This is a genomic window from Streptomyces sp. NPDC001507 (genome assembly GCF_042894765.1).
In the GTDB taxonomy this organism is placed as follows: domain Bacteria; phylum Actinomycetota; class Actinomycetes; order Streptomycetales; family Streptomycetaceae; genus Streptomyces.
On record NZ_JBIAVV010000014.1, the window covers coordinates 287,080 to 344,750 of the forward strand.

Annotated in this window: 46 protein-coding genes (2 of these 46 only partly in view); 36 read left to right on the top strand and 10 right to left on the bottom strand. The window is 71.7% G+C overall.

Translation table 11 applies throughout. From position 1 onward, the window contains the following. From ACFY0K_RS39250 to ACFY0K_RS39275, 6 genes are all read left to right on the top strand, one after another. Positions 1–491, top strand: partial view of an ABC transporter ATP-binding protein gene (locus tag ACFY0K_RS39250; protein ID WP_093498800.1) — the 3' end only. Its footprint begins 655 nt before the window's first position; only the last 491 of its 1,146 coding nucleotides appear in the window; its start codon lies off the left edge, out of view; it ends in the stop codon at positions 489–491. Beyond that, the gene (locus ACFY0K_RS39255) at positions 491–1,423 is read left to right on the top strand and encodes an ABC transporter permease (RefSeq protein ID WP_382718080.1); all 933 of its coding nucleotides are present in this window, start codon (positions 491–493) and stop codon (positions 1,421–1,423) included. Before ACFY0K_RS39250 ends, ACFY0K_RS39255 begins: the two co-directional genes overlap by 1 nt. Further along, a complete protein-coding gene (locus tag ACFY0K_RS39260; RefSeq protein ID WP_351959615.1) occupies positions 1,424–2,224 on the top strand; it encodes an ABC transporter permease in 801 nt (266 codons plus the stop codon). Positions 2,225–2,257: 33 nt separating this feature from the next. Continuing rightward, positions 2,258–3,685, top strand: a complete 1,428-nt coding sequence (locus ACFY0K_RS39265; protein ID WP_390643867.1) for an NAD(P)/FAD-dependent oxidoreductase — start codon at positions 2,258–2,260, stop codon at positions 3,683–3,685. A gap of 126 nt (positions 3,686–3,811) precedes the next feature. Next, positions 3,812–4,258, top strand: coding sequence for a hypothetical protein (locus ACFY0K_RS39270; RefSeq protein ID WP_390643868.1), 447 nt, complete (start codon positions 3,812–3,814; stop codon positions 4,256–4,258). Between the two features lie 230 nt (positions 4,259–4,488). Then, positions 4,489–6,267 carry a chitinase gene (locus ACFY0K_RS39275; RefSeq protein ID WP_390643869.1) on the top strand — a complete coding sequence of 593 codons (1,779 nt, stop codon included), beginning with the start codon at positions 4,489–4,491 and terminating at the stop codon, positions 6,265–6,267. On the opposite strand, the gene ACFY0K_RS39280 is transcribed toward ACFY0K_RS39275, so the two are convergent. Together ACFY0K_RS39280 and gabT are read right to left on the bottom strand one after the other, a co-directional pair. Further along, positions 6,206–7,063 carry a phosphatase PAP2 family protein gene (locus ACFY0K_RS39280; protein ID WP_390643870.1) on the bottom strand — a complete coding sequence of 286 codons (858 nt, stop codon included), beginning with the start codon at positions 7,061–7,063 and terminating at the stop codon, positions 6,206–6,208. The two genes, ACFY0K_RS39275 and ACFY0K_RS39280, sit on opposite strands and share 62 nt — an antisense overlap. A gap of 222 nt (positions 7,064–7,285) precedes the next feature. Beyond that, positions 7,286–8,620 (bottom strand): 4-aminobutyrate--2-oxoglutarate transaminase, encoded by a 1,335-nt coding sequence (gene gabT / locus ACFY0K_RS39285; RefSeq protein ID WP_382718089.1) that lies wholly within the window; start codon positions 8,618–8,620, stop codon positions 7,286–7,288. A gap of 305 nt (positions 8,621–8,925) precedes the next feature. Between gabT and ACFY0K_RS39290 the strand changes: the two genes are divergently transcribed. The 3 genes from ACFY0K_RS39290 (at position 8,926) to ACFY0K_RS39300 (ending at position 14,696) form a co-directional block, all read left to right on the top strand. Continuing rightward, on the top strand, positions 8,926–11,103 hold the full coding sequence (locus ACFY0K_RS39290; RefSeq protein ID WP_390643871.1) for an ATP-binding protein: 2,178 nt from the start codon (positions 8,926–8,928) through the stop codon (positions 11,101–11,103). A gap of 140 nt (positions 11,104–11,243) precedes the next feature. Further along, positions 11,244–12,815: a PucR family transcriptional regulator gene (locus ACFY0K_RS39295; RefSeq protein ID WP_390643872.1), complete on the top strand. Its 1,572-nt coding sequence runs from the start codon at positions 11,244–11,246 to the stop codon at positions 12,813–12,815. 432 nt (positions 12,816–13,247) lie between these two features. Beyond that, positions 13,248–14,696 carry an aldehyde dehydrogenase family protein gene (locus tag ACFY0K_RS39300; protein WP_390643873.1) on the top strand — a complete coding sequence of 483 codons (1,449 nt, stop codon included), beginning with the start codon at positions 13,248–13,250 and terminating at the stop codon, positions 14,694–14,696. Between the two features lie 154 nt (positions 14,697–14,850). Here the strand turns inward: ACFY0K_RS39300 and ACFY0K_RS39305 are convergent, their stop codons facing one another. Then, positions 14,851–17,694, bottom strand: coding sequence for a glycoside hydrolase family 3 C-terminal domain-containing protein (locus tag ACFY0K_RS39305; protein ID WP_390643874.1), 2,844 nt, complete (start codon positions 17,692–17,694; stop codon positions 14,851–14,853). 393 nt (positions 17,695–18,087) lie between these two features. Here ACFY0K_RS39305 and ACFY0K_RS39310 point away from each other — a divergent pair, with 393 nt between their 5' ends. The 7 genes from ACFY0K_RS39310 (at position 18,088) to ACFY0K_RS39340 (ending at position 29,205) form a co-directional block, all read left to right on the top strand. After that, positions 18,088–19,779, top strand: a complete 1,692-nt coding sequence (locus ACFY0K_RS39310) for an extracellular solute-binding protein (protein WP_390643875.1) — start codon at positions 18,088–18,090, stop codon at positions 19,777–19,779. A gap of 26 nt (positions 19,780–19,805) precedes the next feature. Continuing rightward, on the top strand, positions 19,806–20,846 hold the full coding sequence (locus tag ACFY0K_RS39315; protein WP_390643876.1) for an ABC transporter permease: 1,041 nt from the start codon (positions 19,806–19,808) through the stop codon (positions 20,844–20,846). Further along, a complete protein-coding gene (locus ACFY0K_RS39320) occupies positions 20,843–21,787 on the top strand; it encodes a carbohydrate ABC transporter permease (RefSeq protein WP_390643877.1) in 945 nt (314 codons plus the stop codon). The genes ACFY0K_RS39315 and ACFY0K_RS39320 overlap by 4 nt, the downstream gene beginning before the upstream one ends. 223 nt (positions 21,788–22,010) lie before the next feature. Next, complete coding sequence (locus tag ACFY0K_RS39325; RefSeq protein WP_390643878.1) at positions 22,011–24,206, top strand: 1,4-beta-glucanase; 2,196 nt, start codon at positions 22,011–22,013, stop codon at positions 24,204–24,206. A gap of 17 nt (positions 24,207–24,223) precedes the next feature. Further along, on the top strand, positions 24,224–26,230 hold the full coding sequence (locus ACFY0K_RS39330) for a beta-galactosidase (RefSeq protein ID WP_390643918.1): 2,007 nt from the start codon (positions 24,224–24,226) through the stop codon (positions 26,228–26,230). Continuing rightward, complete coding sequence (locus ACFY0K_RS39335) at positions 26,227–28,455, top strand: glycoside hydrolase N-terminal domain-containing protein (RefSeq protein ID WP_390643879.1); 2,229 nt, start codon at positions 26,227–26,229, stop codon at positions 28,453–28,455. Before ACFY0K_RS39330 ends, ACFY0K_RS39335 begins: the two co-directional genes overlap by 4 nt. Before the next feature lie 36 nt (positions 28,456–28,491). Next, complete coding sequence (locus tag ACFY0K_RS39340; RefSeq protein WP_390643880.1) at positions 28,492–29,205, top strand: hypothetical protein; 714 nt, start codon at positions 28,492–28,494, stop codon at positions 29,203–29,205. A 44-nt stretch (positions 29,206–29,249) separates the two neighbouring features. On the opposite strand, the gene ACFY0K_RS39345 is transcribed toward ACFY0K_RS39340, so the two are convergent. From ACFY0K_RS39345 to ACFY0K_RS39355, 3 genes are all read right to left on the bottom strand, one after another. Beyond that, a complete protein-coding gene (locus ACFY0K_RS39345; RefSeq protein WP_390643881.1) occupies positions 29,250–30,437 on the bottom strand; it encodes a sulfotransferase family protein in 1,188 nt (395 codons plus the stop codon). Between the two features lie 126 nt (positions 30,438–30,563). Then, a complete protein-coding gene (locus tag ACFY0K_RS39350) occupies positions 30,564–32,618 on the bottom strand; it encodes a TIM-barrel domain-containing protein (RefSeq protein WP_390643882.1) in 2,055 nt (684 codons plus the stop codon). Positions 32,619–32,684: 66 nt separating this feature from the next. After that, positions 32,685–33,698, bottom strand: coding sequence for a LacI family DNA-binding transcriptional regulator (locus ACFY0K_RS39355; protein ID WP_390643883.1), 1,014 nt, complete (start codon positions 33,696–33,698; stop codon positions 32,685–32,687). 300 nt (positions 33,699–33,998) lie between these two features. On the opposite strand from ACFY0K_RS39355, the gene ACFY0K_RS39360 reads away from it, so the two are divergent. Together ACFY0K_RS39360 and ACFY0K_RS39365 are read left to right on the top strand one after the other, a co-directional pair. Then, positions 33,999–34,169: a hypothetical protein gene (locus ACFY0K_RS39360; RefSeq protein WP_390643884.1), complete on the top strand. Its 171-nt coding sequence runs from the start codon at positions 33,999–34,001 to the stop codon at positions 34,167–34,169. Positions 34,170–34,258: 89 nt separating this feature from the next. Beyond that, positions 34,259–36,193, top strand: a complete 1,935-nt coding sequence (locus ACFY0K_RS39365) for an acyl-CoA dehydrogenase family protein (RefSeq protein ID WP_351959596.1) — start codon at positions 34,259–34,261, stop codon at positions 36,191–36,193. An 86-nt stretch (positions 36,194–36,279) separates the two neighbouring features. On the opposite strand, the gene ACFY0K_RS39370 is transcribed toward ACFY0K_RS39365, so the two are convergent. Continuing rightward, positions 36,280–36,738 (bottom strand): lamin tail domain-containing protein, encoded by a 459-nt coding sequence (locus ACFY0K_RS39370; protein WP_390643885.1) that lies wholly within the window; start codon positions 36,736–36,738, stop codon positions 36,280–36,282. A 190-nt stretch (positions 36,739–36,928) separates the two neighbouring features. Here ACFY0K_RS39370 and dxr point away from each other — a divergent pair, with 190 nt between their 5' ends. From dxr to ACFY0K_RS39425, 11 genes are all read left to right on the top strand, one after another. Next, on the top strand, positions 36,929–38,200 hold the full coding sequence (gene dxr, locus ACFY0K_RS39375; protein ID WP_390643886.1) for a 1-deoxy-D-xylulose-5-phosphate reductoisomerase: 1,272 nt from the start codon (positions 36,929–36,931) through the stop codon (positions 38,198–38,200). An 8-nt stretch (positions 38,201–38,208) separates the two neighbouring features. Next, complete coding sequence (locus ACFY0K_RS39380; protein WP_390643919.1) at positions 38,209–39,501, top strand: M50 family metallopeptidase; 1,293 nt, start codon at positions 38,209–38,211, stop codon at positions 39,499–39,501. A gap of 170 nt (positions 39,502–39,671) precedes the next feature. After that, the gene (gene ispG / locus ACFY0K_RS39385; protein WP_351492431.1) at positions 39,672–40,829 is read left to right on the top strand and encodes a flavodoxin-dependent (E)-4-hydroxy-3-methylbut-2-enyl-diphosphate synthase; all 1,158 of its coding nucleotides are present in this window, start codon (positions 39,672–39,674) and stop codon (positions 40,827–40,829) included. Positions 40,830–41,374: 545 nt separating this feature from the next. Continuing rightward, a complete protein-coding gene (locus ACFY0K_RS39390) occupies positions 41,375–42,223 on the top strand; it encodes a GNAT family N-acetyltransferase (protein ID WP_390643887.1) in 849 nt (282 codons plus the stop codon). A gap of 122 nt (positions 42,224–42,345) precedes the next feature. After that, entirely contained in the window at positions 42,346–42,876 is a 531-nt protein-coding gene (locus ACFY0K_RS39395; protein ID WP_382718120.1) for a GNAT family N-acetyltransferase, read from the top strand. 97 nt (positions 42,877–42,973) lie between these two features. Further along, complete coding sequence (locus tag ACFY0K_RS39400; protein ID WP_390643888.1) at positions 42,974–44,680, top strand: proline--tRNA ligase; 1,707 nt, start codon at positions 42,974–42,976, stop codon at positions 44,678–44,680. A gap of 168 nt (positions 44,681–44,848) precedes the next feature. Continuing rightward, a complete protein-coding gene (locus ACFY0K_RS39405) occupies positions 44,849–45,220 on the top strand; it encodes a hypothetical protein (RefSeq protein ID WP_390643889.1) in 372 nt (123 codons plus the stop codon). Continuing rightward, entirely contained in the window at positions 45,217–46,188 is a 972-nt protein-coding gene (locus ACFY0K_RS39410) for an FAD:protein FMN transferase (protein WP_390643890.1), read from the top strand. The genes ACFY0K_RS39405 and ACFY0K_RS39410 overlap by 4 nt, the downstream gene beginning before the upstream one ends. Next, positions 46,185–46,763 (top strand): ferric reductase-like transmembrane domain-containing protein, encoded by a 579-nt coding sequence (locus tag ACFY0K_RS39415; RefSeq protein ID WP_390643891.1) that lies wholly within the window; start codon positions 46,185–46,187, stop codon positions 46,761–46,763. Before ACFY0K_RS39410 ends, ACFY0K_RS39415 begins: the two co-directional genes overlap by 4 nt. Next, positions 46,760–47,977, top strand: coding sequence for an NADH-ubiquinone oxidoreductase-F iron-sulfur binding region domain-containing protein (locus ACFY0K_RS39420; RefSeq protein WP_390643892.1), 1,218 nt, complete (start codon positions 46,760–46,762; stop codon positions 47,975–47,977). Before ACFY0K_RS39415 ends, ACFY0K_RS39420 begins: the two co-directional genes overlap by 4 nt. 1 nt (position 47,978) lies before the next feature. After that, positions 47,979–48,179, top strand: a complete 201-nt coding sequence (locus tag ACFY0K_RS39425; protein ID WP_390643893.1) for a ferredoxin — start codon at positions 47,979–47,981, stop codon at positions 48,177–48,179. 63 nt (positions 48,180–48,242) lie between these two features. Here the strand turns inward: ACFY0K_RS39425 and ACFY0K_RS39430 are convergent, their stop codons facing one another. From ACFY0K_RS39430 to ACFY0K_RS39440, 3 genes are read right to left on the bottom strand one after another with little or no spacing between them, the layout of a single operon-like run. Beyond that, positions 48,243–49,139 (bottom strand): aminoglycoside phosphotransferase family protein, encoded by an 897-nt coding sequence (locus ACFY0K_RS39430; protein ID WP_390643894.1) that lies wholly within the window; start codon positions 49,137–49,139, stop codon positions 48,243–48,245. Positions 49,140–49,170: 31 nt separating this feature from the next. After that, on the bottom strand, positions 49,171–49,677 hold the full coding sequence (locus ACFY0K_RS39435; RefSeq protein ID WP_390643895.1) for a ferritin-like domain-containing protein: 507 nt from the start codon (positions 49,675–49,677) through the stop codon (positions 49,171–49,173). Beyond that, positions 49,674–50,198, bottom strand: coding sequence for a hypothetical protein (locus tag ACFY0K_RS39440; RefSeq protein WP_390643896.1), 525 nt, complete (start codon positions 50,196–50,198; stop codon positions 49,674–49,676). Before ACFY0K_RS39440 ends, ACFY0K_RS39435 begins: the two co-directional genes overlap by 4 nt. Before the next feature lie 328 nt (positions 50,199–50,526). Here ACFY0K_RS39440 and rimP point away from each other — a divergent pair, with 328 nt between their 5' ends. The 7 genes from rimP to truB all read left to right on the top strand — a co-directional run. Further along, positions 50,527–51,036, top strand: a complete 510-nt coding sequence (gene rimP, locus ACFY0K_RS39445; RefSeq protein WP_390643897.1) for a ribosome maturation factor RimP — start codon at positions 50,527–50,529, stop codon at positions 51,034–51,036. Positions 51,037–51,038: 2 nt separating this feature from the next. After that, on the top strand, positions 51,039–52,025 hold the full coding sequence (gene nusA / locus ACFY0K_RS39450) for a transcription termination factor NusA (protein ID WP_351719893.1): 987 nt from the start codon (positions 51,039–51,041) through the stop codon (positions 52,023–52,025). A 149-nt stretch (positions 52,026–52,174) separates the two neighbouring features. Beyond that, a complete protein-coding gene (locus tag ACFY0K_RS39455) occupies positions 52,175–52,444 on the top strand; it encodes a YlxR family protein (protein WP_093498774.1) in 270 nt (89 codons plus the stop codon). 154 nt (positions 52,445–52,598) lie between these two features. Next, positions 52,599–55,733: a translation initiation factor IF-2 gene (gene infB / locus ACFY0K_RS39460; protein ID WP_390643898.1), complete on the top strand. Its 3,135-nt coding sequence runs from the start codon at positions 52,599–52,601 to the stop codon at positions 55,731–55,733. Positions 55,734–56,257: 524 nt separating this feature from the next. Beyond that, positions 56,258–56,551: a DUF503 domain-containing protein gene (locus ACFY0K_RS39465; protein WP_046732584.1), complete on the top strand. Its 294-nt coding sequence runs from the start codon at positions 56,258–56,260 to the stop codon at positions 56,549–56,551. A gap of 46 nt (positions 56,552–56,597) precedes the next feature. After that, the gene (rbfA, locus tag ACFY0K_RS39470; protein ID WP_351959585.1) at positions 56,598–57,056 is read left to right on the top strand and encodes a 30S ribosome-binding factor RbfA; all 459 of its coding nucleotides are present in this window, start codon (positions 56,598–56,600) and stop codon (positions 57,054–57,056) included. After that, positions 57,053–57,671 carry the 5' portion of a tRNA pseudouridine(55) synthase TruB gene (gene truB, locus ACFY0K_RS39475; protein WP_390643899.1) on the top strand. The gene runs 287 nt beyond the window's last position, so 619 of the gene's 906 nt are visible here — the first part of the coding sequence; it begins with the start codon at positions 57,053–57,055; its stop codon lies beyond the right edge, outside the window. Before rbfA ends, truB begins: the two co-directional genes overlap by 4 nt.

A 57,671-nucleotide genomic window follows, 5' to 3' on the forward strand; every position in this document is an offset into this window, starting at 1 on the left:
TCGGCTCGCCGGCCGACCTCTACGAGAACCCGAACACCACGTTCGTCGCGAACTTCCTCGGCACCTCGAACCTGATCGAGGCCGAGGTCGACTCGAAGAGCGGCGACGACATCGTCCTCAAGGCCGGCGGCGGCAAGCTGGTGCTGCCCGAGGCGCGATGTTCGGCGCCGACCACGACCGGCGGCAAGGTGCTGGTCGGGGTCCGGCCCGAGAAGATCTCCCTCACCCACGCCGACGACGCGGGCTCCATCCCCGAGGGCCGCAACCGGATCACCGGGAAGGTCGCCGACGCGAGTTTCATCGGCGTCTCCACGCAGTACGTCATCGACAGCGCCGTCTGCCCCGAGTTCGCGGTGTACGTGCAGAACGTCGAGCGCGACGGCCGGCTGGTCCCGGGCGCCGACGTCGTCCTGCACTGGAGCCCGGCGCACACCTTCGGCCTCGACGCCGCCCAGGACATCGACGCCGGCACCGAGGAGGAGGCCGCCTGATGGCCACGCTCTCCGAGGCGCCGCCGCCGCTCGCGCCCGCCGAACCCGAGACGAAGAAGGCCCCGCGCAGGCGCGGCAAGTGGACCCCGTACTGGCTGCTGCTGCCCGGCATCCTCTGGCTGGTCGTCTTCTTCGCGCTGCCGATGATCTACCAGGGGTCCACGTCGATCCAGACGGGCTCCCTGGAAGAGGGCTACAAGGTCACCTGGCACTTCGCGACCTACTGGGACGCGCTGAGCGAGTACTGGCCGCAGTTCCTCAGGTCGGTGTTCTACGCCGCCGCGGCCACGATCCTGTGCCTGGTGCTCGGCTACCCGCTGGCCTACCTGATCGCCTTCCGCGCCGGGCGCTGGCGGAACCTGATCATGATCCTGGTGATCGCGCCGTTCTTCACCAGCTTCCTGATCCGCACCCTGGCCTGGAAGACGATCCTCGCCGACAACGGCCCGGTCGTGCACGTCCTGAACTCGCTGCACATCCTGAGCGTCACCGACTTCCTGGGCTGGACGGCCGGCGACCGCGTGCTGGCCACGCCGCTCGCCGTGGTCTGCGGTCTGACGTACAACTTCCTGCCGTTCATGATCCTGCCGCTCTACACCTCGCTGGAGCGGATCGACGGACGGCTGCACGAGGCCGCCGGCGACCTGTACGCCAAGCCGTGGACGACGTTCCGGAAGGTCACCTTCCCGCTGTCGATGCCGGGCGTGGTCTCCGGCACCCTGCTGACCTTCATCCCGGCGGCCGGTGACTACGTCAACGCCGAACTCCTCGGCTCGACCGACACCCGCATGATCGGAAACGTGATCCAGACGCAGTTCCTGAGAATTCTCGACTATCCGACGGCGGCCGCGCTCTCCTTCATCCTCATGGCCGCGATCCTCGCCATGGTCACCGTCTACATCCGCCGGTCCGGGACGGAGGATCTGGTCTAAATGCCCTTCGTCAACTGGCTCAAGAAGAATCTCGTCGTCATCGCGGGACTCCTGACGCTCGGATATCTCCTCCTGCCGAACGTCATCGTCACGGTGTTCTCCTTCAACAAACCGAAGGGGCGCTTCAACTACGAATGGCAGCAGTTCTCGCTGGACGCCTGGAAGCAGCCGTGCGGGGTCGCCGACATGTGCGGCTCGCTCTCCATCAGCCTCCGGATCGCCGCCCTGGCGACGATCGGCGCCACCGTGCTCGGCACGATGATCGCCTTCGCGCTGGTCCGCTACCGGTTCCGCGCCCGCGGCGCCGTCAACTCGCTGATCTTCCTGCCGATGGCGATGCCCGAGGTCGTGATGGCGGCCTCGCTGCTCACCCTGTTCCTCAACATGGGCGCCCAGCTGGGCTTCTACACCATCCTGATCGCCCACATCATGTTCTGCCTCAGCTTCGTCGTCACCGCGGTCAAGGCGCGCGTGATGTCGATGGACCCGCGCCTGGAGGAGGCCGCCCGGGACCTCTACGCCGGACCGGCGCAGACGTTCGTCAGGGTCACCCTCCCCATCGCGGCCCCCGGAATCGCGGCGGGCGCGCTGCTGTCCTTCGCGCTCTCCTTCGACGATTTCATCATCACCAATTTCAACGCGGGCTCCACCGTCACCTTCCCCATGTTCGTCTGGGGTTCGGCACAGCGCGGCACGCCCGTCCAGATCAATGTCATCGGTACGGCCATGTTCCTGGTCGCCGTACTGTTCGTCCTGGCATCCATGCTCATCAACAACCGCCGCAACAGGCAAAAGGCATAACCCCTTTATTGACTCTGTAGGGAGTTGAAAATCATGGCCCCAAGCGCCATGAGCCGTCAGGCAGATTGGACCAAGTCTCTCTCCGAAGCACAGCCCGTCGCGTACTGGCTGGAAGACCCCGGCAAGCCCCACCCCGAGCCCGCGCTGACCGGCGCCGACACCTGCGACCTGCTGGTCGTCGGCGGCGGCTACAGCGGACTGTGGACCGCGCTCAACGCCAAGGAGCGCGACCCCGGGCGCGAGGTGGTCCTGCTGGAAGGCCACGAGGTGGGCTGGGCCGCCTCGGGCCGCAACGGCGGCTTCTGCGCCGCCTCCCTCACCCACGGGCTGCCCAACGGCCTCGCCCGCTGGCCCGAGGAGATCCACCGGCTGCAGGAACTGGGCCGGCGCAACCTCGACGAGATCGAGGCCGCCGTCGCCCGGCACGGCATCGACTGCGAGTTCGAACGCACCGGCGAGATAGACGTCGCCACCGAGACCTACCAGGCCTGGGAACTGCGCGACTGGCACAAGGACCTGGAGCGGCAGGGCCTCGCCGACGACATGGAGTTCCTCGACGCCGACGCGGTGCGGGCGCAGGTGGACTCGCCGACCTTCGAGGCGGGGCTGTGGGACCGCCGGGGCGTGGCCATGCTGCACCCGGCCAAGCTCGCCTGGGGCCTCAAGCAGGCCTGCCTCGCACTCGGCGTCCGCGTGTACGAGCACACGCCCGCCCTCGCCCTGAAGGCCTACGGCGCCGGCATGGCCGTACGCACGCCGTACGGGGCGGTCCGCGCCCGGCAGGTCGCGCTCGCCACCAACATCTTCCCGAACCTGGTCAAGCGGGTCCGCGCCTACACCGTCCCGGTCTACGACTACGCCCTGATGACCGAGCCGCTCACCGCCGAACAGCTCGGCGCGATCGGCTGGAAGAACCGGCAGGGCCTCGGGGACTCCGCCAACCAGTTCCACTACTTCCGGCTGTCCGCCGACAACCGCGTCCTGTGGGGCGGCTACGACGCCATCCACCACTACGGCGGCCGGGTGCGCCGCGAGTACGACGACCGTCCGGAGACCTACGCCAAGCTCGCCGGGCACTTCTTCAGCTGCTTCCCGCAGCTGGAGGGCGTCCGCTTCACGCACGCGTGGGGCGGCGCGATCGACACCTGCTCCCGCTTCTCGGCGTTCTTCGGCACCGCGCACCAGGGGAAGGTGGCGTACGCGGCCGGGTACACCGGCCTGGGCGTCGGCGCCAGCCGGTTCGGAGCCGACGTGATGCTGGACCTGCTGGCCGGGGAGGAGACCGAGCGCACCCGCCTGGAGATGGTCCGCAAGAAACCGCTGCCGTTCCCGCCCGAGCCGTTCGCCTGGACCGGCATCGCCCTCACCAAGTGGTCGCTGGCCCGCGCCGACGCGCACGGCGGCCGCCGCAACCTGTGGCTGCGGACGATGGACCGGCTGGGACTGGGCTTCGACAGCTGAGCCGGCCCGCCGTATGATCCAGTTCACTTCAATACGGTGCTGAAACCCGCGTAATGCCCCCGGAAGACCTCCCTCTCTCCTCGTGACGCGACGCCGCGTCCACGACTGAGATGGGGAGGTCTTCTGATGACTGGGGCGAAGACGGCGGTCGAATGGCTGGCATCCGCCGCACCGGATCCCGAAGCCTGCCGCTGGGAATGGGAGCGCAACCCGCGAGGGGTCGCGCTGCTGCCCGCCGGCAGAGCCTGGGACGTACTGATCCTGCCGGGCGAGCTCGGCTATCCGACCCTCGACGTGCTCACCCGCGTCCTCGACCGACCGGGGCCCGTCCTGGCCGACTTCGGGGACAACCGGGTGGGCTTCTTCGTGCCGCCCGGCACGGCGGCCCGGTGGCTCGGCACCGGGATCCGCACGGCGGGCGCCGGCACCTGGATCGTCGTGCCGTATCCCGGGCGGTCGACTCCGGGGGTGCGGTGGCTGGTGGCGCCGGACGGGTCGGGGACGTTGACGGATCCGGCGCTGCTGGAGCTGGCGATGCACGAGGCTGCCGCCGGCTTGGCCGACGGTGAGTAGGCGCCGACGGTGAGCGGGTGCCGTGGCGGGTGCGGTCGGCGGTCGGGTGCGGCGCCGTCGTGGCTGGTAGCGCAGTTCCCCGCGCCCCTTTGCGGGGTGGCAGGGCTGTGCACCGGGCCGTTGCCGTAGGCCTTGACAAGTGAATTGGTCTGGACCAAGTTGAGCGCACCCCACCTCCAAATCCCCCATCCCCGGAGGCACTTGTGGTTCGCGCGAGACCTGTCCTCATCATGCTCACGGCCGCGTTGCTGGCCGTACCCGGTATCACCGCGCTCTCGTCGGCCGCCCGTGCGGCCGACGCGGATCTCGCCGTCAACGGCGGGTTCGAATCGGGCCTCTCCGGCTGGACCTGCACGGCGGGCAGCGGCACGACGGTCAGCTCACCCGTGCACAGCGGCAGTTCCGCGCTGCAGGCGACCCCGGCCGGCAGTGACAACGCCCAGTGCGCGCAGACCGTGACCGTCAAGCCGAGTTCGCAGTACACCCTGTCCGGCTACGTCCGCGGCTCCTACGTCTACCTCGGCGCGAGCGGCACCGGCACCACCGACGTCTCCACGTGGACCCAGTCCGCGCCCGACTGGCAGAAACTCACCACCACCTTCACCACCGGCGCCTCGACCACGAAGGTCACCATCTACACCCACGGCTGGTACGGCACCGGCTCCTACTACGCCGACGACGTGTCGCTGGTCGGGCCGGGCGGCGCGACCACGGGCCAGCCGCCGGCCGCACCCACCGGGCTCACCGCGGGCTCGGTCACCGCCTCCAGCGTGGCCCTGTCCTGGTCCGCGGTCACCGGCGCGACGAGCTACGCGGTCTACCGGGACGGGGTGAAGGTCCAGACGGTGACCGGGACCTCGGCCACCGTGACCGGGCTGAACCCGTCGACGGCCTACAGCTTCCAGGTCACCGCCGTGAACGACGCCGGCGAGTCCGCGAAGTCGGCGGCGGTGACGGCCACCACGACCACCGGTTCCTCCGGCGGCTCCACCGGCCTGCCCACCCACGCGCTGGTCGGCTACCTGCACTCCTCCTTCGCCAACGGCGCCGGTTACACCCGCCTCGCCGACGTCCCCGACAGCTGGGACGTCATCGACCTGGCCTTCGGCGAGCCGACCTCGGCCACCTCCGGGGACATCCGCTTCAACCGCTGCCCGGTCACCGAGTGCGCGAACGTCGAGAGCGACGCCGACTTCAAGGCGGCGATCAAGGCCAAGCAGGCGGCCGGCAAGAAGGTGCTGATATCGATCGGCGGCGCCAACGGCCAGGTGCAGCTCACCACGACGGCCGCGCGGGACACCTTCGTCTCGTCCGTCTCGAACATCATCGACACCTACGGTCTCGACGGCCTCGACATCGACTTCGAGGGCCACTCCCTGTCGTTGGACGCGAGTGACACGGACTTCAAGAACCCGACGACGCCGGTGATCGTCAACCTCATCTCCGCACTGAAGACGCTGAAGGCCAAGTACGGCTCGAAGTTCGTGCTGTCCATGGCGCCCGAGACCTTCTTCGTGCAGATGGGCTACCAGTACTACGGCACCGGCAAGTGGGGCGGCCAGGACCCGCGCTGCGGGGCGTACCTCCCGGTCATCTACGCCCTGCGCGACGACCTGACCCTGCTGCACGTCCAGGACTACAACTCGGGCTCGATCATGGGCCTCGACAACCAGTACCACTCCATGGGCGGCGCCGACTTCCACATCGCCATGACCGACATGCTGCTCACCGGCTTCCCGGTGGCGGGCGACGCGGGCAACGTCTTCCCGCCCCTGCGTCCCGACCAGATCGCGATCGGCATGCCGGCCTCGACCAACGCGGGCAACGGCTACGTGGCCCCGTCCGAGGTCACCAAGACCTTGGACTGCCTGACGAAGAAGACGAACTGCGGGTCGTACACCACCCACGGCACCTGGCCGGCCCTGCGCGGGCTGATGACCTGGTCGATCAACTGGGACCGGTTCTCGAACTGGGAGTTTGAGAAGAACTTCGACGCGTACTTCGGGTGAGCAGCAGTCCCAGTGACGTCAGCAGGACGGTGGCCAGGCACCAGCTGGCCACCACGTCCAGCGGCCAGTGGTAGCCGCGGCGCACCAGGCCGTAGGAGACGCCGAGGACGAGTGTCGCGCCGAGGGCGACGGTGGTGCGGCGGGCGGCGGCGGACGTGAGCCAGGGGAGGAGGAGCAGGGTCGCCGAGCCGTACGCGATCGCCGCCGTCGCCGTGTGGCCGGAGGGGAAGTAGCCGACCGCCGGGGGGACGACGGGGGTCCCCGGGCGGGCCGTCCAGTCCTTCAGCGGCACGATGATCGCCGGGACCAGGGCCATCAGGACGGCGGCGGCGGTGGGCGGCAGCCACCACCGGTCTGTACCAGTGGCACGGCCGCGCCGGGCGACGTACGCGATGACGAGTACCAGGACCGGGACCGCGACCTGCACGTTCCCGAGGTCGGAGAGAAGCTCGGAGAACCGGTCCGGGTGGACGAGTGCGCTGCTCAGGCGGCTGTCCAGGCGGAGCAGCGGGCCATGGGCCACGACCTGCCAGGTGATCAGCGCGAAGAGGAGGACCGGCAGGCCCAGGAGCGCCAGGAGTCCCGCGAGGGGAAAGTGAAGGAAGGAGGTCGGCCGCCCCGGAACAGGGGGGGTGGTTCCGAGGCGGCCGTCCGGATCGGAACGCCGCGCGCCCCGGGGGGTTTGGGGCGAGCGACCGTCCGATCGGTGAGGAGATCCGGAGCCGGAGGCGCCGGTTGTGTGCGCGAGGGCACGACCAGGTCGAAGCTGGGGAGGCCCCGGCCTGAAATCGCCCACAGTCCCCTGTGGGCGGGGTGTATTTCTCATCTGGGTAGAACCTACGGCAGGGTCCGGTGCCGCGACAGGCGGAATCGCGTCCCGTCATCCACCTCGCACACCTTCTTCACACGGCCTGACGGGGGCCGCCCCAGCCCCCCACATCACGCCAGGTGGGAGGGGTGGGGCGGCGGTGGTACACGGGTTCGAGATCCTCTGCGCGGGCTTGGCGAAGTCTGTGGCTCAGATCCGCGCGAAGGCCTGCTCGATGATGTCGAGGCCCTCGTTGAGGAGGTCCTCGCCGATGACCAGCGGCGGCAGGAAGCGGAGCACGTTGCCGTAGGTGCCACAGGTCAGGACCAGCAGTCCCTCCTGGTGGCAGGCCTTGGCGAGGGCCGCGGTGGCCTCCGGGTTCGGCTCCTTGGTGGCGCGGTCCTTGACCAGCTCGATGGCGATCATCGCGCCCCGGCCGCGGACGTCGCCGATGACGTCGAACTTCTCGGCCATGGCGGTGAGCCGGGGCTTCATGATCGACTCGATGTTCTTCGCCTTGGCGTTGAGGTCGAGCTCCTTCATGGTCTCGATGGCCCCGAGCGCACCGGCGCAGGCGACCGGGTTGCCGCCGTAGGTGCCGCCGAGCCCGCCCGCGTGCGCGGCGTCCATGATCTCGGCGCGGCCCGTCACGGCGGCCAGCGGCAGACCGCCGGCGATGCCCTTGGCCGTGGTGATCAGGTCCGGGACGATGCCCTCGTCCTCGCACGCGAACCACTGGCCCGTACGGCAGAACCCGGACTGGATCTCGTCCGCGACGAAGACGATTCCGTTGTCCGCGGCGAACTGGCGGATCGCCGGGAGGAAGCCCTTGGCCGGCTCGATGAAGCCGCCCTCGCCGAGCACCGGCTCGATGATGATCGCGGCGACGTTGTCGGCGCCGATCTGCTTGCTGATCTGGTCGATGGCCTGGGCGGCGGCTTCCGGTCCTGCGTTCTCCGGGCCGGTGAGCCAGCGGTAGGCGTAGGCGACCGGAACCCGGTACACCTCGGGCGCGAACGGACCGAAGCCGTTCTTGTACGGCATGTTCTTCGAGGTCAGCGCCATCGTGAGGTTGGTCCGGCCGTGGTAGCCGTGGTCGAAGACGACGACGGCCTGGCGCTTGGTGTACGCACGCGCGATCTTCACGGCGTTCTCGACGGCCTCGGCGCCGGAGTTGAACAGCGCGGACTTCTTGGCGTGGTCACCCGGGGTGAGCTCCGCGAGGGCCTCGGCGACCTCCACGTAGCCCTCGTACGGGGTGACCATGAAACAGGTGTGGGTGAAGTCGGCCAGCTGGGCGCTCGCGCGGCGTACGACGGCCTCGGCGGAGGCGCCGACCGAGGTCACGGCGATGCCGGAACCGAAGTCGATGAGGCGGTTGCCGTCGACGTCCTCGATGATCCCGCCGCCCGCGCGCGCGGTGAAGACGGGCAGCACCGAACCCACACCCTGCGCCACCGCGGCGAGACGGCGGGACTGCAGCTCCTGCGACTTCGGGCCGGGTATGGCGGTGACGACGCGACGCTCCTGCGGAAGTGCGGTCATGGGGGCTCCCTGATGAGTGGTGCGAACCGATGCGTGCCGGGCGCGTCCCGTCCGGTTGCTCCGGTGGTGCGTTTTCGGACGCTTTCCTTCTTTCTTCGCAGGCTAGGGCCGGGCGTGGGAGGTGGGCATGCTCCATGTGGGCGTTGTCGGAGAGTGACGTTGTCCGCGATGGACATAGTGCGGTCGGGGGACCGGTGTCCGGCCGGACGGCTCCCCGGCCGCGTAAGCGGTGAACTCCCCTTGCGAGGGCGTTAGATTGGCCGCTGACGGTGGACTGAAGAACGGCTGGTCAGGGAGCGAGAGCGATGGACAGCGACGGGACGCGGGACACGCGGCGTACGCATGCGAACCCCGTACCGCGTCCGGCGGCGCCGCAGGACGCGGGCGCGGTGCCGGCCGAGGCGCCCGCGGTACCGCCACGGCCCACGGCACCACCGACGGCGGTACCACCGCTGCCGGACGGCTCGGCTTTCCTGGCGTGGCTGCGCGCACCCCGGCCCGAGGCGGCACCGGGGGTGTGGCGGTTCGGGTACCGGGCGCGGGCGGAGCAGGAACCCGAGGAACTGCCCACCCGGCAACTGCTCAGCGGCGCCCTGATCGCCTTTCTGGTGGGGTGGCTGGTCTGGTCCCTGCTGACGCACGGGTACCTGGGGGCGTGGTGGGGGCTGCCGCTCCAGCTGCTCCTCCCCGCCTCGTGGCAGGGCGCGAACGCGACGATCTCACCGACCGCGACCCGCTTCATCTACGAGGGGTACACGTACCTGGTCGCCCTCACCATCATGCTCGTGGTGGGCAAGCTCGGCCGGTGGGGTGAGGTGTGGCGCCGGTTCGTGGCGCCCCGGTTCAGGGCCGCGGCGACCGCGGGAACCCGCCAGGAGCCGCCGGCGCCGTCGGAGGACCCCGCCCAATGGCCCCACCTGCGGGCAGCCGGTGCCGACGCCGCCGCCGACCGGCTCGCCGGTGAGGCGCGCAGCGGGCTGATGCGGGACGTGGACCACGCCCGGATCGCCCGCGCCTGGCAGGGCGTACGCAGCGGCCGGCACACCATGGCCACCTTCACCGCGGCCGTGGTCAAGGACGGCGCCGCCGCCTGCCTGCACCCCTCCGGCGAACGCGACCTGCCCGCCCGGCATGCCCGCCACGACCTGGTCACCGGCCAGGTCCGGCTCGGCACCACCGCCGACGACCCGCGCAACCCCTACCGGTACCGGGGCACCGGCCTCGCCCTCGGCCCCGAACTGCTCGGCACCTCGCTGCTCGCCGTGGGCCCGGCCGGCTCCGGCAAGACCGGCAGCCTGGTCCGCCCGCTCGCCGAGTCGCTCTGCCTGCACGCGCTCGCCGGCCGCGCCTCCGTGGTCGTCGTCGGCGCGGCCGGCGCCGGCCTCGGACCCGCCGACGCCTACGACGTCGTCGTCCGCATCGCCCACCCCGAGTCCGTCTACGACCTCGACCTGTACGGCGGCACCACCGACCCCGACGAGGCCGCCGCCATACTCGCCGAGGCCCTCGCCGGCGACCTCGCCGACCCGCACCCCGGCAGCGACAGCCGCCGCTCCACCACCGTCCTCGCCCAGCTGCTCGGCCCGTTCCGGGCGGTCCACGGCCGCTTCCCCTCCGTCCCCGAACTGCGCCAGCTCCTCGACGGCGCCCCCGGCCCGCTCGCCGCGCTCCGCAAGGCCCTGACGACGACCGGCCACGAGTCGCTGCTGCGCGAGCTCGACGCGCGGGAACGCCAGATGGGACACCCGGGGGACGTCGGCGCGGTCCTCGCCGACCGCATCGCCCTCCTCGACCGCCCGGCCTTCGCCGGCTTCTTCGACACCTCCGGCCAGTCCCGGCCCTTCTCCCTCAAGGCCCTCGACCACCCGGTCCGGGTCCGCATCGACCTGCCCGAGCGCGGCCACGCGGACGCCTCCCGCATCCTGGCCCGCCTGGTGCTCGCCCAGTTCACGGCGAGCGTCGCGGTACGGGACGACCGCTCGCTCTTCTCCTGCCTGCTCCTGGACGACGCGACGGGCGTGGTGACGCCGGAGGCGGTCCGCGCCGTCCAGCGGCTGCGCTCCGCCAACGCGGGCGTGGTGCTGACCCTGCGCACCCTGGACGACGTACCCCGCCCGCTCCGCGGCCCGCTGCTCGGTGCCGCCGGCTGCAGGATGGCCTTCGCCGGGCTCACCCCCTGGGACGGGCAGGACTTCGCCGAGGTCTGGGGCAAGGAGTGGACCGAGGCCCGGGACGTCACCGACCGCCAGATCATCGCGGAGACCCCGGCGGGCAAGGCGCTGCACGTCGTACGCCGGGTGATCACCGGCAAGGCGGCCACGGCACGGGCCGTCACCGTCCGGCAGGTGGAGCGCGAGCGCTGGTCGGCCTCGGAACTGGCCCACGGTCTGCCACCGGGCCATGCGGTCCTCTCCCTCACCACGGTCAAGGGCGAGCACGCGCCTCCGCTCCTGGTGGACCTCAGGGCAGGCGGCCGGCTCTGAACACCGGGGCACACGCGACCGTACAGTGAGGCAGAATCGACAGAGGCCGTTCATACGGCACGGCCAAAGACCACTGGCCTCACTCACGACGCTCACGGCGCTCACGACGCCTTCGACCCAAGAGAAGATCTGACGGCCTGATGCCACCGACGCTCGCCTCGCTCGTCCACCACTCCGCGCTCAAACTGACCGTGCGCGCGGGCGAGGACCGCCTCGACGTGCCCGTGCGCTGGGCCCATGTCAGTGAACTCGCCGACCCGGTGCCCTACATGGAGGGCGGGGAACTGCTCCTGATCACCGCGCTGAAGCTGGACGCGGAGAATCCGGAGGCGATGCGGAAGTACGTGAAACGGCTGGTCGGAGCCGGTGTGGTGGGCCTCGGTTTCGCCGTCGGGGTCAACTACGAAGAGATCCCCGAGGCCCTGGTCGACGCGGCGGAACACGAGGGCCTGCCCCTGTTGGAGGTGCCGCGCCGCACCCCCTTCCTCGCGATCAGCAAGGCCGTCTCGGCGGCGATAGCGGCCGACCAGTACCGCGCGGTGACGGCGGGCTTCGCCGCCCAGCGTGAACTGACCAGGCAGGCGCTGAACGCCGGCCCGGAGGGCCTGCTCGCCGCGCTCGCCGCGCAGGTGGACGGCTGGGCGGCGCTGTACGACGCGTCCGGCGCGGTCGTCGCGACGGCACCGGAGTGGGCGGGGCGCCGGGCGGCGCGCCTGACGGCGGAGGTGGAACGCCTGCGGGAACGCCCGGCACCGGCGTCCTCGGTGGTCGGCGGCCCCGACAACGAGGACCGGGTGGAACTGCACTCCCTCGGTACCGGCCGCCGTCCGCGGGCGGCCCTGGCGGTCGGCACGGCCTCGGCGCTCGGCACGGCGGAGCGCTACGCCGTCCACTCCGCGATCGCCCTCCTGACCCTCACGACGGAACGCTCCCGCTCGCTGCACGCGGCCGAGCAGCGGGTCGGGGCGGCGGTGCTGCGCATGCTGCTCGCCGGGCAGCCGGACCACGCCCGCGGGGTCGCCGGGGACCTGTACGGCGGGCTGCTCGACGCCCCCTTCCGGATGATCGTCGCGGACGCGGGCGGCGGCGAGGTGCTGGCCGGTCTCACCGAGGCGGTGGAGTCGGCCGCGGCCCGTGCCGGGGAGGCGGTGCTGCTGGTGCCCGAGGGGGAGCGGCTGGTGGTGCTGGCCGCGGACGGGGGCGCGGCGGTGGCGGCGTGCGTGGAGTACGCGGCGGCACGGGAGGCGGCGCGGGCGGTGCCGGCGGAGCAGGGCGGCGGCGAGGACGACGAACTGGTGGTGGGCCTCTCCGCGCCGTCCGGCCCGATCGCCGCGGCGGCCGCGTACAAGCAGGCCGAACAGGCGCTGTCCGTGGCCCGGCGCAGGGGCCGGGTCCTGGTCGAGCACGACCAGCTGGCCTCGGGATCGGTCCTTCCGCTCCTCGCCGACGACGCGGTGAAGGCGTTCGCCGACGGTCTGCTCAGGGCGCTGTACGAGCACGACGCGACCGGCCGGGGTGACCTGGTCGCCTCCCTGCGGGCGTGGCTCTCCCGGCACGGCCAGTGGGACGCGGCGGCGGCAGACCTCGGCGTCCACCGGCACACGCTCCGCTACCGGATGCGCAGGGTGGAGGAGATCCTGGGCCGCTCCCTGGACGACCCGGACGTCCGGATGGAACTGTGGCTGGCACTGAAGGCGACGTCGGGGGAGTAGCCGGGTCCTTGCCCACCCACCCACCCGACTCGCTCAGCTGAGACCTCACCGTCTCGGCACAGGCCGACGGCCTGCAGCTCCACTGCCGTCTGCGGCCCGTACCGGGCTGGCCGCGCAGTTCCTCGCGCCCCTGGGTTTCTCACCGTGCCCGGTGCTGAGAGCGGGAGCCCGGCCTGTAACGACGGGCCCGCACCCCACTTTCCAGCCCGTCCGGCCTTTGAGGACGAGGCCGGAGGCCGAAGCGGGGGTCCGGGGGCGGGGCAGCCCCCGGAACGGGCAAGCGACCTGCCCCGCCCGCACCGTGCCAATCCGGCGCACCCCCCACCCCCACCACTACACCCCGGACAAACGCGCCCTCGGCCCCATCGACCTACCGTGGAGCCGAACACCCTGCACACACCCACCCCCAACGCGGAAGGGCCGGGACTCGCAATGACCGCCACCCACGCCTTCTGGCTCGCCGGCCGCCAGGCCACCGGCGAGGACACCTTCGACGTCACCAACCCGTGGGACGCCCGTCTCGTCGGCAAGGTCAGCGTGCCCACCGACGCCCAGGTCGAGGAAGCCGTCGCCGCCGCGTACGCCGTACGGGACGAGTTCGCCGCCACCCCCGCCCACGTACGCGCCGCCGCCCTCGACCACGTCAGCCGCCGCCTGGCCGAGCGCACCGAGGAGATAGCCCAGCTGATCTCCGCCGAGAACGGCAAGCCGATCAAGTGGGCCCGCGGCGAGGTCGGCCGCGCCGTCTCCGTGTTCCGGTTCGCCGCCGAGGAGGCCCGCCGCTTCAACAGCGGCGAGGCCCAGCGGCTGGACACCGACCTCGGGGGCCAGGGCCGCCTCGCGCTGACCCGCCGCTTCCCGAAGGGCGTCGTGCTCGGCATCGCGCCGTTCAACTTCCCCCTCAACCTGTGCGCCCACAAGATCGCCCCGGCGATCGCGGCCGGCGCGCCGATCATCCTGAAGCCGGCCCCGGCCACCCCCCTCTCCGGCCTGATCATCGGTGACCTGCTCGCCGAGACGACCGGTCTCCCGGCCGGTTCCTGGTCGATCCTCCCGGTCGCCAACGACAAGATGGCCGCCCTCGTCCAGGACGAGCGCCTCCCGGTCATCTCCTTCACCGGTTCCGAGAAGGTCGGCTACTCGATCATGGACTCGGTGCCCCGCAAGCACTGCACCCTGGAGCTCGGCGGCAACGGCGCGGCCGTCGTCCTCGGCGACTACGCGAGCGACGCCGACCTCGACTGGGCCGCCACCCGCATCGCGACCTTCTCCAACTACCAGGGCGGCCAGTCCTGCATCTCGGTCCAGCGGGTCATCGCCGACGCCGCCGTCTACGACCGGCTCCTGCCGCGCATCGTCGCCGCCGTCGAGGCCCAGGTCACCGGCGACCCCGCCGACGACAACACCGACGTCGGCCCGCTGGTCAGCGAGGCGGCCGCCGAGCGGGTCGAGGCGTGGGTGAAGGAGGCCGTCGAGGCCGGCGCCACCCTGGTCACCGGCGGCGACCGCGACGGCGCCAGCTTCGCGCCGACCGTCCTCACCGACGTGCCGGAGGACACCACCATCTCGTGCGAGGAGGTCTTCGGTCCCGTCCTCACGGTGCAGAAGGTGCACGGCGAGGCCGAGGCGTTCGCCGCCGTCAACGCCTCCAAGTACGGCCTCCAGGCGGGCGTGTTCACCCACGACCTCCAGGGCGCCTTCCGCGCCCACCGCGCCCTCGAGGTCGGCGGCGTCGTCATCGGCGACGTCCCCTCCTACCGCGCCGACCAGATGCCGTACGGCGGCGTGAAGCAGTCCGGCGTCGGCCGCGAGGGCGTCAAGTTCGCCATGGACGACTACACCTACGAGCGCGTCCTGGTGCTCACGGGCCTCGCCCTCTGACCTGCCACGGACGGACCGGAGAGCGACGGAACGGCCGCAGCCCGCTGTGCGGGGGCTGCGGCCGTTATCCGTTCGACGGGAGCTGTTTCAGCAAGGGCCCGGCGCCGATGCCTTCCGGTGCCGGGCCCCTGTCCGTGCCGGCCGTTCCGGACCCTCAACCGGAGAAGCCGACGTGCGCGAGCCGTAGGGGGCCGCGCAGTTCGAGGTGGAGGTCGTGCACGCCGTCGGCGGTGAGGGGGGCCGTGAGGGAGGTGTAGGTGTAGGCGTCGCGGGTCGGCTCGTCGAGGGTGAGTGCGGCCAGGGGCGGGGCGCCGTCGAGGGAGAGTTCCAGGGTGCCCCGGCCCGCGACCCCGACCGTGACCTCCGTCGTGCCGGTCCCGAAGTCGCAGTTCCGGTAGACGAGTTGGCCCGTGCCGCCGTCCGCCGGGGTGACCGCGTCGCCCGCCGTCCGGGTGCGGTCCACGATCGCGACGCCCGACTGCTCGTCGAAGTCCGCCGGTTCCAGACCCGACGCGGAGGTGACGGACCGCGGTGCCGTGGGCTCGCCGTCGAGGACCACCGTCGTACGGAGGCGGATGTCCGTGCTGGACGCGCCGGCGAGGAGGTCGTACGGGCCCGGTTCGCGGCGCCGGCCGCTTCGTGCCACGTCCCAGAACCCGAAGGCGGAGAGCGGGACTTCGAAGGTCAGCAGGGTTCGTTCGCCGGGCGCCAGGGTGAGCCGGCGGTGGGCCAGGAGTTCGCGGCGCGGGCGGACCGCCGACGGCTCGGCGGCCCGGGTGTAGAGCTGGGCCACCTCGTCCGCCGGTACGTCGCCCGTGTTGGCGACCGTGAAGGAGACCCGGAGGGTTTCCTCCGCGACCTCGGTCGCCAGGTCCGCGTAGCGGAAGGACGCGTAGGACAGGCCGTGGCCGAAGGGGAACAGCGGGGTGCCCTCGAAGTAGAGGTAGGTCTGGCGGGCGCCGAGCACGTCGTAGTCGAGCAGGCCGGGGAGGTCGGCGTCGGAGGCGTACCAGGTCTGCGGGAGGCGGCCCGCGGGGGAGACGTCGCCGGCCAGGACACGGGCGAGCGCGGTGCCGGCCGCCTGGCCGCCGTGGGCCGTCCAGAGCACGGCGGGCAGCCGGGCCACGTCCACCGCGTACGGGTACGACGACACCAGCGCCAGCACCGTGTGCGGGTTCGCGGCACGGGCGGACCGCAGCAGGCGCTCCTGGTGCGGGGGCAGGGCCAGGGTCGTACGGTCCTCGGTCTCGCGGCCGTTGACGTGCGGGTCGTTGCCCGCGACCACCAGGACCGCGTCGGCCGCGGCGGCCACCCTGGCGACGGCCTCCGCACCCCGTTCGACGATGATCAATTCGAGGATCGAGGCGTTCTCGGCGGCAACCTTCACGCCGTCGGCGGCGACAGAGACGTGGCGACCCGTGCCGAGGTGCCGGAGGAGGTGACCGTTCTCGTGGGGTTCCAGGCGGAACGTCTCCTGGACGACCCAGCCGCCGGGCTGGTCCGCGGCGGCGCGGACGAAGCCGTCCTCGGCGACGGAGAGGTAGCGGCCGTCCGGGGCGCGGAGGGTGAGGACGCCCTCGCCCCAGTCGGCCAGGGCGAACTCGGTGCCGGTGGCGTCGGTGGTCAGCGGCGGGAGGTCGGTGCGGCCCGCGAGCAGCGCCGGGTCCAGGGCGCCGGCCGCGCCGCGTGCCTCGTCGGCGGCCGCGGGGGCGGGCGGCACGTGCAGGAAGGCGCCGTCCGTGAGCCGCAGCCGGACCCGGTCGACCCCCTCGGCGAACTCCACGCGCTCCGCGCCGAACCGCTCGTACAGGCCCTCCAGCGGAGTGGAGCGGTGGATCAGGGTGCCGCTGTACCAGTCGAGTTTGCACTCGTCGGCGAGGAGACCGACCACGGCGATCCGGGCGTCGGGTGCGAGCGGCAGCAGGTCGCCGTCGTTCTTCAGCAGGACCACCGCCTGCTCGGCCGCCTCCTGGGCGAGGGCGCGGTGGGCCGGGCTGTCGAACTCGCCGGTCCCCGCGTGCGGATCGTCGTGCGGGTCGAACTCGCCGAGGCGGAAGCGGACCGAGAGGTGGCGGCGGACCGCCGTGTCGATGTCCTTCTCCGTCAGCAGCCCCTGGGCGAGGGCGCCGTCGACCCGGGCGATGATCTGCGAGCTGTCCGTGCCGTGGTCGGTGAAGCTGTCGACGCCGGCGAGCAGGGCGGCCGCGGTCGCTTCCTCGTGCGTGGCGAAGTAGTGCTCGTGGTCGACCAGGTTGCTGGGCGCGCCGGCGTCGGAGCAGACCAGCAGATCCTCCTCCGTCCAGGTGCGCAACTGCTCACGCAGGTAGGGGGAGACGTGGTTGGGGCGGCCGTTGACCAGGTTGTACGCGGGCATCACACCGGCCACCGCGCCCGCCTCCACGGTCTCTCTGAATGCCCGCAGGTCGTACTCGTGCAGCACCCGCGGGCGGACCGAGGAGGACGAGGTGGCCCGGTCCGTCTCGTTGTTGTGGGCCAGCCAGTGCTTGAGGAGGGGCGCGGTGCGCCAGTACACCGGGTGGTCGCCGCGCAGACCGCGGGTGTAGGCGGTGGCGACGGCGGAGGTCAGCTTCGGGTCCTCGGAGTAGCCCTCCTCGTTGCGGCCCCAGAGCGGGTGGCGCAGCAGGTTCACCGTCGGAGCCCAGACGTTGAGGCCGACCCGGTCGTCACGGGCGCGCATGGCGCGGACCTCCTTGGACACGGCCTCGCCGACCCGCCGGACGAGATCGGTGTTCCAGCTCGCGCCCAGGCCCACCGCCTGCGGGAACACCGTCGCCGGGCCCATCCAGGCCACCCCGTGCAGGGCCTCCTGGCCGGTTCGGAAGGCGGCGATGCCGAGGCGCTCCACGGCGGGCGCGAACTGGTGCAGGAAGGAGACCTTCTCGTCCAGGGTGAGCCGGGCCAGCAGATCGTCGATGCGCTTCGCGAACGGCAGGCGAGGATCGCGGAAAGGCGGCGTGGGCGGCGTTTGAGCGGTCACGTGCGGTTCCCCTTGCGATGGAGCGACGCGGAGCTTTCGAAGCGCTTCGATGCTCATTCGACGCACCGTCGGGTGTCAAGAGACGCTCACCGAAAAATCAAGTGGCGCATAAGGAGAGGTCATCCCCAAGACCTCGGGGGAATCTTGGGAGCGGCCCTTGTGCACCCCCGGGTGTTCACTTAACCTCGCAGCAACATCGAAGCGCTTCGACTAGCCGACCGCCCCGCCCGTCGACCAGCCGACTGGCGGCCACCGGCCGGCCGACCGGCCCCGTCCGGCCCAAGGACGCATGACCGTGGCCGGAGGATCGCTTCGGCTCAGCCAGTTCCACTCGAGACACCGCAGCCGACGGCCACCGCCGGGTGTCCTGGTGCGCCACGAAGGGTTGACGCAATGACGCCGAACGCCGCTTCTGCCCCCTCCGGGCCGAGCCGGAGAACTTTCCTCGCCTCCACGGCAGTCGCCACCGCAGCGGTGGCGGGCGGGATGCCGCTGCTCGCCGCCTGCGGGGCGTCGGACAGCGGGTCGGGAGGAGGCTCCTCGGCGGGCAAGGGCGCACAGAAGCTGCTGCCCGCCTACGTCGCGGGCAGCGTGGTGACCCCGGACATCCCGTCGAAGAACGGCTCGGCGATCGGCTTCACCGGCAAGCTCGACCTGGCGACCCTGAAGACCTCCGTCCCGAAGAAGCTCGGCAAGGGCGGCAAGGTCACCGTCATGTCGCCGTTCTGGGGCTCCCCGCCCAAGCAGGACAACCCCTACTACGACGCGATGAACGACATGATCGGCGTCGACGTCGAGTGGCAGAACCAGGACGGCAACACCTACGACCAGAAACTCGGCGCGGTCCTCGCCTCCAGCGACGTACCGGACGTCGTCGTCATCCCGAACTGGAACATGGGCGGCAAGATACCCACCGCCATCATCAGCAAGTTCGCCGACCTCGGCCCGTACCTCTCGGGCGACAGGGTCAAGGACTACCCGAACCTCGCCGCCGTCCCGACCGACGCCTGGCGGCGCTGCATCTTCGGCGGCAAGCTGCGCGGGCTCCCCATGCCGTCCTCGTACGTCACCAACATCGTGCCCCTCTACCGCAAGGACATCTTCGACAAGGAGGGCTACGAAGTTCCGCGCTCGGCGGCCGAGTTCCTCTCCCTGGCCAAGGAGATCACCAACGCCAAGGCCAGGCGCTGGGCCTGCATGGACATGAAGTGGACCGCCTGGCAGATGTTCGGCGTGCTCTCCGGCAGCGAGAAGCCGCTCGGCTGGAACCTCGTCGACGGCAAGCTCATCAACCGCATCGAGACCGACGAGTACCTCGAAGCGCTGGAGTGGACCCGCAAGCTCTTCGCCGCCGGGGTCGTGCACCCCGACGCCATGCTCGGCAAGAACGCCCCCGACGCGGGCCCCAAGTTCGCGGCCGGCGAGTTCCTGATCTACCCCAACGACATCAGCCAGTGGTGGAGCCGCACCGCCGAACAGGCCACCCAGAACCCGGACTTCAAGATCTGGGGCATGGACGTCTACGGCCACGACGGCGGCAACCCGCAGGTCTGGGCCGAACAGCCGGCCGGCATCTTCGCCTTCGTCAACAAGAAGGCCTCCGCGTCCGTGATCCACGACGTGCTGGCCGTCGCCAACACCACCGCCGCGCCGTACGGCACCAAGGAGTACATGGCCACCAACTACGGCGTCGAGGGCACCCACTACACCGTCAAGGACGGCGTGCCCACCAAGACCACCCGCGGCAACAACGAGGTCATCAACGCCTACGTCATGATCGCGAGCCCCGCGGCCACCATCGCCCACCCCGACTTCCCCGACGTCGCCAAGGCGCAGGTCGAGTGGCAGCAGCGGATGGGCTCCTTCACCAGGAAGTCCAGCTTCTTCGGTCAGATGATCACCGAGCCGTCCCGCTACACCAACCTCATGGACGACTTCGAGACGCTGGAGGACGACGTCACCCGCGGCCGCAAGAAGATCAGCGACATGCAGCAGGCCGTCGCCGAATGGAAGAGCAAGGGCGGCGACAAGCTGCGCGACTGGTACCAGAAGCTGCTCGACGACAACGGTTCGTCGGCGAGCTGACCCGCACCGAGGCAAGGAGAACGGCCGTGTCCCACAGCACGGTGCCTCGCAGCAGGGCCGAGGCAGACGACGACGGTACGGGGCGGACTCCGGTGGCACCCGGCGGCGCCACCGGAACCCACGAGAAGGCGAGCGCCGGGAAACTCGGCCTGCGCCTCAGATTCAGACGCGACCGCGCCCTGATCCTGATGACCCTGCCCGCGGTCCTGCTGCTCCTGGTCTTCAACTACCTGCCGATCCTCGGCAACATCGTCGCCTTCCAGGACTACGACCCGTACGTCAGCGACAACGGCGTCGTCTCCATGCTGCACAGCGCGTGGGTGGGCCTGGAGAACTTCCAGCAGATCTTCGCCGACTCCGCCTTCTGGAACGCGGTGAAGAACACCCTGGTGCTGTTCTTCCTGCAGCTCGTGCTGTTCTTCCCGATCCCGATCGGCCTCGCACTGCTCATCAACAGCGTGGTCCGGCCCCGGGTACGGGCGATCGCCCAGGCGGTGCTGTACCTCCCGCACTTCTTCTCCTGGGTGCTGGTCATCTCCGTCTTCCAGCAGATCTTCGGCGGCGCGGGCGTGCTCTCGCAGGTGCTGCGGCAGCACGGCTACGACGGCCTGGACATCATGACCGACCCGTCGACCTTCAAGTTCCTGGTCACCGCGGAGAGCGTCTGGAAGGACGCGGGCTGGGGGATCATCGTCTTCCTGGCGGCGCTCGCGTCCGTGAGCCCGGACCTCTACGAGGCCGCCGCGATGGACGGCGCGGGCCGCCTGCGCCGCACCTGGCACGTCACGCTCCCCGCCCTGCGCCCGGTCATCGCCCTCCTGCTGGTCCTGCGGGTCGGTGACGCGCTGACGGTCGGCTTCGAGCAGATCCTCCTGCAACGCGACGCCGTGGGACCGGGGGCCTCGGAGGTCCTCGACACCTTCGTCTGGTGGAACGGCGTCCGCAACCAGGACTTCGGCTACGCGGCCGCCGCGGGCCTCATCAAGGGCGTGGTCAGCCTCGGACTGGTCCTCGCCGCCAACAAGGTGGCCCATCTCATGGGCGAGCAGGGGGTGTACAAGAAATGACCGCCGTCGCCGACAAGCCTCCCGTTCGGGAACGGCCGCCGTCCCGGTGGGCCGCGCCGCCCCGCCCGGTCTGGGAGGAGGAGCCGAGCAGGGCCGGTGTCGCCGGCAAGGGCCTGGTCCTGACCCTGGCCTGCCTCGCCGTCCTGTTCCCGCTCTGGATCGTGGTCGTCACCAGCCTGTCCTCCCGGAAGACCATCGACGAGGCGGGCGGCCTCGTGATGATCCCCAAGGGCATCACCTTCGTCGCCTACCGGGAGCTGCTGAGCGGCGGCCAGGTCACCCGGGCCACGGTCATCTCCGTCCTGATCACCCTGGTCGGCACGCTGTTCTCGATGACCGTGTCGGTCCTGTGCGCCTACGGCCTGTCGCGCATCGGCTCGCTCGGCCACCGCTGGTTCCTGATGCTGCTGCTGGCGACGATGTTCTTCAGCGCCGGCCTGATCCCGACCTATCTGCTGGTCCAGTCCCTGGGCCTCACCGACAGCTACCTCGCGCTGATCCTCCCGAGCGCGGTGAGCGTCTTCAACATCCTCGTCCTGCGCGGGTTCTTCATGGGCATCTCGCAGGAACTGACCGACAGCGCGCGCATCGACGGCGCCGGCGACTTCCGGATCCTGTGGCAGATCGTGATGCCGCTGTCCCGGGCGGTGCTGGCCGTGATCACCCTGTTCTACGCGGTCGGGTACTGGAGCGCCTGGTTCAACGCGTCCCTGTACCTCATCGACCAGGACAAGATGCCGCTGCAGAACGTGATGATCCAGCTGGTCCAGAAGCAGCAGGCCCCGGTCGGACTGGCCCAGTCCATCAAGACGGGCGAACTGTCCGGACTCGCCGTGCAGATGGCGGTGATGGTGATGGCACTGCTGCCGGTGGCGGTCCTGTCTCCGTTCGTCCAGAAGCACTTCAAGAAGGGGATGCTCACGGGGGCGGTGAAGGGGTGACCGTCGCCCTCTGAAGGGGGTGGCGTCGGAGCGTCGGCGACTGCGGGTGATTCGCACCATCTCGAAGCCGCGTGCCGCGTCGCAGCTTCTCAGCTGCGGGCAGTCGTGCCGCTGGGGCGGCACGGGTGGGCGCGGCGGCACCCTGCAAGCGCCGGTAAGCGTCCCCACCCCCCGGCCCCAGCCCCGGACCACCCACCCAACCCACGCTCACCGAAGGTTCCCCATGCCCACCCTGAGCCGCAGAACCGTTCTCGCCGGTACGGCAGCAACAACCGCCCTCACCGCTCTCCCGACGCTCACCGCCACCGCCCAAGCGGCCGAGCCCCAGCCGCAGGCCTACCGCTGGCGCAACGCAGTCATCGGCGGCACCGGATTCGTCACCGGCGTCCTCTTCCACCCCGCCACCCCCGGCCTGGCCTACGCCCGCACCGACATCGGCGGCGCCTACCGCTGGGACGCCCGCACCGCCCGCTGGACCCCCCTCACCGACCACCTCGGCTGGGACGACTGGAACCTCCTCGGCGTGGAGGCGATGGCCGTCGACCCTGCCCACCCCGACCGGCTCTACCTCGCCCTCGGCACCTACGCCCAGTCCTGGGCCGGCAACGGCGCGGTCCTGCGCTCGGACGACCGCGGCACCACCTGGACCCGCACCGACCTCACCGTGAAACTCGGCGCCAACGAGGACGGCCGGGGCATGGGCGAACGCCTCCTCGTCGACCCGCGGGACAGCGACACCCTGTGGCTGGGGACGAGACACGACGGGCTGCTCAAGTCGACGGACCGGGGCGCGTCCTGGGCGCAGGACGACGGCTTCCCCGCCACTCCCTCCGCCTCCGGCCAGGGCGTGAGTCTCCTCGTCGCCGCGGGCCGTGCCGTCTACGCGGGCTGGGCGGACGGCGACGGCAGCGCGGCCGCCGTCAGTCTGTACCGCACCACCGACGGGGCCACGTGGGAGGCCGTACCCGGCCGGCCCACCGGCACCTCCGCCAGGATCCCGGTCCGCGCCGCCTACGACCGCCACGCCCGCGAGCTGTACGTGACGTACGCCGACGCCCCCGGCCCCAACGGCCAGGCGGACGGCAGCGTGCACAAGCTCGCCACCGGCACCGGCAGGTGGACGGAGGTCACGCCCGTCGCACCCGGCGGCGGCGACACGTTCGGCTACGGCGGGGTCGCCGTCGACGCCCGCCGGCCCGGCACCGTCGTCGTCTCGACGAACAACCGGTGGACGGCCGTGGACACCCTCTACCGGACCACCGACGGCGGCCGTACCTGGACGTCCCTCAAGGAATCAGCCGTCTTCGACGTGTCCGAGACTCCTTTCCTGAAGTGGGGAGGCGTCGAGCCCAAGTTCGGGTGGTGGATCCAGGCCGTCGCCGTCGACCCGTACGACTCGGAGCACGTCGTCTACGGCACCGGCGCCACCCTCTACGGCACCCGCGACCTCGTCCACTGGGCCCCGCAGGTCCGCGGCCTGGAGGAGACGTCGGTACTTCAGCTGGTGTCGCCCCCGGTCGGGGAGGCACACCTGCTGAGCGGCTCGGGGGACATCGGCGTCCTGTACCACGAGCGGCTCACCGCGTCTCCGTCCCGCGGTATGGCCACGAACCCCGTGTTCGGGTCGGCGACGGGGCTCGCGCAGGCCGCGGGCAGGCCGGCGTACGTGGTCCGCGCCGGCTGGGGCGACAACGGCAACGGCGCCTTCTCGGACGACGGGGGCCGGACCTGGGCGCCCTTCGCCGCCCAGCCCTCCCTCGCCCACGACGCACCGGGGCCGATCGCCGCCAACGCCGACGGCAGCGTGCTGCTGTGGTCCTTCGTGCACTGGGACGGGACCAAGTACCCCGCCCACCGGTCGGACGACAACGGCGCCACCTGGACCGAGATCTCCTCCTTCCCGAAGGGCGCCACGCCGGTCGCCGACCCGGCCGACCCGACGCTCTTCTACGCGTACGACACCGACACAGGAACGCTACAAGCCAGCACTGACAGTGGCCTTTCGTTCACGGCGCGTGCCACTGGGCTGCCCTCCGGGGACAGTCAGTTCCAGCTGGTCGCGGCGCCCGGCAGGTCCGGTGACCTGTGGCTCAGCGTCAAGTGGAACGGGCTGTACCGGTCCACCGACGGGGGTGCCACCTTCGCCAGGGTCGCCGGCTGCCGGGCCGCGTACACCCTCGGCTTCGGGAAGGCCGCCGACGGCGCCGGCTACCCGGCGATCTACCTGGTCGGCTCCACGGAGTCCAGCACGGCCGTCCACCGCTCCGACGACGAGGCCGGGTCCTGGGTCCGCATCAACGACGACCGGCACCAGTGGGGCTGGACCGGGCAGGCCGTCACCGGCGACCCGCGCGTCCACGGCCGGGTCTACCTGGCCACCAACGGGCGCGGCATCCAGTACGGGGACCCCGTCCGATGACCGCCGGACGGAAGCCGATGACCGCCGGACGGAAGCCGCCGACCGCCGGACGGAAGCCGCCAGGCCTCTGTGACGCCACCCGCGGCCGCATCCTCTTCGGCGGTGACTACAACCCCGAGCAGTGGCCCGAGGAGACCTGGCAGGAGGACGTCCGGCTGATGTCGGCGGCCGGCGTCAACTCCGTGACCATGGGCGTCTTCTCCTGGGCGCGGCTCGAACCGCGTCCGGGGGAGCGGGACTTCGGCTGGCTGGACCGGCTCATGGATCTGATGCACGACCACGGCATCGGCGTCGTCCTCGCCACCCCCACCGCGTCGCCGCCGCCGTGGCTGGGCCGGCTGCACCCGGAGACCCTGCCCCGGGACGCCGACGGCCGCACCGAGTGGTGGGGCGGCCGCCAGCACTTCTCGCACTCCAGCGACGCCTACCGCCGGTACGCGGCCGCCATCACCGAGGACCTCGCCGCCCGCTACGGCGGCCACCCCGCCCTCACGATGTGGCACATCAACAACGAGTACTGCACCTTCGACCACGGCGACGAGGCCGCCGCCGCCTTCCGTCGCTGGCTGCGCGAACGCTACGGCACCCTCGACGCCCTCAACACCGCGTGGGGCACGGCGTTCTGGAGCCAGGGCTACGACACCTGGGACGGCATCCTGCCCCCGCGCCACGCCCACTACCTGAAGAACCCCACCCAGGTGCTGGACTTCCGCCGCTTCACCTCCGACGTGCTCCTGGAGTGCTACCGGGCCGAACGCGACATCGTCGCCCGGCACACCCCGCACATCCCGGTGACCACCAACTTCATGCCGCTCTGGGCCGGCCAGGACGCCTGGCGCTGGGCGGACGAGGAGGACGTCGTCTCCGTCGACCTCTACCCGGACCCGCGCGACCCGCTCGGCGCACAGCACGGCGCGCTCGTCCACGACCTCACCCGCTCCCAGGCGCGCGGCCCCTGGATGCTCATGGAGCAGGCCGCCGGGCCGGTCAACTGGCGGGGCGTCAACCACCCCAAGCCCCGCGGCCTCAACCGCCAGTGGTCCCTGCAGGCCGTGGCCCGCGGCGCGGACGCCGTCTGCTACTTCCAGTGGCGGCAGTCGAGACAGGGCGCCGAGAAGTTCCACTCCGGGATGGTCAGCCACGCGGGTGCGGAGGGCCGTACGTTCCAGGAGGTCAAGCAGCTCGGCGCCGAACTGGCCGCGATCGCCGCTGAGGTGACCGGACGTCACATGCACGCCGGCATCGCGATCCTCCACGACTGGCACTCCTGGTGGGCCGGCGCCCACGAGGGCCGGCTCTCCACCGAGGTGGACCTTCCCGACGTCCTGCACGCCTGGCACCGGGCCCTGTGGGAGGCGAACCTCACCACCGACTTCGCCCACCCCGAACACGACCTGTCCTCCTACCGGCTGGTCGTCGTCCCGCAGCTCTACCTCCTCACCGACGCCGCGATCGGCAACCTCCTCGCCTACGTCCGCGGCGGCGGCACCCTGGTCAGCGGCTTCCTGACCGGCATCGCCGACGAGGACGACCGGATCCGCCCCGGCGGCATGGACGCCCGGCTGCGCGAGCTCTTCGGCATCCGCACCCTGCACGAGTGGTGGCCGCTGGACGCGGGGGAGACCGTCGCGTGCGAGGGCTTCCGGGGGACCCTGTGGTCGGAGGAGATCGAGGCCCTGCCCGGAGTGTCCGAGACCGTGCCGTACCGGGGCGGTGAACTCGACGGGCTGCCGGCCGTGCTGCGCAACGGGCGCGCCTGGTACGTCTCCACACTCCCGGAGCCGGAGGCGCTGCGCGGGCTGCTCGGCCGGATCGCCGCGGACGCCGGGGTGCGCCCCGTGCTCGACGGACTGCCCGCCGGCGTGGAGGCGGTCCGCCGGGGCGAGCTGCTGTTCCTGTTCAACCACGGGCATGAGGAGGCGAAGATCTCCCTCATGGGAACACATCGAGACCTGCTGACCGGTACGACCGTGACCGGCGAGACCGTCCTCGGCCGCTACGGAGTGGCGGTGCTCAAGCCATGACCGCCACCGGCGCGGACACCCGCATCAACACCGCCACCGGCCCCGTTAACGGCACCTGGGAACCCGCCCCCGCCGCCCGCTGGGAGGACGCCTTCCTGAGCGGCAACGGCCACCACGGCGCCCTCGTGTTCGGCGATCCGAACGACGACCGTGTCATCGTCACCCACCACACCCTCGTCCGCCCGAACGGCGGCGAACACGCCCGCCCGCCCCGCCTGGCGACCGAACTCGCCGCCGTACAGGACAGGTTGCTCGCCGGGGAGCAGGCCGCCGCCGAGAGCTTCACCGACGGCCGTCCGCTCCAGTGGGTGCAGCCCTTCCACCCCGCCTTCCAGATCCGGCTGCGCAGGCCGCACGGCCGGTCCGAGGGCTACCGCCGCTCCGTCGACTTCACCACCGGCGAGGTCACCGCCACCGCGGCCGACTGGACCAGCAGCGTCTTCGTCTCCCGCGCGGACGACGTGATCGTGCAGCAGGTCAGCGGTGCCGCCGCCCTCGACATCGCCCTCGACCACCGGCTCCCCGGCGCCCCGCCCGGCCTGGGTGTCGGCCACGGCGCGCTGCGCACCGCCGAGGGTGCCCTGCTCAGCCTCCGCGCCCGCTACCCCGGCAGCGACCGCGCCTACACGGGCGTCACCCTGGTCGCCGTCACCGGCGGCGGCACGGCACTCGTCCCGCCGGGCGTCCGCGTCACCGGCGCCGCCTCCGTCCTGCTCCTCACCCGGGTCCGCCGCCACACCGGCGAACTCGACGTGACCGCCGAGGCCCGCGCACTGAGCGACCTGCTCGCCGACCAGGAGTCGTACGACGCGCTGCTCGCCCGCCACCTGGCCCTCCACCGCACCGCCTACACCCGCGTCACCCTCGACCTGGCCGCCGACCCGGCCGAACGCGCGCTGGCAGGATCCGAGCTGCTCACGAAGCCGGCCGAAACGGCCCTCCTGGAGCGCCTCTTCGCCGCCGGCCGCTACCACCTGCTCTCCGCGTCCGGCCTCAACCCGCCCCGCCTGACCGGCCTGTGGACCGGCGACTGGGACACGGCCTGGTCGGGGGCGTTCACCAACGACGCCAACGTCAACCTCCAGACGGCCTCGGCGGCGGCCGCCGCCCTTCCCGAAGTCACACAGGCCTGCGCCGCACTGGTGCAGCGCCAGCTCGGCGACTGGCGGGAGAACGCCCGCGCGGTGTTCGGCGCCCGGGGCGCGGTGGCGCCCGCGCACAGCGACGGCGAGTCCGGGCTGGCTTACCATTTCAGCCGCGAATACCCCCTGCACCTGTGGACGGCCGGCGCCGACTGGCTGCTCAAGCCGCTCGTCGACCACGACGAGACCCGCGGCGGGCGCGATCCCCGCACGGCGGCGGCGCTGGCCGAAGTCGCCCTGTTCTACGAGGACTTCCTCACCCGGACCGACGCCGACGGCCACCTCGTGATCGTCCCCTCCTACTCGCCCGAGAACCGGCCCGCGAACGCGAGCTGGGGCGCGGTCAACGCGGCGATGGACCTGTCCGCCGCCCGGCACGCCCTGCGCACCGCCGCCGACTATCACCCGGGCCCGGACGCCGACCGCTGGCGCGCCCTCGCCGACCGGCTGCCGCCGCACCGGATCAACCCCGACGGCGCGCTCGCCGAATGGGCCTGGCCCGGTCTCGACGACACATACGACCACCGCCACCTCAGCCACCTCTACGGCGTCTGGCCGCTCGACGAGATCACCCCCTACGACACCCCGGAGCTCGCGGCCGCCGCGCACCGCGCCCTCGAACTGCGCGGCGCCGAGAACGACTCGGCGCACGGCCACCTCCACCACGCGCTCGTCGCGGCCCGCCTGCGCGACGGCGAGCGGGTCGGCGCCGCCCTCGGCCGGGTCCTGGCCGGCGACTTCTTCCACGCCTCCCTGATGAGCGCCCACTACCCGCACCGCGACGTCTACAACGCCGACGCCGCACACACCCTGCCCGCCGTGCTCGTCGAGGCCCTTGTCCAGTCGACCCCGGACCGGCTCGTCCTGCTTCCCGCGCTCCCGGCGGCCCTGCGCCAGGGCGGCCTGAGCGGCATCCAGACCCGCTTCGGCGCCGAACTCGATCTCTCCTGGACCCCCGACGGCGCGCGGGCCGTCCTGAAGCCGCACCGGACGCTCCGCGTCGACCTGTGGACTTCCTCCGGCCGTCGGCCGCTCGACCTCGTCGCCGGAGAAGACCACGTCCTCACCCTGGGGACGTGGTAGCCACCCGCACCTCCCCCCACCCATGGAAGGGACACCATGGCACCACGCACGCTCGGCAGGGCCGTCACCGCCCTGATCGCCCCCGCGCTCGCCCTCGGCGCCACCGTCGGCCTCGCCGCGGCCCCCGCCTCGGCCGCCGTCTGGAGCTCCTGCGACCAGTGGGGCAACACCACGCTGAACGGCTACACCCTCTACAACAACATCTGGGGCTCCGGCGCCGGCACCCAGTGCATCTGGGCCAACTCCGGCACCAACTGGGGCGTCAACGCCAACCACCCCAACACCGGCGGCATCAAGTCCTACCCCGACTCCAAGAAGGTGATCAACAAGACGATCACCTCTCTCGGTTCGCTCACCAGCAGCTACAACGTGACCGTCCCGTCGTCCGGCGCGTACAACACGTCATACGACATCTGGGACACCGGCTACGCCAACGAGATCATGCTCTGGGTCAACAAGACCGGCGCCGTCGGCCCGCTCGGCACCTCGCAGGGGACGCTCACGCTGGGCAGCAACACCTGGACCGTCTACAAGGGCAACAACGGCTCGAACAACGTCTACTCGTTCGTCCGCAGCTCCAACTCCACCTCCGGCACGGTCGACATCCTGCCGATCCTGAAGTGGATCAAGGACACCAAGGGCTGGTTCGGCAACGTCACCATCGGTGACGTGCAGTTCGGCTTCGAGATCACGTCCTCGTCCGGCGGGCTGGACTTCACCGTCAACAGCGAGAGCGTCAGCAGCAGCTGAGCCACCGGGCGGCCCCGCCGGCGGCGGGGCCGCCCGGTGCGCCGTCAGGCCCGGTCGGCCTCGGCGCGCAGCGCGTTGTAGTCCGTGAAGGCGGTGTCGACGTCCGCGCGGGTCAGGCCGTAGCGGGCCAGGTCGTAGCTGTGCACGCGGGTCCCCCTGGGGCGGGCGGCGACGGCCGGGAGGCGGGCCGCGTCGGCCTCGGTCCAGCGCGCGCCGACGGCCGCGTAGAGCTTCGGGGCGCCCGCGGCCGGGTCGGCGCCCAGCCAGGAGTACGGCACGTCGACGAGGGACTCGCGGGGGATGCCGGCGCGGGCGGCGAGGCCGCGGCGGGCCGAGCGGGCCAGCAGTTCCAGCCAGGTGGCGCCGATCCAGTGCAGGTCGCGGGGGCGGGTGTTCACCGCCATGCCGTGCTCGACCAGGCTGCAGAAGGAGGCCACGGCGGTGGCCGGATCGCGGTGCGTCCACACGATCGTGGCGTCCGGGAAGACCGCCCGCAGCGCGTCCAGGTTCTCCAGGTGCAGCGGCGACTTCAGCACCCAGCGGCGGCGCGGGCGGCCGTACTGGAGGACCTGGTAGATCTGCTTGAGGTAGCGGTAGTCGGCGCCGAAGTCATGCGTCTCGTGCCAGGGCAGGTACTCGGGGATCACCGCCTGGGACAGCGGCATCACCGTGTGCGGCAGCGCGAAGGTGCACTCCTCCGGGCCCTCGGGGCGCAGGTTGTGAATGTGCCGGAAGCCCGGGGCGAAGAGGTTGATGCCGCCGACCAGGCGACGGGCGGTCGTGATCGCCTTCGCGCGTTCCGCGGGGTCGTCGTCGAGGCCGGGGGTCAGCAACTCCCAGAGCAGCGGGCAGCGGTGCTCCGCAGACAGGGAGAGGATGCCGTGGGTGAGCGTGGTGGCGGTGCGGGGCAGGCCCACCACGAACACCGGGCGCTCGACGGGCTCCCGCTCGATCTCGGGGTGCGCGGCGAGCAGCCGGCGGATCCGGGCGCGGTTGGCGAGGTGCCGGCCGACGTGCCCGCGCGCGGACAGCCAGCCGACCGGAGTCAGACGGTCGGCTCCCGCCCAACATCGGAGCAGGTGGCGGAAGCCGTCGGTGAAGCGTTCGTCGCCCGCCCCGGGCCCGGCCGCCGCCAGCAGCCGGTCGAAGGCCCGGTCGGGAGCGCGGCGGCCGCGAAAGCCGGGTCGCAGCAGCAGGTTGGTGAGCGTGAGGGGGAGCGGGTCCAAGGCCACGGCAGCGGAACCCTTCGTGGGGGGACAGTCGGCGGGGATACTGACTACCCCCTCCAACTGCCCGACCGCACGGCCGAGTTGAGACATTAACCGGCCGGTAACGAAGGGCGTCGCGATCCGGCCGGACTACTCCGTGACCGGGAGCTGTGCCCCGTCGCGCAGGAACAGCGGGATGCGGTCCAGCGGCGCGTCCACCGTCACCGCCGTACCGCCCTCGTACGGCTCGCCCGTCCACGCGTCCGTCCACCGGGCGCCCGCCGGGAGGTACGTCGTGCGGACCGTGGCGCCCGCCGTCAGCACCGGCGCCACCAGCAGGTCGCGCCCGAAGAGGTACGCGTCGTCCACCGTCCAGGCGGCCTGGTCCCCGGGGAACTCCAGGAACAGCGGCCGAAGCACCGGCAGCCCCTCCTCGTGGGCCTCCCGCATGACCCGCAGGACGTACGGCTTCAGACGCTCGCGCAGCCGCAGGTACTTCTCCAGGATCGCGCCCGCCTCCGGGCCGTACGACCAGACCTCGTTCGGGCCGCCGGTCATGTCCGGGCCCAGCGGCATGCCCGGATCGCGGAAGCCGTGCAGGCGCATCAGCGGGGAGAGCGCGCCGAACTGGAACCAGCGGACCATCACCTCGCGGTACGCCGGGTCGTCCGGGTCGCCGCCGTGGAAGCCGCCGATGTCGGTGTTCCACCAGGGGATGCCGGAGAGGGCGGTGTTGAGGCCGGCCGCGATCTGGTGGCGAAGAGTCGTGAAGTCGGTGCCGATGTCGCCGGACCACAGCGCGGCCCCGTACCGCTGACTGCCCGCCCACGCCGAACGGTTGAGCGTGACGACCTCCTCGCCCTCGGCCCGCAGCCCCTCGTGGAAGGTCCGGGAGTTCTCGGCGGGGTAGCTGTTGCCGACCTCGAGGCCTGGGCCCGCCCAGTAGCGCAGGTTCTCCTGGAAGCCCGGCTTCAACTCGGGCTCGCAGGCGTCCAGCCAGAACGCCGTGATGCCGTAGGGGTCCAGGTAGTTCTCCTTGACCCTCGACCACACGAAGTCCCGGGCCTCCGGGTTGGTGGCGTCGTAGAAGGCGACCTGGACGGTCGACGCCACCTCCTTGTCCGGCCAGTCGGCGTGTGCCGTCGGGCCGTACTGGGTGCCGATGAAGTAGCCGCGCTGCTCCATCACCGGGTGGTTCTCGCTCAGCGGGGACACCGACGGCCAGACGCTCACCACCAGCTTGATGCCGAGCTCGTCGAGTTCGCGGACCATCGCGGCGGGGTCCGGCCACTCCTTGAGGTCGAACTTCCACTCGCCGAGGTGGGTCCAGTGGAAGAAGTCGCAGACGATCGCGGAGATGGGCAGGCCGCGGCGCTTGTACTCCCGGGCCACGGCGAGGAGTTCGTCCTGGGTGCGGTAGCGCAGCTTGCACTGCCAGAAACCCGCCGCCCACTCCGGCAGCATCGGCGAACGGCCGGTCACCGCACTGTAGTTGCGCTGCCCGTCGGCCGGGGTGCCGACGGTGATCCAGTAGTCGAGCTGGCGGGCCGAGTCGGCCACCCAGCGGGTGCCGTTGCCGGCCAGTTCCGCGCGGCCGATCGCCGGGTTGTTCCAGAGCAGGGTGTAGCCGCGGCTGGAGACGAGCACCGGGATCGAGACCTCGGCGTTGCGCTGGACCAGGTCCAGGACCAGGCCCTTCTGGTCCAGGCGCCCGTGCTGGTGCTGGCCCAGGCCGAACAGCTTCTCGCCCTCGTAGGCGGCGAACCGCTGCTCCAGGCGGTGGTAGCCGTTGCCGACCGCGGTGTAGAGGCGGGAGCCGGGCCACCAGAAGTGGGCGCGCTCCTCCGCCAGTACCTCCGAGCGGTCGTCGCTGCGCAGGAAGCGGACCAGGCCCTCGGCGGACACCTCGACGGTCAGTGCGCCGACCGTCAACTCCCCCTCCGCGGCACCGAGCTTGACGGTCGAACCGGTGGCGGGGGGTGCGTCGAGCAGGGCGCCGGGCAGTCCTTCGAGGACCGGCCCGCCGAGCCGGGCGCGCACCCGGACCGCGTCCGGCCCCCACGGCTCGATGCGCAGCGTCTCCTGACGGCCGCTCCACTCCAGGGCACCGTCCCGCTCCCGGAACGTGCCGACGGTGGGGGAGGACTGCGCGAGGCTGACCTTGGGCTGGTCGTCCGCGCACTGGATTCGGGCAGACTGATTCATGTCACGTGCTCCTGAAGGAGTGCAGACAGAGGGGTGCCCCCGGAAGGGCGGGGCACTGCAAAGGGGTCAGGACCCGGCCGACGCCGGTCCCGTGCTCGCCCGTACCGTCAACTCGGGTGCGATCAGCACGACTTCTTCGCTGCCCCGGCCGTCGAGCTTGGCGACCAGGTGCTCCACGGCGTACCGGCCCATCTCCTGGGCGGGGATGGCGACCGAGGTCAGCCGGACCGAGGCCTGGACGGCGACCTGGTCCGGGCAGATCGCGACCACGGACACGTCCTCCGGCACGGCCCGGCCCTGCTGGCGCAGCAGCGCGAGCAGCGGCTCCACCGCGGACTCGTTCTGGACGACCAGGCCCGTGGTGCCCGGGCGCTCGTCGAAGATCCGGGCCAGCGTGGCGGCCATCGCGTCGTACCCGCCCTCGCACGGCCGGTGCAGCACCCTCATGCCCAACTCCCGGGCCCGGGACCGCAGTCCGTCCAGGGTGCGCTCGGCGAAGCCGGTGTGCCGTTCGTAGACGGCCGGGGCCTCGCCGATGACAGCGATGTCACGGTGGCCGAGCTTCGCGAGGTGCTCCACGCAGAGCGCACCCGTCGCCCCGAAGTCAAGATCGACGCAGGTCAGCCCGGAGGTGGAGGCGGGCAGGCCGATGAGCACGGAGGGCTGGTCGGCCTGCCGCAGCAGCGGCAGCCGCTCGTCCTCCAGCTCCACGTCCATCAGGATCATGGCGTCGGCGAGCCCGCTGCCGGTGACCCGGCGCACCGCGTCCGGACCCTCCTCGCCGGTGAGCAGCAGGACGTCGTAGCCGTGCGCGCGGGCCGTGGTGGCCACCGCGATCGCGATCTCCATCATCACCGGCACGTACATGTCCGTACGCAGCGGGATCATCAGCGCGATGATGTTCGACCGGCTGCTGGCCAGGGCGCGGGCGCCCGCGTTCGGGTGGTAGCCCAGCTCGCGGATGCTCTGCTCGACCCGCTGCCGGGTGATGGCGGAGATGGACCGCTTGCCGCTGAGGACATAGCTCACCGTGCTCGCCGAGACTCCGGCGTGCTGGGCGACCTCGGCGAGGGTGACCATCCAGCTCTCCAAGGTTTGTGAAGCGCTTCGACAGTGCGCATTGCTGACAGGTGGCGAGTGAGGGTGGTTCGACAGTAGCTTCAGTGCGGGTGGGTGTCCATAGGTTGTCGAAGCGCTTCGACAACGAATTGCCGGGACGGCTTCGGCAATTTTTCCCAGGGGGCGGCGGCCACAGAGAGCTCGTACGGCCGTCCGAGGGCCGTACCCGAACCGTCCCCCGGAAGGACCCCCTGATGCAACACCGCAGGCCGCGCCTGTCCAGGGCAGCGAAGACGCTGCTGACGACTTCACCCGGTCCCTGTGCGCCGCAGACTGCTGAGCAACGACAAGTACCTCTCCGGCATCGAGTCCGGCACCGCGGTCTTCAAGGGTTCGGGGCGGCTGGGCGGCACGTCGTACTCCCTCGGCGTCGGCCGAGAAACGCGCCGGGGCGGTCGCCGCGTCAGCCGATCGGACCGCGAGGGCTGGTAGGCAGGGCCCGATTCGGGTACCAACGATCCAGTAGCACTGGTCGGTAACGAACGGTCCCAACAACCCCTTTCGTGGCGAGGTGAGCCGCAATGTCCGCCCCCACCACCAAGAAACCCACCGTCACCGAGCGGGAGGCCCGCCAGGTGGCGGAGGCCGCCCGGGAACAGGACTGGCGCAAGCCCAGTTTCGCCAAGGAACTGTTCCTCGGACGCTTCCGGCTCGACCTCATCCACCCGCATCCGCTCCCGGCGGACGAGGACGTACAGCGCGGCGAGGAGTTCCTGGCCCGGCTGCGCGAGTTCTGCGAGACGAAGATCGACTCGGCGCTCATCGAGCGCGAGGCACGCATCCCCGACGAGGTGATCGCCGGCCTCAAGGAACTCGGCGCCCTCGGCATGAAGATCGACACCAAGTACGGCGGCCTCGGCCTCACCCAGGTCTACTACAACCGGGCCCTCTCCCTGGTCGGCTCCGCGAACCCCGCGGTCGGCGCGCTGCTCTCCGCCCACCAGTCGATCGGCGTCCCGCAGCCGCTGAAGATCTTCGGCACCCAGCAGCAGAAGGACGCCTTCCTGCCGCGCTGCGCCCGCACCGACATCTCGGCGTTCCTGCTCACCGAACCGGACGTCGGCTCGGACCCGGCACGCCTGGCCACCACCGCCGTACCGGACGGGGACGACTACGTCCTCGACGGGGTGAAGCTGTGGACCACCAACGGCGTGGTCGCCGACCTCCTGGTCGTCATGGCCCGCGTCCCCAGGACGGAGAACAGCAAGGGCGGCATCACGGCCTTCGTGGTCGAGGCCGACTCGCCGGGCATCACCGTCGAGAACCGCAACGCCTTCATGGGCCTGCGCGGCATCGAGAACGGCGTCACCCGCTTCCACCAGGTCCGGGTCCCGGCCGCCAACCGCATCGGCGCCGAGGGCGCGGGCCTCAAGATCGCCCTCACCACCCTCAACACCGGGCGGCTCTCGCTCCCCGCGATGTGCGTCGGCGCCGGCAAGTGGTGCCTGAAGATCGCCCGCGAGTGGTCGGCGGCCCGCGAGCAGTGGGGTAAGCCGGTCGCGCTGCACGAGGCGGTCGGCTCCAAGATCAGCTTCATCGCGGCCACCACCTTCGCCCTGGAGGCGGTCGTCGACCTGTCCTCCCAGATGGCCGACGAGAACCGCAACGACATCCGCATCGAGGCCGCCCTCGCCAAGCTCTACGGCTCCGAGATGGCCTGTCTGATGGCCGACGAACTGGTCCAGATCCGCGGCGGCCGCGGCTTCGAGACGGCCGAGTCGCTGGCGGCCCGCGGCGAACGCGCCGTCCCCGCCGAGCAGCTCCTGCGCGACCTGCGCATCAACCGCATCTTCGAGGGCTCCACGGAGATCATGCACCTGCTGATCGCCCGCGAGGCCGTCGACGCCCACCTCTCGGTCGCCGGCGACCTCATCGATCCCGACAAGTCCCTCCAGGACAAGGCGAAGGCGGGCGCCAACGCGGGTGTCTTCTACGCCAAGTGGCTGCCGAAGCTGGTCGCGGGACCCGGCCAGCTGCCCACGTCGTACGGAGACTTCAAGCACGGCGTGGACCTCGCCCCGCACCTGCGCTACGTCGAACGGCACGCCCGCAAGCTGGCCCGCTCCACCTTCTACGCCATGTCCCGCTGGCAGGGCCGGATGGAGACCAAGCAGGGCTTCCTGGGCCGGGTCGTGGACATCGGCGCCGAGCTGTTCGCGATGAGCGCGGCCTGTGTACGTGCCGAACTGCTGCGCCGCCAGGGCGACCACGGCCGCGAGGCCTACCTGCTCGCCGACGCGTTCTGCCGACAGGCCCGCATCCGCGTCGACGAGCTGTTCACCCGCCTCTGGTCGAACACCGACGACCTGGACCGCAAGGTCGTCAAGGCCGTGCTCGGCGGCTCCTTCGAATGGCTGGAGCAGGGGATCGTCGACCCGTCGGGCGAGGGCCCATGGATCGCGGACGCGACCCCCGGACCGTCTCAGCGGGACAACGTCCGCCGCCCCTTCAAGTGAGGCCGCTGCACAAGGGCCCTTCACGGGGCCCTTCACGGCGGCTCCTTCGCCGAGGCCGCCCTCGGCGAGGTCGCTGAAGGAGCGATTCAGCAGTACTTGTCGCTCGGATCCCGCGTCGTCCAGGAGCAGGAGTCGACCTTGGCGCCACTCGCCTTGGTCAGCGTCGCCGTGTCGCTGGTGTTGTTCCACACGTAGGCGCGGCGGTTCTGGTACTTGTCCGACGCGGTGTCCGTGCCCCGGCCGGTGTGCACCTTCATCGTCTTGTGGGCGCCGATCTTGACGCCCTTGAAGGTGTACCGGTGGTTGGAGGCGTCCTTCAGGACCCAGCCCCCCAGTGAGACGGCCGAACCGCCGGTGTTCTTGATCTGCACCCACTCCGCGTTGAGGCTGGAGTTGGAGCGGTTGTCGCTGCCCGGGCTGTCGAACCAGACGTGGTAGATGGTCACGCCGCCGGCCGCCTGCGCCGGGGTGCTGAACACGGTGCCGGTGAGCAGCGCGGCGCCCGCGAGGGCGGGCAGCGCGGCGCGTATGGCCTTGGTGCGCATGGAGAGATCCCCCCAGGATGTCTTCCGGTCGGGCCGGTCATCCCCGCCGACCCGACAGAAGTGTTATCACATGATCTTCACGTGAATCTCACAAAGGGAATTTCACTCCATACGGCGACAGGAACTGATAAGGCACCCGCGTGCGGGACGCGCTGTCCTCCCGGCCACCGGATGCGGCCACAATGGGGGGATGACCGACAGTCCCGCCAGTCCGGCACCCCTTGCCGACCCGCACCTCGTGTACGACCCGCTCGTGGGCGACGGCCCGAAGGACGTGGTGATCCTCGGCTCCACCGGATCGATCGGCACCCAGGCCATCGACCTCGTCCTGCGCAACCCCGACCGCTTCCGGGTCACCGCCCTCTCCGCCCAGGGCGGCCGGATCGCCCTCCTCGCCGAGCAGGCGCACCGGCTGCAAGTGCGCACCGTCGCGGTCGCCCGCGAGGACGTCGTACCGGACCTGCGCGAGGCACTGACGGCGCGCTACGGCCCCGGTGAACCGCTCCCGGAGATCCTCGCCGGACCCGACGCGGCCACCCACGTCGCCGCCTCCGACTGCCACACCGTCCTCAACGGCATCACCGGATCCATCGGCCTCGCGCCCACCCTCGCCGCCCTGGAGGCGGGCCACACCCTCGCCCTCGCCAACAAGGAGTCGCTGATCGTCGGCGGCCCGCTGGTCAAGGCGCTCGCCAAGCCCGGCCAGATCATCCCGGTCGACTCCGAGCACGCGGCGCTCTTCCAGTCGCTGGCGGCGGGGACCCGGGCCGACGTCCGCAAACTGGTCGTCACGGCGTCCGGTGGCCCCTTCCGCGGCCGCACCAAGGCCGACCTGGCACACGTCACCGTCGAGGACGCGCTCGCCCACCCCACCTGGGCGATGGGACCGGTCATCACGATCAACTCCGCCACCCTGGTCAACAAGGGGCTGGAAGTCATCGAGGCGCATCTCCTCTACGACATTCCCTTCGACCGCATTGAGGTGGTCGTGCACCCGCAGTCGTATGTCCACTCGATGGTCGAGTTCACGGACGGATCCACGATCGCGCAGGCGACGCCCCCCGACATGCGGGGGCCGATCGCCATCGGTCTCGGCTGGCCCGAACGGGTCCCCGACGCGGCCCCCGCCTTCGACTGGAGCAAGGCCTCCACCTGGGAGTTCTTCCCGCTGGACAACCAGGCCTTCCCGTCCGTGAACCTGGCCCGGCACGTCGGAGAGCTCGCGGGCACCGCGCCGGCGGTGTTCAATGCGGCCAACGAGGAGTGCGTCGAGGCCTTTCGGACCGGTCTGCTGCCCTTCAACGGCATCATGGAGACCGTGACCCGCGTGGTCGAGGAACACGGCACCCCCCGTACGGGAACTTCGCTCACCGTGCCGGACGTACTCGAAGCGGAGACCTGGGCGCGGATCCGGGCCCGGGAACTGACAGCGCAGAAGGCGACCGCGGAGGCGCGTGCATGACAGCCCTGATGATGATCCTCGGCATAGTCGTCTTCGTGATCGGCCTGCTGGTCTCGATCGCCTGGCACGAGCTGGGGCATCTCTCCACCGCCAAGCTCTTCGGCATCCGCGTCCCGCAGTACATGGTCGGCTTCGGCCCGACCATCTGGTCGCGGCGCAAGGGCGACACGGAGTACGGCATCAAGGCCGTCCCGCTCGGCGGCTACATCCGCATGATCGGCATGTTCCCGCCGGGCGCCGACGGCCGGGTCACCGCCCGCTCCACCTCACCCTGGCGCAGCATGATCGAGGACGCCCGCTCGGCCGCCTTCGAGGAACTCCAGCCGGGCGACGAGACCCGCCTCTTCTACACGCGCGCCCCCTGGAAGCGCGTGATCGTGATGTTCGCGGGCCCCTTCATGAACCTGATCCTCGCGGTCGCGCTCTTCCTCACCGTCCTGATGGGCTTCGGCATCAGCCAGCAGACCACCACGGTCAGCTCGGTCTCCCAGTGCGTGATCGCCCAGAGCGAGAACCGCGACACCTGCAAGAAGACCGACGCCGCCTCCCCGGCCGCCGCCGCGGGTCTGAAGGCCGGCGACAAGATCCTCTCCTTCAACGGCGTCAAGACGGACAGCTGGAACCAGCTCTCCGACCTGATCCGCTCCACCCCCGGCAAGGACGTCGCGATCGTCGTCGACCGCAAGGGCCAGGACGTCACCCTGCACGCGAAGATCGCCACCAACCAGGTCGCCAAGAAGGACTCCAGCGGCCAGATCGTCCAGGGCCAGTACGTCACCGCCGGCTTCCTCGGCTTCAGCGCCGCCACCGGCATCGTCCGCCAGGACTTCGGCGAGTCCCTGACCTGGATGGGCGACCGCGTCGGCGAGGCCGTCGACTCGATCGTGAGCCTGCCCGGCAAGATCCCGGCCCTGTGGGACGCGGCCTTCGACGGCGCCCCGCGTCAGGCGGACTCCCCGATGGGCGTGGTCGGCGCGGCCCGCGTCGGCGGCGAGATCTTCACGCTGGACATCCCGCCCACCGAGCAGCTGGCGATGGCCCTGATGCTCGTGGCCGGTTTCAACCTCTCCCTCTTCCTCTTCAACATGCTCCCGCTCCTCCCGCTGGACGGCGGTCACATCGCGGGCGCCCTGTGGGAGTCGCTCCGCCGCAACCTGGCCAGGGTCCTGCGCCGCCCGGACCCGGGCCCGTTCGACGTGGCGAAGCTGATGCCGGTGGCTTATGTGGTGGCCGGGGTCTTCATCTGCTTCACCGTCCTCGTCCTGATCGCCGATGTGGTTAACCCCGTGAAAATCTCGTAGCCACACAGCGTTCGAGGCGGCCCGGAACACTGTGTTCCGGGCCGCTTCCATCGAGTGGGTTTACGGGTGGGGGATGTGCTCGCTCCTGTGCCGGTGCCGTAATCTCGAAGCCTGGAACCCGCTTACGACGGGACCTGGACCTAGATCCACGACTTGGGGTTGCACAGCAGATGACTGCGATTTCTCTCGGCATGCCGTCCGTTCCGACCAAGCTCGCCGAGCGCCGGAAGAGCCGGCAGATCCAGGTCGGCTCCGTGGCGGTCGGCGGGGACGCTCCGGTCTCGGTCCAGTCGATGACCACGACCCGCACGTCCGACATCGGCGCCACCCTCCAGCAGATCGCCGAGCTGACGGCGTCCGGCTGCCAGATCGTGCGGGTGGCCTGTCCGACCCAGGACGACGCGGACGCCCTGGCGACCATCGCCAGGAAGTCGCAGATCCCGGTCATCGCGGACATCCACTTCCAGCCGAAGTACGTCTTCGCGGCCATCGAGGCCGGCTGTGCCGCCGTCCGCGTCAACCCCGGCAACATCAAGCAGTTCGACGACAAGGTCAAGGAGATCGCGGCGGCCGCCAAGGACCACGGCACCCCGATCCGGATCGGCGTCAACGCCGGTTCCCTGGACCGCCGGCTGCTCCAGAAGTACGGCAAGGCGACCCCCGAAGCCCTGGTCGAGTCGGCCCTGTGGGAGGCGTCCCTCTTCGAGGAGCACGACTTCCGGGACATCAAGATCTCGGTCAAGCACAACGACCCGGTCGTCATGATCGAGGCGTACCGGCAGCTCGCCGCCCAGTGTGACTACCCGCTCCACCTCGGCGTCACCGAGGCCGGCCCGGCCTTCCAGGGCACGATCAAGTCGGCCGTCGCCTTCGGCGCCCTCCTCTCCCAGGGCATCGGCGACACGATCCGCGTCTCCCTCTCCGCGCCGCCGGTCGAGGAGGTCAAGGTCGGCAACCAGATCCTGGAGTCCCTCAACCTCAAGCAGCGCGGCCTGGAGATCGTCTCCTGCCCGTCCTGCGGCCGGGCCCAGGTCGACGTCTACAAGCTCGCCGAAGAGGTCACCGCGGGCCTCACCGGCATGGAGGTCCCGCTCCGCGTCGCCGTCATGGGCTGCGTGGTGAACGGCCCCGGCGAGGCCCGCGAGGCCGACCTCGGTGTCGCGTCCGGCAACGGCAAGGGGCAGATCTTCGTCAAGGGCGAGGTCATCAAGACGGTTCCCGAGTCGAAGATCGTGGAGACCCTCATCGAGGAGGCCATGAAGCTGGCCGAGCAGATGGAGGCGGACGGTACGGAGTCGGGGGAGCCGTCGGTGTCGGTGGCGGGCTGAGGCCGTCTTCGGGCGGCGGTCGAGTTTTCTCGCCCCCGCCGCCCCTACCCGTCCCATCCTCAGGAGGCTCGGCCCCCTGACACCCCCACCCAGGGGCTCCGCCCCTGGACCCCGCTCCTCAAACGCCGGAGGGGCTGACTTTCGGGCTCCGTCCTCGGACGGTGGAGGGGCTGCCTTTGCGGGTTCCGTTCTCGGAGGCTGGAGGGCTGGCGTTTCGGGCTCCGTTCTCGGACGCTGCGGGGCTGCTTTTGCGGGTTCCGTTCTCGGAGGCTGGGGGGCTGGCGTTTCGGGCTCCGTTCTCGGACGCTGCGGGGCTGACTTTGGGGGTCTGTCCTCGGACGCTGCGGGGCTGACTTTCGGGCTGGTTTTCCAGCCCGTCCGGCGTTTGAGGACGAGGCCGGAGGGCGGAGCGGGGGGCTGGGGCGGCCGCCCCCAGGGACGGAAGTGCAGGTAGCGGCCCCTTCACAGCACGCGGGGCGGCACGGCCAAGCTTCCGCAGGTACAGTGCGGAGATCAGCAGAACCCATCAGCGTGAGGCCCCGCACGTGTTGACGCAGACCACCTCACGGGTGCTCGAACCGAGTGACCTGGACGCCGCGCTCGCCGTACTGGACCGCGAGCCGGTCGCGAACGCCTTCGTGACCTCGCGTGTCCAGGTGGCAGGACTCGACCCCTGGCGCCTCGGCGGCGAGATGTGGGGCTGGTACGAGGACGGCATGCTCACGTCCCTCTGCTACGCCGGCGCCAACCTGGTCCCGATCTGCGCCACCCCGCGCGCGGTCCGCGCCTTCGCCGACCGGGCCCGCCGGGCCGGCCGCCGCTGCTCCTCGATCGTCGGCCCCGCCGAGGCCACCGCCCAGCTGTGGCGCCTCCTGGAACCGCACTGGGGCCCCGCCCGCGAGGTCCGCGGCCACCAGCCCCTGATGGTCACCGACCACATGCCCGCCGACATCGCCCCGGATCCGTACGTCCGCCGCATCCGCAAGGACGAGATGGAGACGATCATGCCGGCGTGCGTGGCGATGTTCACGGAAGAGGTGGGCGTCTCCCCGATGGCCGGCGACGGCGGCCTCCTCTACCAGGCGAGGGTCGCCGAACTCGTCGGCTCCGGCCGCTCGTTCGCCCGGATAGGCGACGACGGCAAGGTCGTCTTCAAGGCGGAGATCGGCGCGGCCACGGCCGAGGCCTGCCAGATCCAGGGCGTGTGGGTCGCCCCCGAGTACCGGGGCATGGGCCTGGCGGCCCCCGGCATGGCAGCGGTCCTGCGTTACGCCCTGGCCGACGTCGCCCCCGTGGTGAGCCTCTACGTCAACGACTTCAACACGGCGGCCAGGCGCACGTATCTGCGGGTGGGTTTCCAAGAGGTCGGCGCGTTCATGAGCGTGCTGTTCTGAGGGAATGCGCTCCAAGGGGCGCTGGGGGCACCCCCGGCCGAAGGCTGGGGGAGGAACTGCGCGACCAGCCACGACGCGCCCGCACCCGGACGGCTGCGCTCCGCCCCCTGTACTCTCCCCCCATGGACCTCGTGATCGGCCCCCTGGACCTCCCCTCACACGTCGACGAGGCCCTCGCAGTCCAGGCCGTCGCATTCGGCCTCGGCCCCGACGAGGTGGCGGTCCGCCGCCAGATCGTCCTCCGCCACATGCAGTACCCGGGGGCGAGGGCCCTCGGTGCCACGGCCGAAGGCCGCCTCGTGGGGTTCGTCTACGGCATGCCGAACTCCCGCACCCACTGGTGGTCCACCGTGGTGGAGCCCTACCTCCGCGCCCAGGGCAACGCCGACTGGCTCGACGACTCCTTCGTGATCACCGAGCTGCACGTGCACCCCCGCCATCAGAACCGCGGCATCGGGCGCCGCCTGATCACGCTCATCACCGACGGCGCCGCCGAGCCCCGCTCGATCCTCTCCGCGATCGACACCGACAGCCCGGCCCGCGGCCTCTACCACTCCCTCGGCTACGTCGACCTCGCCCGCCAGGTGCATTTCCCCAGCGCCCCGAAGCCGTACGCCGTGATGGGCGCGCCCCTGCCGCTCCGCCGCAAGTAGCGCGCAGTAGCCCGTCGTCGTTAACCGATTTCCACCGGCACAGCGTGCCCGGCTAACCTCCTAGCCATCACCCTTTTCCGGCAGGAGTACGAGAACCATGGCGAACGCACCGGTCCAACGCATGTCCCAGTTGATGGCGAAGACGCTGCGTGACGACCCGGCGGACGCCGAGGTCCTCAGCCACAAGCTCCTTGTCCGCGCGGGCTACGTCCGCCGCACCGCTGCCGGCATCTGGTCCTGGCTGCCGCTCGGCCTGAAGGTGCTGTCGAACATCGAGCGGATCGTCCGCGAGGAGATGGACGCGATCGGTGCCCAGGAGGTGCTGCTGCCGGCCCTCCTGCCCCGGGAGCCGTACGAGGCGACCGGCCGCTGGAACGAGTACGGCCAGGAGCTGTTCCGCCTCCAGGACCGCAAGGGCGGCGACTACCTCCTCGGCCCGACCCACGAGGAGATCTTCACCCTGCTGGTGAAGGACCAGGCGTCCTCCTACAAGGACCTGCCGGTCATCCTCTACCAGATCCAGAACAAGTACCGGGACGAGGCCCGCCCGCGGGCCGGCATCCTGCGCGGCCGCGAGTTCCTGATGAAGGACTCCTACTCCTTCGACCTGGACGAGGAGGGCCTCGCCACGTCGTACGCCCTGCACCGCGCGGCGTACCGGCGGATCTTCGAGCGCCTCGGCCTCGACTACCGCATCGTCGCCGCCACCGCCGGCGCCATGGGCGGCTCGAAGTCGGAGGAGTTCCTGGCCCCGGCCGAGGCCGGCGAGGACACCTTCGCCGACTGCCCGAACTGCGACTTCGCGGCCAACACCGAGGCGATCTCGTACACGCTGAAGCCGGTCGACGCCTCCGGCGTGCCCGCTCTCGAGGAGATCCCGACCCCGGACACCCCGACCATCGAGACCCTCGCCGCCCACCTCGGCGTCCCGGCTTCCGCCACCCTGAAGAACCTGCTGGTGAAGGTGGACGGCGAGATCGTGGCCGTCGGCGTGCCGGGCGACCGCGAGGTCGACCTGGGCAAGGTCGAGGAGCACTTCGCCCCGGCCGCCGTCGAGCTGGTCACCGAGTCCGACTTCGCCGGCCGTCCCGACCTGGTGCGCGGCTACGTCGGCCCGCAGGGCCTCGGTGAGAAGGTCAAGTACATCGCCGACCCGCGGGTGGCCCCGGGCACCGCCTGGATCACCGGTGCCAACAAGGCCGGCATGCACGCCAAGAACGTCGTGGCTGACCGTGACTTCACCGTCGACGAGTACGTGGACGTCGTGGTCGTGCTGGAGGGCGACCCCTGCCCGAAGTGCGGCACCGGCCTCAAGCTGGACCGCGCCATCGAGATCGGTCACATCTTCCAGCTCGGCCAGAAGTACACCAACGCCCTCAAGCTGGACGTCCTCGGCCAGAACGGCAAGCCGGTCCGCGTGACCATGGGCTCCTACGGCATCGGTGTCTCCCGCGCCGTCGCCGCCCTCGCCGAGCAGACCGCCGACGACAAGGGCCTGGTCTGGTCGCGTGAGGTGGCCCCGGCCGACGTGCACGTCGTGGCGGCCGGCAAGGCCCTGCAGACCGAACTCGCCCTGGACGTCTCGGAGAAGCTCCGGGCGGCCGGGCTGCGCGTCCTGGTAGACGACCGGGCCGGGGTCTCCCCGGGCGTGAAGTTCACCGACGCCGAACTCATCGGCGTACCGCAGATCCTGGTCGCGGGCCGCCGCTCCGGCGAGGGCGTCCTGGAGCTCAAGGACCGCAGGACGGGCGAGCGCGAGGAGCTCACGGTGGACGAGGCGATCGCCCGCCTGACCGCCAGCTGAGCCCCAACTCCCGCCGTGGCGGCCCCCGGTGACACGCCGGGGGCCGCCACGGCTTTTCAGGAAGGTCTCAGACAGTTCTTCCGCCTCGTATGGGAGCCGCACAGACTTCTCTCAGGCCGATACCCGAACGTGATGCGTGACAGAGAGTCACGCAGGAGGGGATCGGTCATGACCGAGAGAGTGCACGGCGAGAAGTCCGGGGAAAGGGGCGCGGCCGCGGCGGTGCGCCGGGGGACCCGGCGTACGGCGGCCCTGGCGGCGGCGGTCACGCTGGCCGCGGCGGCCGGGCTGTTCGCCCTGGTCGGCACGATGCAGTCGGACGCCGCCGCGACCGCGAGCAGCGGCAGCGGCACCGGTACGGCGTCGAGTTCCAGCGACTCCGGAAGCAGCTCCGACTCGACGTCGGACACTGGCGGTTCCTCGTCCTCGAAGTCGACCGGCTCCTCCGGCTCGTCCTCCTCGGACCTCCGGGCATCCTCCGACGGGCTCGGCTCCGGGAGCGGATCGAGTTCCTCCGACGCCACCTCGGGGGCGTCGTGACCACCGCCCGCGCCCCGCGCCCGACGGCAGCCGCCGAGTGGCGTGCCCTCGGCACCACCGTCCGCATGGTCGTCACCGACCCGGCCCTGCTGGACTCCTGCAACCTGCTGCTCGCCCGGCAGCTGGCCGAGGTCGACGCGGCCTGCAGCAGGTTCCGCGCCGACTCCGAACTCGCCGCCCTCGACACCACCCACGGCCGCCCGGTCCGGGTCAGCCCACTGCTCGCCGAGGCTCTCGCCGTCGCCCTGCGCGCGGCCGAGGCGACGGACGGCACGGTGGATCCGACCGTCGGCTCGGCGATGGACGCGATCGGCTACGACCGCGACTTCACCCTGGTCCGCGAGGACGACCGCCCGGTCTCCCTGCGGGTGCGCCGCGCCCCGGGCTGGCGGAGGGTCACCCTGGACCGCGCGACCGGCACGGTCACCGTCCCCGAGGGCGTCCGCCTCGACCTGGGCGCGACGGCCAAGGCCTGGGCCGCCGACCGGGCCGCGCGGACGCTGGCCGAAACGGCAGACTGCGGAGTCCTGGTGAGCCTCGGCGGGGACACCGCCGTCGCCGGTGAGCCCCCGGCGGGCGGCTGGCGGGTCCGCGTCCAGGACATCACCGGACCGGTGGACGAAACGCCCGCGCAGGGGTCGTACGACACCGTGTGCCTGCGTTCCGGCGGTCTCGCCACCTCCGGCACCCGCGCCCGCCGCTGGCAGCGCGGCGGCTACGACCTGCACCACATCGTCGACCCGCGCACCGGACTGCCGGTGCGCTCCCCGTGGCGCACGGTCTCGGTGGCCGCCGCCGACTGCGCCGACGCCAACGCGGCGACCACGGCGGCGCTGGTCAAGGGCGCGGGCGCGGCACGCTGGCTGACCCGCCTCGGCCTGCCCGCCCGCCTGGTCGCGCACGACGGCACCGTCGTCACCACGCCCGGCTGGCCCGCCCCGCTCCCGGTCCGGGAGGCGGCGGCGTGACCTCCGAGACCCTCTGGTACGCCAACCGCGCCACCGGCGCCGTCGGCCTGGTCCTCTTCACGGTGGTCGTCTTCCTCGGCATCGCGGTCCGTCTCCGCGTCCGCCTCCCGGGCCTGCCGCGCTTCGGCACGATGAGCCTGCACCGCATGCTCTCCCTCTCCGCCACCGCCTTCCTGGCCCTGCACGTCACCGTGGCGGTCGTCGACGGCTACGTGCACATCACGGCCCTGGACGCCCTCGTCCCCTTCGTCTCCGGCTACCAGCCGCTCTGGACCGGCCTCGGCACCGTCGCCCTGGACCTGCTGCTCGCGGTCCTGGTCACCAGCCTCCTCAGGGACCGCCTCGGCCACCGCGCCTGGCGGGCCGTGCACCGGCTGGCCTACGCCTCCTGGCCGGTCGCGCTCGTCCACGGCGTCGGCATCGGCACGGACGCCGGCACCGACTGGATGACCTGGCTGACCGTCAGCTGCGTGGCGACGGTGGTCACCGCCTTCGCCCTGCGCACCGCCCAGGCCGTCCGCGCCGCCCGCCAGACCCCCGCCGTACTGCTGCACACCGAAGGGGCCCACCGATGACCGCGCTCTGCACCGACGTCCACATGCCCCCGCGCCTGCTGGCCCCCGGCGGGACCCCGGCCGACCGCACCACGCACGAACAGCGCTACGGCCCCCTCGCGTACGGCGATCCGGCCGCGCTCCTGCGCGCCCTGGCCGAATCCGGACTCACCGGACGCGGCGGGGCCGGATTCCCGGCCTACCGCAAGTTCGTCGCGGTCACCGACGCGGCCCGCCGCACCGGACGCGCTCCGGTGGTCGTCGCGAACGGCGCGGAGAGCGAGCCCGCCAGCCACAAGGACAAGGCCCTGCTCCGGCTGTCGCCCCACCTGGTCCTGGACGGGCTGCAGTTGGCCGCCGAGGCGGTGGGTGCGGCGGCGGCGTACCTCGCCGTCGAGGACGGTGCCTCCTCCCTGGAGTCGGCCCTCGCCCAGCGCCACGACCCGGTGCGCGTGCAGGTCGTACGCCTGCCCGCCGGCTTCCTCTCCGGCCAGGCCTCGGCCCTCGTCCGGTACCTCTCCGGCGGCCCCGCCCGCCCCGCCCATCCGGTCCCGCCGGTCCGCGAACGAGGGGTGCGCCGCGCCCCCACCCTGGTCCAGAACGTCGAGACGCTGGCCAACCTGGCCCTCGTCGCCCGCTACGGCGCCGACTGGTTCCGCTCGGCCGGCACCCCCGCGGAACCGGGCAGCGCCCTCTGCACCCTGCACGTGCCGGGCCGCGAAGTCCGGGTCGTGGAAGCCCCGTTCGGCATGCCCGTCGGCCGTCTCCTGCGCCTGGAGGGCATGTCGGCGGCCCTGATCGGCGGCTATCACGGCACCTGGATCCCGGCTGCCGAGGCCGCCCAAGTCCCGCTCTCCTCGGCCTACTTGGGTGCGGGCGTGCTGGCCGCCCTGCCCGCCGGCCGGTGCGGTCCGGCCGAGACCGCCCGCGTCCTGCGCCACCTGGCCCTGGAGTCGGCCGGCCAGTGCGGCCCCTGCCGCAACGGCCTCCCGCGGATGGCCGCCGCCTTCCAGACCCTGGCCACCCCCGGCCCCCAGGGCACCGCCCGCACGGACCTATCCCGCTGGGCGGGCCTGGTGGCGGGGCGGGGCGCCTGCCACCACCCCGACGGCACGGTCCGCCTGGTCCGCAGCGCCCTCACCACCTTCGCCGCCGAACTCGACGCCCACGCCCACGGCCACTGCACCGCGACCGACCACCTCCCGCTGCTGCCCGTACCGGCGGAAAGGATCTGACATGGACCAGCACCTCACCATCGACCGGACCTCCTGCCAGGCCCACGGCCTGTGCGCGGAGCTCCTCCCGGAACACATCACCCTGGACGAATGGGGCTACCCACTGGTGGACGGCCGCCCCATCCCACCCCGCACCCGCAAACGAGCCCGTCGAGCAGCCGCTGACTGCCCGGTCCTCGCCCTGAGACTGAGGGAGGGCTGAGCGCCCCCTCAGGGACGCGGGGAACTGCGCGACCAGCCCTCACCGGACCCGCACCCGAAAACGTCAGACCCACCCGGCGAATTCAAGCAACAGCTCCGCATCCTTCGGCCGCCCCACGCGAAGCGCCCGCACGCCCGACTCCACCGCCCGGAACAGCGTCCACCCCCGCAACCGCTCCTGGTCGACCTCCAGGGACTCCGCGAGCCGCTTGATCCGCCGCCGGGTGATGGACGCCCCGGACGGCGAGGCGATCAGATCCTCCACCCGGTCCCGCACCAGCCGCGCCAGGTCGAACGCGCACTCCCCGACCACCGGATCCGGCCCCACCGCCAGCCACGGCATCCGCTCCCCGGCCAGCACCTTGCTCTGCCGGAACGTGCCGTGCAGCAGGCGCTGTTCGGGCGGCGCGATCAGCAACTCCTCCCGGGCCGCGAGCGCCGCCGCCACCAACGGTGCCACCTCGGCGTCACCGGCCGCCGCGGTCATCGCCGCGGCCTGCCGCCCCGTCCGCTCGGCCACGGTCTCGAAGACGTGATCCTGCGGCGGCGGCACCCAGAGCCGCCGGAGTGTCCCCGCCGCCTCCAGCAGCGCCTTCGCCTCGGGGAGGGACCGCACCGACATCTCGGGATGCAGCCGCTCAAGCAGCAGCACTCCCGCCTGCCCTTCGGCCTCCAGCACCTGCACCGCACCGAGCCCGCCCCAGTGCGCCAGTGCCGCCGCCTCGCTCTGGGGCCTGGCCCGCCGCGGCGCAAGCTTCAGCACGGCAGGGCTGCCGTCCGCCCGCCGCACCAGCAGCACCACACTGCTGCGGCCGCCCGGCACCTGCACCCGCTCCACGGTCAACTCGCGTTGCGCGACGGCCTGTTCCACCGCACCGGGTAGCTTCTCCAGCCACTCGTCACCGTCCGGCGCCGTCTCACCGAGCGCCCTCACCAGGCGCCTCGGCGGTTCGAAAGCCATACGCGAGTCGTTCCTTTCCTGTTCCAGGTCTCTAGGGGGTTGCCGAGGCCGACAGCGAGGGCGCGGCCGACCCGCCGGCCGCCGTTCCGGAACCCGCGCCGGAACCCGCCCGTTCGGCGAGCCCAGGGAAGGCTACGCTCTCCCCGCGCCAGCGCACGGCCCGCACCGCGGCCTCCCGCAGCGCCGCCGCCGCCGAACCGCGCCGCTCCCCGGAAGCGGCCCGGACCAGGTCGGAGTACACGTCGGCCACCCGCTCCTCCAGCTCGGCCGCGAGCCGCACGGCCGTGGCGGCGTCCGTGACGGCGAACGGCAGCGCGTACGCGGCGCTCGCGGCGACGGGCGCACCACCGAGGTCCTGCACCTCGCGGACCAGGGCGTCCCGGCCGGCCCGGTGCGCGTCGTACGCCGAGCGTGCCTCGGCCAGCCGCTGCCCGCCGATCCGGCCGCCGACGACGCCGTAGCCGTAGACCGCCGCGTGTTCGGCCGCCAGTGCCGCCTGGAGGGCCTTGAGGACGCCCGCCTCCGTCTCGTCGCTCACCGGTCACCCTTCGTCAGCAGGTACGCGTGGCCGGCCCCGGCCGCCGCCACCCCGGCCAGCAGCCGGGCCAGCTCGCCCGGCACGTCCAGCAGTGCCTTGGCCCGCTGGTCGGCGAGGCTCCGTTCGGCGGCGGCCAGCGAGGCGAGCGCGGACTTCTCGTCGGCGGGCACGGTCGGCGAGGCCGACGGGGAAGCCGTGTGCGACGGGGAAGCCGTGCGCGAGGGGGAGCCCGTCGCCGTGGGGGACGCCATGCCCTCCTCGAACGCCGCCGCGTGCGCCGCCACTTCCGCCCGCAACGGCCGCAAGCGCTCCGCGAGCGCGGGATGAACGGCGAGGACGGCGTCGTACTGCCGCAGCAGCCCCCGGCTGTCCCGCGCCGCACGCGCGCGTGCCCGCGCGGACACCGACGTACTCCCACCGCTCCCGGCGGAGTCCGAACCGGAGGAGCAGCCCGTCAGCACGGCAGCCGAGGCCACCGAGACGATCAGGCTCCTTCTGCGCAACAGCGGGGGGAACGACACGGCAGACGTCCTCAAGGGGGCTCGTACGAACACACGGCCGGACATGCACCCGACCGTGATCACGTTACCCGTGCGCCCCTCGAACTCATGTCACCGGCTCGACAGCCAACTCAAGGGGCGCGGGGCGGTATCAACTGCGCCTCCGCCGCGTGGGCGTCACCGGCAGCACAGACAACCCGCACTCGCCCGAAAGGCGCAGCCCCTGCCCCCATGGGCCCCCGCCCCACCACCGCGCGCACCCGGACGCAACACCCTTCGCGACCCGATACCCTTTGACCAGACACGCGACCCATCCCACAACAGCACACGCGGCCGAGGAGTCACCCGGATGAGCACCACCCAGAGCGAGAGGCTGCGAGAGCTCCTGGAACCGCTCGTCACCTCCCAGGGACTGGATCTCGAAGAGATCGCCGTGGACTCCGTCGGACGCAAGCGCGTGCTGCGCGTCGTCGTCGACTCCGACACCGGGGCTGACCTGGACCAGATCGCCGATGTGAGCCGTGAGCTCTCGGCGAAGCTCGACGAGACGGACGCGATGGGCGAGGGGGAGTACACCCTGGAGGTCGGCACCCCCGGCGCGGAGCGCCAGCTCACGGAGCACCGGCACTACCTGCGCGCCGTGGACCGCCTGGTCAGGTTCCAGCTGGCCGAGGGCGGGGAACTGGTCGCCAGAATCCTGGACGTCGACGACGAGGGCCTCGAACTGGAGGTGCCCGGCGTCAAGGGCCGCAAGGCCACCGCCCGCAGACTCGCGTTCGGCGAGATCGGCAAGGCGCGTGTGCAGGTCGAGTTCAACCGCAAGGACAAGAAGGACATGACGGAAGAGGAGGAGGCGTAGCCGTGGACATCGACATGAGCGCCCTGCGGGGCTTGGTTCGGGAGAAGGAGATCTCCTTCGACCTGCTGGTCGAGGCGATCGAGTCGGCCCTCCTCATCGCCTACCACCGCACCGAGGGAAGCCGCCGCCACGCGCGCGTGGTGCTCGACCGGAACACCGGGCACGTGACCGTGTGGGCGAAGGAGGACCCCGAGGACCTGGAGGAGGGGCAGGAGGCGCGCGAGTTCGACGACACCCCGTCGGACTTCGGGCGGATCGCCGCCACCACCGCCAAGCAGGTGATCCTGCAGCGGCTGCGCGACGCCGAGGACGACGCCACGCTCGGCGAGTACGCCGGCCGCGAGGGCGACATCGTCACGGGCGTGGTCCAGCAGGGCCGCGACCCGAAGAACGTGCTCGTCGACATCGGCAAGCTGGAGGCCATCCTGCCGGTGCAGGAGCAGGTCCCCGGCGAGACCTACCCGCACGGGATGCGGCTGCGGTCGTACGTCGTGCGGGTGGCGAAGGGCGTCCGCGGCCCCTCCGTCACGCTCTCCCGCACCCACCCGAACCTCGTGAAGAAGCTCTTCGCCCTCGAGGTGCCGGAGATCGCCGACGGGTCCGTCGAGATCGCCGCCATCGCCCGCGAGGCCGGTCACCGCACGAAGATCGCGGTCCGTTCCACCCGTTCGGGCCTGAACGCCAAGGGCGCCTGCATCGGCCCCATGGGCGGCCGGGTCCGCAACGTCATGGGCGAGCTCAACGGCGAGAAGATCGACATCGTCGACTGGTCGGACGACCCGGCCGAGATGGTGGCGAACGCACTGTCCCCGGCCCGCGTCTCCAAGGTCGAGGTGGTGGACCTGGCCTCCCGGTCCGCCCGGGTGACCGTGCCGGACTACCAGCTGTCGCTGGCGATCGGCAAGGAGGGGCAGAACGCCCGGCTCGCCGCCCGGCTCACCGGCTGGCGCATCGACATCCGCCCGGACACCGAACAGGCGCCCGAGTAGATCACCCGGCGGGCTCCCGGCCGGGAGCCCGCCGAGGTTCACCCGGACGAGGGGAATAGTTCCAAGCCGCAGGTGGCTTGGATTACGACAACGGGCGTTCGATCTTTGCCCCGAAGGGGTGAGGTCGGTTCGGGGAGGTAGACTTAGCAGTGTCTGGCCGGACGCATGCCCGCGCATGCCCTGAGCGCACCTGTGTGGGGTGCAGGCAGCGAGCGGCCAAGACCGAACTGCTGCGGATCGTGGCGGTCGAGGACGAATGCGTCCCCGATCCTCGCGGTACGCTGCCCGGCCGGGGTGCATATGTACACCCCGTCCAGGTCTGTCTGGACCAGGCGGTGCGCCGCCGGGCACTCCCGCGGGCGTTGCGCGCCCCGGGTCCGCTGGACGTAAAGGCGTTGCGCCGGTACGTCGAGCAGTAACACCGTAAGAAGCGTCGTTCGGAACGTCCGTGCGGCTCTGGTACCCCGCGAGTTGGAAGTAGGTCGAGATTGCGATGAGCACTCGATGAGCACGCGATGAGTACGCCCATGAAGTAGCGACGGTCCGGACGCACCCGGACCTAAAAGGAGCGAAGTGGCTAAGGTCCGGGTATACGAACTCGCCAAGGAGTTCGGGGTTGAGAGCAAGGTCGTCATGGCCAAGCTCCAGGAACTCGGTGAATTCGTCCGTTCGGCGTCCTCGACGATCGAGGCGCCCGTTGTACGCAAGCTGACCGATGCGTTCCAGGGCGGTGGCAACGGCAAGTCCGCCGGCAAGCCCGCCCCGCGCAAGGCGGCCCCCAGGCCCGCGGCGCCCTCTCCGGCGCAGGCGGCACGTCCGGCTGCCCCGAAGCCCGGCGCCCCGCGTCCGGCTGCCCCGCAGCCGCAGGCGCAGGCCCCGTCGGCCCCCGAGGCCCCGCAGGCGCCCGCGACCCCGGCTCCGGCCCCGGTCACCCCCGCGCCGGCCGCCTCCGGCCCGCGTCCCGTCCCGGGTCCCAAGCCCGCGCCGCGTCCGGCTCCGGCCGCGCCCGAGTTCACCGCCCCGCCGGCGCCTCCGGCCGCCGCGGCGCAGAGCCCGGCCGCCGCACAGGGCCAGCGTCCGCAGGGCGGCGGTCCCCGTCCGGGCCAGGGTGCCCCGCGTCCCGGTGGCCGTCCGGCCCCCGGCCAGCGCGACGCCCGTCCCGGCCAGGGCGCGCCGCGCCCCGGTGGCCAGGCCCCGCGTCCGGGCGGTGCCCGTCCGGCCGGTCCGCGCCCCGGTAACAACCCCTTCACGTCCGGTGGCTCCACCGGCATGGCCCGCCCGCAGGCCCCGCGCCCGCAGGGCGGTCCGCGTCCGGGTGGCCCCGGTGCCCCCGGCGCGGGTCCCCGTCCGCAGGCGCCCGGCGCCCAGGGCGGCGGTCCGCGTCCCCAGGCCCCCGGCGGTTCCCGCCCGAGCCCGTCCGGCATGCCCCGTCCGCAGGGCGGTCCGCGTCCCGGCGGCGGCTCCGCGGGCCCGCGTCCGAACCCCGGCATGATGCCGCAGCGTCCCGCTGCCGGCCCGCGTCCCGGCCCCGGTGGCGGCGGTCGCGGTCCCGGCGGTGCGGGTCGTCCCGGCGGCGCCGGTCGTCCCGGTGGCGGCGGCGGCTTCGCCGGTCGTCCCGGTGGCGGCGGTGGCGCCCGTCCGGGCGGCGGCGGCGGCTTCGCCGGCCGTCCCGGCGGTGCTCCCGGCGGCGGTGGCGGCGGCTTCGGCGGCGGTCCCGGCGGCGGTGGCGGCGGTCGTCCCGGCTTCGGCGGGCGTCCCGGCGGCCCCGGCGGCCGTGGTGGCACGCAGGGCGCCTTCGGCCGTCCCGGCGGTCCGGCGCGTCGCGGTCGCAAGTCGAAGCGGCAGCGTCGCCAGGAGTACGAGGCCATGCAGGCCCCGAGCGTCGGCGGCGTGATGCTGCCGCGCGGCAACGGCGAGACCATCCGTCTCTCCCGCGGCGCGTCGCTCACCGACTTCGCGGAGAAGATCAACGCCAACCCGGCGTCCCTCGTCGCGGTCATGATGAACCTCGGCGAGATGGTCACGGCCACGCAGTCCGTCTCCGACGAGACCCTGCAGCTCCTCGCCGGCGAGATGAACTACGAGGTTCAGATCGTCAGCCCGGAGGAGGAGGACCGCGAGCTGCTCGAGTCCTTCGACATCGAGTTCGGCGAGGACGAGGGCGACGAGGAGGACCTGGTGGTCCGCCCGCCGGTCGTCACCGTCATGGGTCACGTCGACCACGGCAAGACCCGGCTGCTCGACGCCATCCGCAAGACGAACGTCATCGCGGGCGAGGCCGGCGGCATCACCCAGCACATCGGTGCCTACCAGGTCTCCACCGAGGTCAACGAAGAAGAGCGCAAGATCACCTTCATCGACACCCCGGGTCACGAGGCGTTCACCGCCATGCGTGCCCGTGGTGCGAAGTCGACCGACATCGCGATCCTGGTCGTCGCGGCCAACGACGGCGTCATGCCGCAGACGGTCGAGGCGCTCAACCACGCCAAGGCGGCCGACGTCCCGATCGTCGTCGCGGTCAACAAGATCGACGTCGAGGGCGCCGACCCGACCAAGGTGCGCGGTCAGCTGACCGAGTACGGCCTGGTGGCCGAGGAGTACGGCGGCGACACCATGTTCGTCGACATCTCCGCCAAGCAGGGTCTGCACATCGACGACCTGCTGGAAGCGGTCGTCCTGACCGCGGACGCCTCGCTCGACCTGCGGGCCAACCCGCACCAGGACGCGCAGGGCATCTCGATCGAGTCCCGCCTCGACCGCGGCCGCGGTGCCGTGGCGACGGTTCTCGTCCAGCGAGGCACGCTGCGGGTCGGCGACACGATGGTCGTGGGCGACGCCTACGGTCGCGTCCGCGCCATGCTCGACGACAACGGCAACAACGTCGCCGAGGCCGGCCCCTCCACGCCGGTCCAGGTCCTGGGTCTGACCAACGTCCCGGGCGCCGGTGACAACTTCCTCGTGGTCGAGGAGGACCGTACGGCCCGCCAGATCGCCGAGAAGCGTGCCGCCCGCGAGCGCAACGCGGCCTTCGCGAAGCGCACGCGCCGCGTCTCCCTGGAGGACCTGGACAAGGTGCTCAAGGCCGGCGAGGTCCAGCAGCTCAACCTCATCATCAAGGGTGACGCTTCTGGTTCCGTCGAGGCCCTGGAGTCCTCCCTGCTCCAGCTGGACGTCGGCGAAGAGGTCGACATCCGCGTCCTGCACCGCGGCGTCGGTGCGGTCACGGAGTCCGACATCGACCTGGCGATGGGCTCCGACGCCATCGTGATCGGCTTCAACGTCCGCGCGGCAGGCCGCGCGGCGCAGATGGCCGAGCGCGAGGGCGTGGACGTCCGGTACTACTCGGTCATCTACCAGGCGATCGAGGAGATCGAGGCGGCCCTCAAGGGCATGCTCAAGCCGGAGTTCGAGGAGGTCGAGCTCGGTACGGCGGAGATCCGCGAGGTCTTCAAGTCGTCCAAGCTGGGCAACATCGCCGGTGTCCTCATCCGGTCCGGCGAGGTGCGCCGCAACACCAAGGCCCGCCTCATCCGCGACGGCAAGGTGGTCGCGGAGAACCTCAACATCGAGGGCCTGCGCCGCTTCAAGGACGACGTCACCGAGATCCGCGAAGGGTTCGAGGGCGGTATCAACCTCGGCAACTTCAACGACATCAAGATCGACGACGTCATCGCGACGTACGAGATGCGCGAGAAGCCGCGGGTGTAACGCCCAGGGCTGGGGCCGGCCGACGGGACTTCGGTACCGTCGGCCGGCACGTTTCCCGCCGGGAGACGCCCGCCACGGGGCTCCGCCCCGGACCCCGGCCTCGCCCACCCACCACCCGACTCGGTGAGCCGAAAAGATGCCCCCTCAGGCGGCGCCTGCCCCACGCCCCGGAGCGGTGCCCTCCTGCCCGACCGAGTCGGTGGACGGGGGCTGTGCCCTTCTGCCCGTCCGAGTCGGTGGGCTGGGGTGGTGCTGCTCTGGTCGACTGAGTCGACGGTCCGGGGCGGTGCCTTTCTGGCTGACCGAGTCGGGTGGTGGGTGGGCGAGGTCCGGGGGCCGGGGCGGAGCCCCGTGGCGGCGGCTCTCAGGCCGACCGAGTCGGGTGGGTGGGCGGGAAACTCCCGGAGTCCGCGGGGCAGCGCCGCCTGACGGCTGGGGAAAGTCGGTCGAGCCCCCGGCAGGGACGGGGTACCGTTCCTGACAGGGCCATCGATCCCGTACCGGCGGGTTAACCGGATACATACATGTACGTGGGGACCCTGTCCTTCGACCTCCTCCTCGGCGACATCCACTCGCTCAAGGAGAAGCGCTCCGTCGTCCGCCCGATCGTCGCCGAACTCCAGCGGAAGTACGCCGTGAGCGCCGCCGAGGTGGACCACCTGGACCTTCATCGCAGGGCCGGCATCGGCCTTGCCATGGTCTCCGGCGACGCCGCGCACCTGACCGACGTACTCGACCGGTGCGAACGGCTGGTCGCCGGCCGCCCCGAGGTGGAGCTGCTGTCCGTGCGACGGCGCTTCCACGGCGACGACGACTAGACCTGAGACCTGAGAACGACAAGAAGAAAGAACGGGAGACGGACCAGTGGCCGACAACGCGCGGGCTAAGAGGCTGGCGGACCTCATCCGAGAGGTGGTGGCCCAGAAGCTGCAGCGCGGGATCAAGGACCCGCGGCTCGGCACCCACGTCACCATCACGGACACCCGGGTCACGGGTGACCTCAGGGAGGCGACCGTCTTCTACACGGTGTACGGCGACGAGGAGGAGCGGAAGGCCGCAGCCGCCGGTCTGGAGAGCGCCAAGGGCATCCTCCGGTCCGAGGTCGGCCGCGCCGCCGGCGTGAAGTTCACGCCGACCCTCGCCTTCGTGGCGGACGCCCTCCCGGACACCGCCCGTAACATCGAGGACCTCCTCGACCGGGCGCGCCAGTCCGACGCGAAGGTCCGCGAGGCTTCCGCGGGCGCCGCCTACGCAGGTGAGGCCGACCCGTACAGGAAGCCGGGCGAGGACGACGCCGACGAGACGGACGACGCCACCGAATGACCAGCAAGCCCACCCCGCCCGACGGCCTTGTCATCGTCGACAAGCCGTCGGGCTTCACCTCGCACGACGTCGTCGCCAAGATGCGGGGCATCGCCCGCACCCGGCGCGTCGGGCACGCAGGCACCCTCGACCCCATGGCCACGGGTGTCCTCGTCCTCGGTGTCGAGCGGGCCACCAAGCTCCTCGGGCACCTCGCGCTCACCGAGAAGGAGTACCTGGGGACGATCCGCCTCGGGCAGAACACGGTCACGGACGACGCCGAGGGCGAGATCACCTCGTCCACCGACGCCTCCGAGGTCACCCGCGAGGCCGTCGACACCGGTATCGCCAAGCTGACCGGCGCCATCATGCAGGTCCCGTCCAAGGTCAGCGCCATCAAGATCGACGGCGTTCGGTCGTACAAGCGCGCCCGGGACGGCGAGGACTTCGACATCCCCGCCCGCCCGGTGACCGTGTCGTCGTTCGCGGTGTACGACGTCCGGGACGCCGTGGCCGAGGACGGCACCCCCGTCCTCGACCTGGTCGTCTCCGTCGTCTGCTCCTCCGGCACCTACATCCGCGCCCTCGCCCGCGACCTGGGCGCCGACCTGGGCGTCGGCGGCCACCTCACCGCGC

Excerpts from the sequence above, each read along its gene's own strand:
- ispG (WP_351492431.1), top strand. The coding sequence starts at position 39,672 with ATGACTGCGATTTCTCTCGGCATGCCGTCCGTTCCGACCAAGCTCGCC.
- ACFY0K_RS39330 (WP_390643918.1), top strand. The coding sequence starts at position 24,224 with ATGACCGCCGGACGGAAGCCGCCGACCGCCGGACGGAAGCCGCCAGGC.
- ACFY0K_RS39350 (WP_390643882.1), bottom strand. The coding sequence starts at position 32,618 with ATGAATCAGTCTGCCCGAATCCAGTGCGCGGACGACCAGCCCAAGGTC.
- ACFY0K_RS39395 (WP_382718120.1), top strand. The coding sequence starts at position 42,346 with ATGGACCTCGTGATCGGCCCCCTGGACCTCCCCTCACACGTCGACGAG.
- dxr (WP_390643886.1), top strand. The coding sequence starts at position 36,929 with ATGACCGACAGTCCCGCCAGTCCGGCACCCCTTGCCGACCCGCACCTC.
- ACFY0K_RS39320 (WP_390643877.1), top strand. The coding sequence starts at position 20,843 with ATGACCGCCGTCGCCGACAAGCCTCCCGTTCGGGAACGGCCGCCGTCC.
- ACFY0K_RS39380 (WP_390643919.1), top strand. The coding sequence starts at position 38,209 with ATGATGATCCTCGGCATAGTCGTCTTCGTGATCGGCCTGCTGGTCTCG.
- ACFY0K_RS39290 (WP_390643871.1), top strand. The coding sequence starts at position 8,926 with ATGGACAGCGACGGGACGCGGGACACGCGGCGTACGCATGCGAACCCC.
- ACFY0K_RS39420 (WP_390643892.1), top strand. The coding sequence starts at position 46,760 with ATGACCGCGCTCTGCACCGACGTCCACATGCCCCCGCGCCTGCTGGCC.
- ACFY0K_RS39340 (WP_390643880.1), top strand. The coding sequence starts at position 28,492 with ATGGCACCACGCACGCTCGGCAGGGCCGTCACCGCCCTGATCGCCCCC.
- ACFY0K_RS39295 (WP_390643872.1), top strand. The coding sequence starts at position 11,244 with ATGCCACCGACGCTCGCCTCGCTCGTCCACCACTCCGCGCTCAAACTG.
- ACFY0K_RS39260 (WP_351959615.1), top strand. The coding sequence starts at position 1,424 with ATGCCCTTCGTCAACTGGCTCAAGAAGAATCTCGTCGTCATCGCGGGA.
- gabT (WP_382718089.1), bottom strand. The coding sequence starts at position 8,620 with ATGACCGCACTTCCGCAGGAGCGTCGCGTCGTCACCGCCATACCCGGC.
- ACFY0K_RS39265 (WP_390643867.1), top strand. The coding sequence starts at position 2,258 with ATGGCCCCAAGCGCCATGAGCCGTCAGGCAGATTGGACCAAGTCTCTC.
- ACFY0K_RS39335 (WP_390643879.1), top strand. The coding sequence starts at position 26,227 with ATGACCGCCACCGGCGCGGACACCCGCATCAACACCGCCACCGGCCCC.
- ACFY0K_RS39405 (WP_390643889.1), top strand. The coding sequence starts at position 44,849 with ATGACCGAGAGAGTGCACGGCGAGAAGTCCGGGGAAAGGGGCGCGGCC.
- ACFY0K_RS39400 (WP_390643888.1), top strand. The coding sequence starts at position 42,974 with ATGGCGAACGCACCGGTCCAACGCATGTCCCAGTTGATGGCGAAGACG.
- ACFY0K_RS39365 (WP_351959596.1), top strand. The coding sequence starts at position 34,259 with ATGTCCGCCCCCACCACCAAGAAACCCACCGTCACCGAGCGGGAGGCC.
- ACFY0K_RS39270 (WP_390643868.1), top strand. The coding sequence starts at position 3,812 with ATGACTGGGGCGAAGACGGCGGTCGAATGGCTGGCATCCGCCGCACCG.
- ACFY0K_RS39430 (WP_390643894.1), bottom strand. The coding sequence starts at position 49,139 with ATGGCTTTCGAACCGCCGAGGCGCCTGGTGAGGGCGCTCGGTGAGACG.
- ACFY0K_RS39255 (WP_382718080.1), top strand. The coding sequence starts at position 491 with ATGGCCACGCTCTCCGAGGCGCCGCCGCCGCTCGCGCCCGCCGAACCC.
- ACFY0K_RS39355 (WP_390643883.1), bottom strand. The coding sequence starts at position 33,698 with ATGGTCACCCTCGCCGAGGTCGCCCAGCACGCCGGAGTCTCGGCGAGC.
- ACFY0K_RS39370 (WP_390643885.1), bottom strand. The coding sequence starts at position 36,738 with ATGCGCACCAAGGCCATACGCGCCGCGCTGCCCGCCCTCGCGGGCGCC.
- ACFY0K_RS39300 (WP_390643873.1), top strand. The coding sequence starts at position 13,248 with ATGACCGCCACCCACGCCTTCTGGCTCGCCGGCCGCCAGGCCACCGGC.
- ACFY0K_RS39465 (WP_046732584.1), top strand. The coding sequence starts at position 56,258 with ATGTACGTGGGGACCCTGTCCTTCGACCTCCTCCTCGGCGACATCCAC.
- ACFY0K_RS39325 (WP_390643878.1), top strand. The coding sequence starts at position 22,011 with ATGCCCACCCTGAGCCGCAGAACCGTTCTCGCCGGTACGGCAGCAACA.
- rimP (WP_390643897.1), top strand. The coding sequence starts at position 50,527 with ATGAGCACCACCCAGAGCGAGAGGCTGCGAGAGCTCCTGGAACCGCTC.
- ACFY0K_RS39275 (WP_390643869.1), top strand. The coding sequence starts at position 4,489 with ATGCTCACGGCCGCGTTGCTGGCCGTACCCGGTATCACCGCGCTCTCG.
- ACFY0K_RS39425 (WP_390643893.1), top strand. The coding sequence starts at position 47,979 with ATGGACCAGCACCTCACCATCGACCGGACCTCCTGCCAGGCCCACGGC.
- ACFY0K_RS39310 (WP_390643875.1), top strand. The coding sequence starts at position 18,088 with ATGACGCCGAACGCCGCTTCTGCCCCCTCCGGGCCGAGCCGGAGAACT.